Source organism: Candidatus Neomicrothrix sp. (assembly GCF_035329545.1).
Lineage (GTDB): Bacteria > Actinomycetota > Acidimicrobiia > Acidimicrobiales > Microtrichaceae > Microthrix > Microthrix subdominans.
On record NZ_DAOLGP010000012.1, the window covers coordinates 1 to 57,311 of the forward strand.

The 57,311-nt window shown below is 69.6% G+C and carries 49 protein-coding genes and 1 pseudogene (1 of these 50 running past the window's edge); 25 read left to right on the top strand and 25 right to left on the bottom strand.

Annotated features, from left to right (window positions below):
• Together PKD89_RS08700 and PKD89_RS08705 are read left to right on the top strand one after the other, a co-directional pair.
• Positions 1-344: pseudogene (locus PKD89_RS08700) on the top strand (AAA family ATPase); the annotation flags it as partial.
• A gap of 67 nt (positions 345-411) precedes the next feature.
• Positions 412-2,421: a hypothetical protein gene (locus PKD89_RS08705; RefSeq protein WP_324332387.1), complete on the top strand. Its 2,010-nt coding sequence runs from the start codon at positions 412-414 to the stop codon at positions 2,419-2,421.
• Between the two features lie 83 nt (positions 2,422-2,504).
• On the opposite strand, the gene PKD89_RS08710 is transcribed toward PKD89_RS08705, so the two are convergent.
• Positions 2,505-3,434, bottom strand: a complete 930-nt coding sequence (locus PKD89_RS08710) for a type IV toxin-antitoxin system AbiEi family antitoxin domain-containing protein (RefSeq protein ID WP_289012148.1) — start codon at positions 3,432-3,434, stop codon at positions 2,505-2,507.
• 264 nt (positions 3,435-3,698) lie between these two features.
• Here PKD89_RS08710 and PKD89_RS08715 point away from each other — a divergent pair, with 264 nt between their 5' ends.
• Entirely contained in the window at positions 3,699-4,301 is a 603-nt protein-coding gene (locus PKD89_RS08715; protein WP_289012149.1) for a class I SAM-dependent methyltransferase, read from the top strand.
• A 110-nt stretch (positions 4,302-4,411) separates the two neighbouring features.
• On the opposite strand, the gene PKD89_RS08720 is transcribed toward PKD89_RS08715, so the two are convergent.
• Positions 4,412-5,341 (bottom strand): lysylphosphatidylglycerol synthase domain-containing protein, encoded by a 930-nt coding sequence (locus PKD89_RS08720; protein WP_289012150.1) that lies wholly within the window; start codon positions 5,339-5,341, stop codon positions 4,412-4,414.
• Between the two features lie 199 nt (positions 5,342-5,540).
• Here PKD89_RS08720 and PKD89_RS08725 point away from each other — a divergent pair, with 199 nt between their 5' ends.
• A complete protein-coding gene (locus PKD89_RS08725) occupies positions 5,541-6,371 on the top strand; it encodes an EamA family transporter (protein WP_287377517.1) in 831 nt (276 codons plus the stop codon).
• A gap of 30 nt (positions 6,372-6,401) precedes the next feature.
• On the opposite strand, the gene PKD89_RS08730 is transcribed toward PKD89_RS08725, so the two are convergent.
• Positions 6,402-7,538 (bottom strand): isopenicillin N synthase family dioxygenase, encoded by a 1,137-nt coding sequence (locus tag PKD89_RS08730; RefSeq protein WP_289012151.1) that lies wholly within the window; start codon positions 7,536-7,538, stop codon positions 6,402-6,404.
• An 86-nt stretch (positions 7,539-7,624) separates the two neighbouring features.
• Between PKD89_RS08730 and PKD89_RS08735 the strand changes: the two genes are divergently transcribed.
• The 5 genes from PKD89_RS08735 (at position 7,625) to PKD89_RS08755 (ending at position 13,284) form a co-directional block, all read left to right on the top strand.
• Positions 7,625-8,461, top strand: coding sequence for a hypothetical protein (locus tag PKD89_RS08735; protein WP_324332388.1), 837 nt, complete (start codon positions 7,625-7,627; stop codon positions 8,459-8,461).
• A 181-nt stretch (positions 8,462-8,642) separates the two neighbouring features.
• Entirely contained in the window at positions 8,643-10,400 is a 1,758-nt protein-coding gene (locus PKD89_RS08740) for a DNA polymerase Y family protein (RefSeq protein WP_324332390.1), read from the top strand.
• A gap of 45 nt (positions 10,401-10,445) precedes the next feature.
• Positions 10,446-11,168, top strand: coding sequence for a response regulator transcription factor (locus PKD89_RS08745; RefSeq protein ID WP_289010761.1), 723 nt, complete (start codon positions 10,446-10,448; stop codon positions 11,166-11,168).
• A gap of 2 nt (positions 11,169-11,170) precedes the next feature.
• Positions 11,171-12,568: a HAMP domain-containing sensor histidine kinase gene (locus tag PKD89_RS08750; RefSeq protein WP_324332391.1), complete on the top strand. Its 1,398-nt coding sequence runs from the start codon at positions 11,171-11,173 to the stop codon at positions 12,566-12,568.
• A gap of 284 nt (positions 12,569-12,852) precedes the next feature.
• Positions 12,853-13,284, top strand: coding sequence for a M23 family metallopeptidase (locus tag PKD89_RS08755; protein WP_287377535.1), 432 nt, complete (start codon positions 12,853-12,855; stop codon positions 13,282-13,284).
• A gap of 34 nt (positions 13,285-13,318) precedes the next feature.
• Here the strand turns inward: PKD89_RS08755 and PKD89_RS08760 are convergent, their stop codons facing one another.
• Entirely contained in the window at positions 13,319-15,196 is a 1,878-nt protein-coding gene (locus PKD89_RS08760; RefSeq protein ID WP_289010763.1) for a M3 family oligoendopeptidase, read from the bottom strand.
• Positions 15,180-16,250, bottom strand: a complete 1,071-nt coding sequence (gene rarD, locus PKD89_RS08765; RefSeq protein ID WP_289010764.1) for an EamA family transporter RarD — start codon at positions 16,248-16,250, stop codon at positions 15,180-15,182. The genes PKD89_RS08760 and rarD overlap by 17 nt, the downstream gene beginning before the upstream one ends.
• Positions 16,251-16,428: 178 nt before the next feature.
• On the opposite strand from rarD, the gene PKD89_RS08770 reads away from it, so the two are divergent.
• The 4 genes from PKD89_RS08770 to PKD89_RS08785 all read left to right on the top strand — a co-directional run bounded on the left by PKD89_RS08770 (position 16,429) and on the right by PKD89_RS08785 (position 20,429).
• Positions 16,429-17,562: a glutamate--cysteine ligase gene (locus tag PKD89_RS08770; RefSeq protein ID WP_289010765.1), complete on the top strand. Its 1,134-nt coding sequence runs from the start codon at positions 16,429-16,431 to the stop codon at positions 17,560-17,562.
• A gap of 37 nt (positions 17,563-17,599) precedes the next feature.
• The gene (locus PKD89_RS08775) at positions 17,600-18,820 is read left to right on the top strand and encodes an amidohydrolase (RefSeq protein ID WP_289010766.1); all 1,221 of its coding nucleotides are present in this window, start codon (positions 17,600-17,602) and stop codon (positions 18,818-18,820) included.
• A 126-nt stretch (positions 18,821-18,946) separates the two neighbouring features.
• Positions 18,947-19,216, top strand: coding sequence for a helix-turn-helix domain-containing protein (locus tag PKD89_RS08780; RefSeq protein ID WP_289010767.1), 270 nt, complete (start codon positions 18,947-18,949; stop codon positions 19,214-19,216).
• On the top strand, positions 19,209-20,429 hold the full coding sequence (locus PKD89_RS08785; RefSeq protein ID WP_289010768.1) for a HipA domain-containing protein: 1,221 nt from the start codon (positions 19,209-19,211) through the stop codon (positions 20,427-20,429). Before PKD89_RS08780 ends, PKD89_RS08785 begins: the two co-directional genes overlap by 8 nt.
• Positions 20,430-20,478: 49 nt before the next feature.
• Here PKD89_RS08785 and PKD89_RS08790 read toward each other — a convergent pair whose 3' ends face one another.
• The 7 genes from PKD89_RS08790 to PKD89_RS08820 all read right to left on the bottom strand — a co-directional run bounded on the left by PKD89_RS08790 (position 20,479) and on the right by PKD89_RS08820 (position 26,249).
• The gene (locus PKD89_RS08790; RefSeq protein ID WP_289010769.1) at positions 20,479-22,155 is read right to left on the bottom strand and encodes an ABC1 kinase family protein; all 1,677 of its coding nucleotides are present in this window, start codon (positions 22,153-22,155) and stop codon (positions 20,479-20,481) included.
• Positions 22,156-22,230: 75 nt separating this feature from the next.
• Positions 22,231-22,635 (bottom strand): globin, encoded by a 405-nt coding sequence (locus tag PKD89_RS08795; protein WP_289010770.1) that lies wholly within the window; start codon positions 22,633-22,635, stop codon positions 22,231-22,233.
• On the bottom strand, positions 22,632-22,886 hold the full coding sequence (locus tag PKD89_RS08800; protein ID WP_287377553.1) for a GlsB/YeaQ/YmgE family stress response membrane protein: 255 nt from the start codon (positions 22,884-22,886) through the stop codon (positions 22,632-22,634). Before PKD89_RS08800 ends, PKD89_RS08795 begins: the two co-directional genes overlap by 4 nt.
• 52 nt (positions 22,887-22,938) lie before the next feature.
• Positions 22,939-23,373: a VOC family protein gene (locus tag PKD89_RS08805; RefSeq protein WP_289010771.1), complete on the bottom strand. Its 435-nt coding sequence runs from the start codon at positions 23,371-23,373 to the stop codon at positions 22,939-22,941.
• A 12-nt stretch (positions 23,374-23,385) separates the two neighbouring features.
• Positions 23,386-24,120, bottom strand: coding sequence for a PIG-L deacetylase family protein (locus PKD89_RS08810; protein ID WP_289010772.1), 735 nt, complete (start codon positions 24,118-24,120; stop codon positions 23,386-23,388).
• A gap of 55 nt (positions 24,121-24,175) precedes the next feature.
• Positions 24,176-24,901: a potassium channel family protein gene (locus tag PKD89_RS08815; protein WP_289010773.1), complete on the bottom strand. Its 726-nt coding sequence runs from the start codon at positions 24,899-24,901 to the stop codon at positions 24,176-24,178.
• On the bottom strand, positions 24,894-26,249 hold the full coding sequence (locus PKD89_RS08820; protein ID WP_289010774.1) for a TrkH family potassium uptake protein: 1,356 nt from the start codon (positions 26,247-26,249) through the stop codon (positions 24,894-24,896). The genes PKD89_RS08815 and PKD89_RS08820 overlap by 8 nt, the downstream gene beginning before the upstream one ends.
• Positions 26,250-26,419: 170 nt before the next feature.
• On the opposite strand from PKD89_RS08820, the gene PKD89_RS08825 reads away from it, so the two are divergent.
• The 4 genes from PKD89_RS08825 (at position 26,420) to PKD89_RS08840 (ending at position 33,355) form a co-directional block, all read left to right on the top strand.
• Positions 26,420-27,406, top strand: coding sequence for a potassium channel protein (locus PKD89_RS08825; protein ID WP_287377566.1), 987 nt, complete (start codon positions 26,420-26,422; stop codon positions 27,404-27,406).
• A gap of 105 nt (positions 27,407-27,511) precedes the next feature.
• Positions 27,512-31,129, top strand: a complete 3,618-nt coding sequence (locus PKD89_RS08830; protein ID WP_287377569.1) for an error-prone DNA polymerase — start codon at positions 27,512-27,514, stop codon at positions 31,127-31,129.
• Positions 31,130-31,397: 268 nt separating this feature from the next.
• The gene (locus tag PKD89_RS08835; protein WP_291916124.1) at positions 31,398-32,468 is read left to right on the top strand and encodes an acyl-CoA desaturase; all 1,071 of its coding nucleotides are present in this window, start codon (positions 31,398-31,400) and stop codon (positions 32,466-32,468) included.
• A 152-nt stretch (positions 32,469-32,620) separates the two neighbouring features.
• Complete coding sequence (locus PKD89_RS08840) at positions 32,621-33,355, top strand: AIM24 family protein (protein WP_287377574.1); 735 nt, start codon at positions 32,621-32,623, stop codon at positions 33,353-33,355.
• Positions 33,356-33,512: 157 nt separating this feature from the next.
• Here PKD89_RS08840 and PKD89_RS08845 read toward each other — a convergent pair whose 3' ends face one another.
• The 4 genes from PKD89_RS08845 to PKD89_RS08860 all read right to left on the bottom strand — a co-directional run bounded on the left by PKD89_RS08845 (position 33,513) and on the right by PKD89_RS08860 (position 38,194).
• Positions 33,513-34,190, bottom strand: a complete 678-nt coding sequence (locus PKD89_RS08845) for a response regulator transcription factor (protein ID WP_287377575.1) — start codon at positions 34,188-34,190, stop codon at positions 33,513-33,515.
• 11 nt (positions 34,191-34,201) lie between these two features.
• A complete protein-coding gene (locus PKD89_RS08850) occupies positions 34,202-36,322 on the bottom strand; it encodes a sensor histidine kinase (protein ID WP_287377577.1) in 2,121 nt (706 codons plus the stop codon).
• 97 nt (positions 36,323-36,419) lie between these two features.
• Positions 36,420-37,364, bottom strand: a complete 945-nt coding sequence (locus tag PKD89_RS08855) for a hypothetical protein (protein WP_287377581.1) — start codon at positions 37,362-37,364, stop codon at positions 36,420-36,422.
• A gap of 107 nt (positions 37,365-37,471) precedes the next feature.
• On the bottom strand, positions 37,472-38,194 hold the full coding sequence (locus PKD89_RS08860) for a DUF998 domain-containing protein (RefSeq protein ID WP_287377585.1): 723 nt from the start codon (positions 38,192-38,194) through the stop codon (positions 37,472-37,474).
• Between the two features lie 31 nt (positions 38,195-38,225).
• Between PKD89_RS08860 and PKD89_RS08865 the strand changes: the two genes are divergently transcribed.
• On the top strand, positions 38,226-38,615 hold the full coding sequence (locus tag PKD89_RS08865) for an MmcQ/YjbR family DNA-binding protein (RefSeq protein WP_287377588.1): 390 nt from the start codon (positions 38,226-38,228) through the stop codon (positions 38,613-38,615).
• A gap of 77 nt (positions 38,616-38,692) precedes the next feature.
• On the opposite strand, the gene PKD89_RS08870 is transcribed toward PKD89_RS08865, so the two are convergent.
• Together PKD89_RS08870 and PKD89_RS08875 are read right to left on the bottom strand one after the other, a co-directional pair.
• The gene (locus tag PKD89_RS08870) at positions 38,693-41,377 is read right to left on the bottom strand and encodes an efflux RND transporter permease subunit (RefSeq protein ID WP_287377590.1); all 2,685 of its coding nucleotides are present in this window, start codon (positions 41,375-41,377) and stop codon (positions 38,693-38,695) included.
• 93 nt (positions 41,378-41,470) lie between these two features.
• The gene (locus PKD89_RS08875; RefSeq protein ID WP_287377593.1) at positions 41,471-42,796 is read right to left on the bottom strand and encodes a DUF2254 domain-containing protein; all 1,326 of its coding nucleotides are present in this window, start codon (positions 42,794-42,796) and stop codon (positions 41,471-41,473) included.
• Between the two features lie 96 nt (positions 42,797-42,892).
• On the opposite strand from PKD89_RS08875, the gene PKD89_RS08880 reads away from it, so the two are divergent.
• Both PKD89_RS08880 and PKD89_RS08885 read left to right on the top strand, forming a co-directional pair.
• Positions 42,893-43,486, top strand: a complete 594-nt coding sequence (locus PKD89_RS08880; RefSeq protein WP_287377595.1) for a phosphatase PAP2 family protein — start codon at positions 42,893-42,895, stop codon at positions 43,484-43,486.
• 15 nt (positions 43,487-43,501) lie between these two features.
• Positions 43,502-44,776: a potassium channel family protein gene (locus PKD89_RS08885; RefSeq protein WP_287377596.1), complete on the top strand. Its 1,275-nt coding sequence runs from the start codon at positions 43,502-43,504 to the stop codon at positions 44,774-44,776.
• A gap of 26 nt (positions 44,777-44,802) precedes the next feature.
• Here the strand turns inward: PKD89_RS08885 and PKD89_RS08890 are convergent, their stop codons facing one another.
• The 3 genes from PKD89_RS08890 to PKD89_RS08900 all read right to left on the bottom strand — a co-directional run bounded on the left by PKD89_RS08890 (position 44,803) and on the right by PKD89_RS08900 (position 47,770).
• Entirely contained in the window at positions 44,803-45,843 is a 1,041-nt protein-coding gene (locus PKD89_RS08890) for a cytochrome c oxidase assembly protein (RefSeq protein ID WP_287377597.1), read from the bottom strand.
• 52 nt (positions 45,844-45,895) lie between these two features.
• Complete coding sequence (locus PKD89_RS08895) at positions 45,896-47,038, bottom strand: SCO family protein (protein ID WP_287377600.1); 1,143 nt, start codon at positions 47,036-47,038, stop codon at positions 45,896-45,898.
• 108 nt (positions 47,039-47,146) lie between these two features.
• On the bottom strand, positions 47,147-47,770 hold the full coding sequence (locus tag PKD89_RS08900; protein ID WP_287377603.1) for a copper chaperone PCu(A)C: 624 nt from the start codon (positions 47,768-47,770) through the stop codon (positions 47,147-47,149).
• An 86-nt stretch (positions 47,771-47,856) separates the two neighbouring features.
• Between PKD89_RS08900 and PKD89_RS08905 the strand changes: the two genes are divergently transcribed.
• Both PKD89_RS08905 and PKD89_RS08910 read left to right on the top strand, forming a co-directional pair.
• The gene (locus PKD89_RS08905; RefSeq protein ID WP_287377604.1) at positions 47,857-48,837 is read left to right on the top strand and encodes a PIG-L family deacetylase; all 981 of its coding nucleotides are present in this window, start codon (positions 47,857-47,859) and stop codon (positions 48,835-48,837) included.
• 128 nt (positions 48,838-48,965) lie between these two features.
• Complete coding sequence (locus PKD89_RS08910) at positions 48,966-49,814, top strand: ChbG/HpnK family deacetylase (RefSeq protein WP_287377606.1); 849 nt, start codon at positions 48,966-48,968, stop codon at positions 49,812-49,814.
• A 32-nt stretch (positions 49,815-49,846) separates the two neighbouring features.
• Here the strand turns inward: PKD89_RS08910 and PKD89_RS08915 are convergent, their stop codons facing one another.
• From PKD89_RS08915 to PKD89_RS08925, 3 genes are all read right to left on the bottom strand, one after another.
• A complete protein-coding gene (locus tag PKD89_RS08915; protein ID WP_289010775.1) occupies positions 49,847-50,365 on the bottom strand; it encodes a thermonuclease family protein in 519 nt (172 codons plus the stop codon).
• A 17-nt stretch (positions 50,366-50,382) separates the two neighbouring features.
• Positions 50,383-50,829: a hypothetical protein gene (locus PKD89_RS08920; protein ID WP_287392919.1), complete on the bottom strand. Its 447-nt coding sequence runs from the start codon at positions 50,827-50,829 to the stop codon at positions 50,383-50,385.
• A 93-nt stretch (positions 50,830-50,922) separates the two neighbouring features.
• A complete protein-coding gene (locus tag PKD89_RS08925) occupies positions 50,923-52,320 on the bottom strand; it encodes an amidase (RefSeq protein WP_287392918.1) in 1,398 nt (465 codons plus the stop codon).
• Between the two features lie 82 nt (positions 52,321-52,402).
• Here PKD89_RS08925 and PKD89_RS08930 point away from each other — a divergent pair, with 82 nt between their 5' ends.
• Together PKD89_RS08930 and PKD89_RS08935 are read left to right on the top strand one after the other, a co-directional pair.
• Entirely contained in the window at positions 52,403-53,281 is an 879-nt protein-coding gene (locus tag PKD89_RS08930) for an acyl-CoA thioesterase (protein WP_287392917.1), read from the top strand.
• Between the two features lie 60 nt (positions 53,282-53,341).
• On the top strand, positions 53,342-54,328 hold the full coding sequence (locus PKD89_RS08935) for an LLM class F420-dependent oxidoreductase (RefSeq protein ID WP_289010776.1): 987 nt from the start codon (positions 53,342-53,344) through the stop codon (positions 54,326-54,328).
• 18 nt (positions 54,329-54,346) lie between these two features.
• On the opposite strand, the gene PKD89_RS08940 is transcribed toward PKD89_RS08935, so the two are convergent.
• On the bottom strand, positions 54,347-55,837 hold the full coding sequence (locus PKD89_RS08940; RefSeq protein ID WP_324332393.1) for a carotenoid oxygenase family protein: 1,491 nt from the start codon (positions 55,835-55,837) through the stop codon (positions 54,347-54,349).
• A gap of 200 nt (positions 55,838-56,037) precedes the next feature.
• Here PKD89_RS08940 and PKD89_RS08945 point away from each other — a divergent pair, with 200 nt between their 5' ends.
• Positions 56,038-57,311 carry the 5' portion of an SH3 domain-containing protein gene (locus PKD89_RS08945; protein ID WP_287392914.1) on the top strand. Its footprint extends 271 nt past the window's final position, so the window shows 1,274 of its 1,545 coding nt (coding positions 1-1,274); the start codon lies at positions 56,038-56,040; its stop codon lies off the right edge, out of view.

Genomic DNA, 57,311 nt, shown 5'->3' on the forward strand with positions numbered 1-57,311 from the left:
TGAACACCGGCATCGAGCTGAAGGCCCGCCCGTCCGGCAAGAACGTGCGCAAGCTGTCGCTGTTGTCGGGCGGCGAGCGCTCGCTGACCGCGCTGGCCTACCTGTTCGCCGTGTTCCGCAGCCGGCCTTCGCCCTTTTACGTGATGGACGAGGTCGAGGCCGCACTCGACGACGTCAACCTGTTGCGGTTCCTCGACCTGATCGCCGAGTTCCGCGATGCGGCCCAGCTGATCATCGTCAGCCACCAGAAGCGCACGATGGAGGCGGCCGACGTGCTCTATGGCGTCACGATGGAACCGGGTGGATCGTCCAAGGTGCTCTCCGAGAAACGTTCCGCGAGCTAACGCGTTGGAGCGGCGGTCGTTGTCCTACGCCTTCCGACGACGGCGCGTCGCCGAGTCTGCTCCGGCGGTGGTCGACGCCGAGACCGGGGGAGCGGCCGAGCCCGGGAACGTGGCCCCCGCCGACCAGCTCAACCTGCGGGATTCGCTTCCCGTCGTGTACGACAAGATGCGAACGGGAATTGCGCTGGCCCGGGGCACGCTGGCGCTGACCTGCGCTGCTTCGGTGCTGCTCGACCGACGTTACCGACGCCGGCCCCGAGCCCACCTGGCGGTTGGTCTGGTGGTGGTGCAATGGCTGCACGACGATCTGGCACTGCGCTCCGGTCGGGAGGCGGCGCTGTGGCGGGTCCGTCGGCTGTCGCCGGTCCTGACGGCGCTCGCGCAGCTGAGCCTGCCCCACCTCCCTTCCGATCGAGAGGGCAGTGAGATCAACTGGTTCTACGGCGGCGGCGTGTGGGTGGCGCCCGCCGTCGCCCTCGCCGGGGGGCGCCACGCTCCACTCACTGCGTCGGTGTCCCAGTTCCCCTTGGTCTGGCGAGCGGTTCGAGACCCAGCGTTTCGTGCATTCGCGGTGGGCATCCACCTCTCGATCGGGTTCCTGACGGTCACCGCCCGACTGCTCGGCGACTCAGGGGCACACGCCAACGCCATGTTCGATCGGGTCGCCGCCGAACGGCGTGATGCCGCCGGATCCGAGGCTGCCGCCGCCTCGATGCGGGAGGCCCTCGGTCCGGCGATCGACGAACTGGAAGCGCTGGAAGCGGTGCTGTCGACCGAGCCGCGATCGCTGGTGTTGGAACGGTGCCGGCGGCTGGAGGAACGATCCCGGCGCCTGCAATCCGGACAGGAGCTGCGAGCGGTGTCGCCCGTGCCGGCCTGGGACGACGGGGCAGCACGCCGGGAGTTGAGGATCCGCATGCGGCGCGTCGCCGGTGTGGCCTACACCTCCAGCTTTGCGTGGTGCGTCCTGGCCAGCGTGGAGGGCGTTCGTCGAGGGCTCATCTCTCCGGCGCGGGCGGCCGCGTCCACCGGCCTGTTGTTTACTTTGGCCGGTTGGGGGATCCTCGACCGGGGACCGATGCTCACCGGGGTCGGTACAGCGGCGACCCGCGGCCGCACGCTGCTGAGCGGGCTGCTGGGCGGCGTGATCTCCGCCGAGTTGCACCGCGGCGCGACCACGCCCGGGTTCGACACCTCGGTGCGCGATCAGGTGCAGCTGCAATCGTCGGCCTTGGCGGCGTCGTCCAGGGATCTGGCCTGGGGGCAGCTGATCAGCACGACTGTCGGAGGCTGGTACGAGTGGCGCAACCTGGCCCGAACCGAGCGGCCGGCCTACGCCGCCCTCATCCTCGGGTACTCCTGGGGGCTTCCTCAGTCCCTCCACCTGTTTCTCTCCGGCATATGGGAGGCGCAGCGCCAGAACGATCTCGCCCGACGCCATCAGGTCGAGTCGGCTGCCCGACGGGGAAGGGCACGGGGTGCCGAATGGGCGGCGCGCGCCAGCCACGACTACGTGGCCCAGTCGTTGCTGCACCTACAGCAGCATCCCGACCTCGATCATGACGCTGCTTTGGCGGTCCTGGGCGACGCCCGCACGAAGCTGGAGCAGGCCCTCGCCCAAGGGACGGTGGAGTTCGCCAGCGACCTGACCGAGATGCTGGCTGAGTGCGTGCACGGCTACCGGGTGTTCGGGCTGGAGGCCAGGCTGGATGTCCGCTCGGAGGATGACTTGGCTCCGGCGGCGAACACGCTCGGTGAGGCCTCCGGCCAGGCCCTATTGCTGGCGCTCAACCAGGGCCTCGGCAACGTGCTGGCCCACTCCAGCGATCGGCACCCCACCGTCGAGGTCACCGTCAACCGGGGGAGCCCACAGCTGAGGTTGACCAATCGCACCGACACCCTCGCCGAGACAGATCCGGAGCCGGGCCTGGGACGGGGCGGCTACGGGTTGGCGGCGGTCGAGGCCGCCGTCGCCGAGCTGGGCGGACGTTGTGAGCTGGTCGTCGGCCGCGAGATGACCGTGTTTGCCGTCGACCTGCCCGTTGATGCTCCGATGACACCGACCGGCGACGGGTAGTCGAGAGATCGACCCGGATGCTCCGGCAGACGGACGCAATCGCCGACACCGGCTCACCGCCGACGCCGCCCGTTGTAGGAAGCTCATGCGCTCCGCTGCACGATGGCTTGGGCGAGCTTGCGCAGCGTGATGTCAAGCTCGTCGGCCACCATCTCCCAGGTCATCCGAAAAGTAGCGTACCCATGGCTGAGCGCGGCGGCGTCCCGGCGGGCATCGTTCTCCCGGTCACGCTGTCGTTCGTGCCACGAGCGGCTGTCGAGTTCGCCGATCAGCCGCTCCGCCACCCAGAGAAGATCGACCGTGGCACCCCACGGCATCGGCACCTGGCGTTTGGGCAGCACCATCCCGGACGACTTGATGCCCTCCCAGAAGAGCCGTTCCAGTGCGCTCGCAGATCCACCCGGTCGATGCCGGGCGGCCATGATGCGCCCCAATGCTGCCCGGCCAGTGGCGCCCCGGGAGGGCATGCCCGCCAGGAGTTGTTCCAGGGCCTCAAGCGAACTTCCGTTCTGGGCCAGTGTCATGTCGACCACCCGGTCGAGTTGCGCACCGTCGAGCACCGCGGCCAAGTCGACCAGCGTCTGGGTCACCGTGGTCACGCGCATACCGTGCAGGTAGAGCGAGCGCGGCTTGGTTGCTCGGCGGTGAACAACGATTTCGCCCGCCAGGGGTCCGCTGGAACCCCCGGTTGTCGAGATGTCAATCGGCAAGGTGAGAAGCCGCCGATGTTCCGATCTCGCTGACCACATCCCGGGCAGATCGTGAAGGAGCGCTGCCGTCCTATGGCTGAGGGCAGCCTGGGGCACCGCCAGGCTCGCCACCCTCGACCGGCCGACCAGGTCCTGCGGCGGCGGTCCGATCGCGACGACGTTGCGACCCAACGGCGTCCACCGGCCGGTCATGAGCCGGTACCGCAGCATGCCCGGGCTGAAACCCAGGCCACGCAGCTGATCCCGGGTGACCAGCCCATGCTGCTCGCCGGCCAATCTCGTCACCTCGGACTCGTCCGCCATCGTTGGACCATAAGCAGGCGCCGGTCGTGCCGTCTCCGGGGATCCCGACCCGGTTGGTGAGTCATCGGGCCGAACTCTGCCGCTAACGCGTCGTCGAGCGCGCGATAGCGGCAGAGTTCGCCAGATTGCGGGTGCGGGTGCGGGTGCGGGTGCGGGGTGCGGGTGCGGGTGCGGGTGCGGGGTGCGGGGTGCGGGGTGCGAGTGCCGCCGGATTGGCTGAGACCGCTCGGTTAGGGTCGCAGCATCGCACCACGAAGCATCGGCTTGGCGGCCGGAGTGGACCTCGAAGCAGCCGGCCAGGATGAGCAGAAGTACACCACCTCCAACCCGCTCGTTCGGTGGCTGATCGGCTGCCTGTTGGTGCAAGTGGGCCAGGCGATCGGGCCCGACCCGGGCCGGCTGGCCGATATCGGCACCGGCGAAGGCCTGGCCCTGGCCCGGGTGACCCCCGAGGGGGTGACGCCGATCGGAGTCGAGTTTCGTTTCGCCAAACTGGCGCTGGCGGTCGCAGCAGTGCCCGGCCTGGGGGCGACGGTCGGGGACATCGGGCTGTTGCCCTTTCCTGATGCGTCGATCGACACCGTCGTCTGCCAGGAGGTGCTCGAGCACCTGCCGACCGTTCAACCGGCAGTCGAGGAGTTGGCCAGGATCACCAGGGGTCGCTGCATCTTCACTGTGCCCCACGAGCCGTTCTTTCGACTCGGGAACCTGGCGCGGGGCAAAAACGTGACCCGCTGGGGCAACGACGTGGAGCACCTCCAGCAATTCACGCCGCGTCGGCTGCGGTCGGCGCTTGAGCCGCACTTCGGGTCGGTGACCGTTCGGCGGGTGACGCCGTGGCTGATGGCGGTTGCCGAGCCTCGTTGAGGGAGCGCCACAGCGACAGGCCGGCCGGTTGATCCCTGGCTGATGGCGGTTGCCGAACCTTCACGTGACGCGATCGTTGATGGGGTCGCTCTGGCGGGTCCCCGCTGGGACTACTCGCCGGTGGAGGCCCGCAGCCACCGCAGGGCCGGGGCCGAGACGGCGAAGCCGGCCACGTCCACCCCGACGAAGACGACGCGCGCCGCAACTGCGATCGCCGCCGCCTCGGCCCGGGGGAGCCCGCACAACAACACAAACACCGCCTCGCGAACGCCGGCTCCCCCGGGAACCGGGATGGCGAGAAACCCGGCCAGCCATGCGGCGACGGTGGCGCCGACAAGGGCGACCGGCGCGACGTCGAAGCCCAACGCCATCCCGAGTGCCCAACTGACCGTCCCGATCAGGAGCCATGCGGGTACGTAGGCGATCACGGTAACGACCGCTCGGCCCCAGGGCGGCGACGGGATGTCGAGTGGCCGCCCGGAAATGGCCGCCAGACGGGCGAACACCCAGGCACCGATCGTGGGGTGGAGGGCGCCGATGACCGCCACCCCGCCGGCGACGAGGATGAAGCGGCTCCATGGCGGCAGGTTGTCCAGCCACGGGGCCAGGGCCGCCATCGTCAGCACGGCGGCGCCGTACAGGTACAGCAGGGAGATGATCGTCGAGGCATAGGCCGCGCTTGCGGGGGCGCCGGAGCGGCGGGCCAGCTCGCTGCGGCCCAGGACCGGCCAGATCCCACCCGGGATGTACTTGCCCAGCTCGCCGACGAAGTACCAGCGCAGGGCGGTGCTTGGCGGTGTGGGCGCACCCCGTTCGGTCAGCACAACGCCCCACAAGGCGCCGATCGCACTCATCGCTGCGACGGCGATGACCAGCGCAAGCACAGCGGGCACGATCGCCATGTCGGAGAACGCCTCGGAGATCCGGTCCCAGTCTCGACCGAGCGATCGCACGACGAAGGCGATCGCCAGGGCTGCGATCGCAGCGCCGAGGACCGGCATCGACCAGCGGGGCGCACGCCGGAGCTTGGGGGTGGGCACGCCCACCAGCGTGGTACCGCCAGCAGCCGTGCACAACTGGCACCGGGCTGGACACGACTGGCGTCGCGGCTCGCCGGTGTTGCGACCCCGTGCCGAAGAGGGCAAGCCTGTCGACCGTGCCCAGGCGTCAGCGACCGATCAACGCCCTGGTCGGCGGCAACCGCCGCCTGATGTTCGAGCGCCGCACGGGTTGGCGCTCGTGAGCGTCGCCACATTCGTCATGGTGCTGGTTGCCGCCATGTTGCACGCCGCCTGGAACCTTGCGATGAAGGACAGCGATGACCGGTTGCTGGCCGCCTGGGCCATCATGGGAGTCGGCGGCCTGGTCAGCCTGCCCGTGTTGGTCGTGCTGGGTCCGCCGCCGGCCGAGGCGCTCGGGTGGCTGGCGCTGTCGGTGGGCATCCACGTCGGCTACGTCCTGGCGCTGTCGCGGGCCTACGAGCTCACCGACCTGGCGGTCGCCTACCCGGTGGCCCGGGGCACCGCCCCGCTGCTGGTCACCATCGGCGGGGTGACCCTGCTGGGTGACGCCATCTCGCCGCTGGGCATCGTCGGCGTGGCGCTCGTGTCCGGGGGGCTGATGTCGATGATGCGGCGGGGCAGCCTGGCCGGGTATCGCTGGGCCGTGTTCACCGGCCTGTTCATCGCCGCCTACACACTGAGCGACGGTGCCGGGGTTCGTGCCGGCGACGATGCGCTGCGCTACATCGCCGCACTGTTCGTGCTGCAGACGGCGCTGTTGAGCGTGGTGGTGCTGCGGGTGAGGGGTCGCCGGTCGATGGTCGACACCATGCGGGCCCAGCCGTGGCGCCTGGGCATGGCCGGCTGCGCGGGGGTCACGGCGTATCTGCTGGTGCTGATCGCGTCCCGCACCAGCCCGCTCGGCCTGGTGTCTGGGCTGCGCGAGACGTCGACGGCCTTCGGCGTCCTCGGTGGTTCGGTGTTTCTCGGTGAGTCGGTGACGCCCAAGCATGCCGCCGCCGTCGCAGCCGCCATCGTCGGTGCACTCTTGATCCTCGCCGGGTCCTGAGCGGTCCGACGCGGGTCTCGCCCGCTCCGCTCAACCCTCGAGCGACGCGAACAGTTCGGGAAACACCCGGGACACCTTGGCGGTGAGGTACTCGCCGTAGGTGCCGGTCCAGGCCGCGGGGTCGGTCCGGTCCCACCGCTGCTGCATCGAGGGGGTTGAGTCCGAGTCGGAACGGACTGTCGGCCGGGGTGGGTCGCTGGGGTCTGACCGTGCCGTCAAGCTGTCGAGGGGCAGTGGCCGCACCCGGGCGTCCCATCCGGGGTCGAAGAACAGTGGGAACGACAGCCGCCCTGCGCCGCTGGTGTTGCGCACCCGATGGGGAGTGGAGCGATACCGCCCGGCGGTGAGCGCCTCGAGCATGTCGCCCAGGTTGCACACCAGGACGTCGGGTTCGGCGGGAACCGGCAGCCAGCGGCCGTCCACCCGAACCTCCAGGCCGCCTCGATCGTCCTGGGCGAGCAGGGTGAGCAGGCCGTAATCGGTATGTTCGGCCACGCCCCAGGTGGGCGCACGCGAGGTGGTGTGGTGTGGGGCGTCCTCGGGTGCCTCCACCTCGGGTGGGTAGTGAAAGATCCGAAACAGCACGGTGGGGTCGGCGGTCAAATCATCGGCGAACCAGCCGCGCGGCAACCCCAAGGCGATGGCCAGGCCGGACATGATGGCGTGGCCCACCCGGGTGGCGGCGTCGAGGTAAGCCAATACGGCGGTGCCCAGCCCGGCCGGCTCGTCGGGGAACAGGTTGGGGCCATGCAGCGGGGTGCCCGCCCGCACCCGGGGATCGTCGTTGGGTAGTTCGGTGCCGAAGTAGATCCCCTCCTTATGGTCGGGCCGTCCCGAGGTCAGCTCGGCACCGACGGGAAACCAGCCCCTCCAAGCGGGCCCTGCCATGGCCATGGCGATCTCGGCCTTGGTTTGGTCGCTCTGGGCGAAGAACCGGCGGGCCAGTCGGTCCAGATCGGCGAACAGGGCCGGGTCGATGCCGTGACCGGTGACACGAAAGAACCCCTGGGTGCGACAGGCCACGTCCAGCGCCTCGGCGACCCGGAGCTGGGAGGTGGTCGGGGCGCCTTGCCGGACGGGCGAGCGGTGTCCGGCTGTCCGGTCGTCGATTGGGAGCGCCTGGTCGTCGAGCAGCGGCGAGAGGTCGATCAGCGGGGGTTTGTCCACAGCGGCAGTCTGGTGCAGCGTCGCTCGGCGTGGTGCGGGTTGGCTGCGGCATTGACAGCATCGAACGAGTGTTCGATGCTGGGGTGATGTCCGCAGCCGTATCACCTCACAACCTGTCGCTCCCGGCGTTGGCAACCCGGATCGACGATCCGACCGAGCGGCGCGCCTGGGTGCGTCAGCTGTCGGCCAGTTTGGCTCCGGTCAGCTTGGCGTCCCAACAGAAGCTGCCGGTGGTGGCCGCCCTGGCCGAACTGCTGCCCGGCGGCGGGGTGGCGCGCGGGTCGACCGTTTCGGTCGGCGGGCCCTGCGGTGCCGTGTCGCTGGCCGCCCTGTTGGCGGTCGAGGCCAGCAAGGCGGGGTCGTGGGTGGTGGCGGTGGGTATGGACGAGTTCAACTGGGAGATGGCCTTGGCGCTGGGGGTGGTCGCCGAGCGGTCGGTCGTGGTGCGGGTGGGTGACCGATCGCCTGCCACCGGGGTGATGGTCACCGAGGTGATGGCGGCCGTGGTCGACGCCGCCGATGTGGTGCTCGTCGGCCCCGAGGTGGGGTTGTCGCCCACGGCCGTCCGGCGGTTGCGGGCCAGGGCCCGGGAACGGGGCAGCGTCCTGGTCCGGGTACAGCCCGGCTTCGCACGCCCGGGCGCCGGCCGAGCGCGGCGACCCAACGCCTCGCTGGACGACCGATGGGCAGACGCCGAGCTGTCATTGCAGGCACGGGCGCTTCGCTGGGGCGGGCTGGGCCAGGGATGGGGCCACCTCGACGGACGGCTGATCGAGGTGGCCGTCGGCGGGCGTCGGCGGGCGTCGGCGGGTGGAGATGTCGAGCAGGTGCGCGGCGTCGAGGCGGGCGAGTTCGATGCCGATCGACCGGGCCGATCTGCCGAGGTGGTGCCGTTGCGTCCCACCGGTACGGGTGGCATGTGACGTGGCCGATGGGGTGCGACCCCGGGCGGCGTGTGCCGTATCGGACGAACGCAGGCGCGTGGGCGCTTGGTGGGTCTGCGCGGGGCGCGTGGTGGGTCTGCGTGGGTGTGTGCGGGGTGCGTGGCGGTCCGGCGTGGGCGCATGGTGGCATGAACCGAGACCGCCGGCCGATGGGTGACCGGTGAGGACCGGGCCGGAGCGGGTGCTCGCCCTGTGGTGCCCCGACTGGCCGGTGGTGGCCTGGGGCGTGCCGCACGACCAGCCGGCGGTGGTGCTGTCGGGCAACCGGGTGGTGGCGGCCAACCGGGCGGCGCGTCGCGACGGAGTGGCGGTCGGGCTCCGTCGGCGAGAAGCTCAGACCCGGTGCCCCGAGGTGCGATTGCTGGACCGCGATCCGGCCCGCGAGGCCAGGGCCTTCGAGCCGGTGGTTCGGGCGCTTGATGCGGTGACCCCCCGGGTGGAGCTGCACCGCCCGGGCCGGGCGTCGTTTCCCGCCGGTCCGCCGGCGCGGCACCTCGGCGGCGACGAGGCGCTGGTCGCCCGGGTGCTCGACCTCGCCCTGACGGCGACCGTGGGGGAGCCTGCCGATTCTGAGGGAAGCGCAGCGGCTGCGGCTGGGAACGGCGCGTTCGATGACGGCCCGGAGATCAGGGTGGGTGTGGCCGAGGGGGCGTTCGCCGCCCGTACGGCGGCCCGTCGTGCCGTCGATGGTCCGCTGATCGTCCGTGCCGGCGCCACCCCGGCGTTTCTGGCCGATCTGCCGGTTGCTCAGTTGCGGGCGGATGACGCTCGCCGGGAGGAGTTGGTCGACCTGCTCGAGCGCCTGGGCCTGCGAACCCTGGGGGCCTTCGCCGCCCTCGACCCGGCCGACGTGGCGGGGCGCTTCGGGGCCGCCGGCCTCGATGCCGGGCGGCGGGCCGGGGGTGACGACGATGTGCCGACCGAAGCGGTGGCCCCGCCGGCGGATCTCCGTGCGATCCGCGAGCTCGATCCGCCCGCCGACCGGGTGGACGCGGCGGCGTTCGTCGTGCGGGGTCTGGCCGAGGAGTTCCACAGTGCGCTCACCCGACGGGGTCTGGCCTGTGAGTCGGTGGTGGTGATCGCCGAGACCGAGCATGGCGAACGCATCGAGCGCTGCTGGCGCCACGAAGGAGTGCTCAGCGCCACCGGGGTGGCCCAACGGTTGCGCTGGCAGCTTGAGGGGTGGCTGTCGGGGCGCGGCGCCGGCGGGAGCCCGGCCCATCGGGTGCCGCTGGCCGAACGCCTCCAAGGCGGCGTGGTGCGCCTCGAGCTGGTGCCCGACCGCGTGGTGGCGGCCACGGGCCGGCAGCTGGGGTTTTGGGGTGGGCGCGACTCCGCCGCCGAACGGGCGCGGCGTGCACTCGCCCGGGTCGAGGGGTTGCTCGGCGCCGACGCCGTGCTCGTGTTGGAGGCGGCGGGGGGCCGGGCGCCAGGGGAGGGCGTGGTGCTCGTTCCCTACGACACCCGCCTCGACGGTGGGAACGCACCCGCCGGTGGCGGAGTCCGCTCCGGCGGAGGCGGAGGCGGTGGCGGAGCGCGCTCACCCGTCGGTGGCGGTGCGACGGGTCCCTCGGCGGCTACCGCCGGGCGGGCTCATCCATGGCCGGGCCGGCTGCCGGCGCCCGCGCCGGCGGTGATCCACGATCCGCCGCTGCCGACCCAGCTGATCGACGCCGAGGGTCGGCTGGTCGGGGTGAGCGGCCGGGGTGGGCTGAGCGCGCCGCCCCAGGCGGTCGATGTGGGTGGGGTGCGGGTGGCGATCACGGCCTGGGCGGGGCCATGGCCGGTCGACGAGCGGTGGTGGGATGCCACCGAGGGCCGTCGTCGGGCGCGCATCCAGGCGGTGACCGCCGACGGCGTGGCCCGCCTCTACGCCCTCGAAGCCAGGGGCTGGGGCATCGAGGCAACCTACGACTGAGATCCAACTAGCAACTTCGAGGCCCCCGCACGTCACAATGGTGTGGTGCGAATACTGGTGGTCGAGGACGAAGTCGAGCTGGCGGCAGCGGTTGCCCGGGGATTGAGGGAGGAGGGCTTCGACGTCGACGTCACCCACGACGGCAAGGACGGCTACGAGCGGGCCCGCTCGGCGACCTATGACGCCATCGTGTTGGACATTCTTCTCCCGGGTATGAACGGCTTCCAGGTGTGCCGGTCGCTTCGGGAGGCGGGCGTGTGGACGCCGATCCTCATGCTGACGGCCAAGGAGGGGGAGTACGACGAGGCGGAGGCACTCGATACCGGGGCGGACGACTTCCTTCGCAAGCCGTTCAGCTACGTCGTGCTGATCGCTCGCCTGCGGGCCCTGACCCGCCGGGTCTCCGAGGGTGCCTTGGCCCCGGTGATGGTCGGTGGGCTTGAGCTGGACCCGGTCGGCCGCAAGGTGCGGCGCGACGGGACCGATATCGCGCTCTCGCCCCGCGAGTACGGGTTGTTGGAGGTGCTGATGCGTCGTGCCGGCGAAACGGTCTCCAAGCGGGAACTACTCGAGCAGGTGTGGGGCCAGGATTTCGCCGGCGACCCCAACGTGGTCGAGGTGTACGTCGGGTACCTCCGACGCAAGATCGACCGCCCCTTCGGCCGGGAAGACCTGCGCACGGTCCGGGGCTCGGGCTATGTGCTCGGCGAGGCTCCGGCCGATCGGAACACCAAGCCCGACGCCGACAGCGATACCGCCGGGGCCTAGCGGTGGCCTGGTGGTCGCGGCTGTCGGTGCGGGGACGGCTGACCTTTGCGGTCACCGTCGCCTCGGCGGTGGCGCTGCTGACGCTGTCGTGGCTGACGATGGCCTGGCTGCGGCAGGCGTTGGTCAACCAGGTCGAGGTGCGAAACAGCGCCGCGCTCGAGGCGACCTATACCCCGATCAAGAAGAACCCGAACGCCATGATCGACAAGATCGAGCAGGCCAACGACTTCGGTCCACTTCCGACGGTGACCCGTCTCGAGCTGGGCGCCGTTCCCAGCGACACCCTGGCGGCGGTCGCCTACGAGCCCGCGACCCCGGCAGGGCTGGTGGCGACCGACGGCGACGAGCCACCGGTGGACTACCCCATCCTGGGCAGGCTGCTTCCCGGTGATGTCGACTCGGACGAGTACCTCGTGTCGTCCGACAAGGTGATCGTCGAGCGGGGCAAGCTCACCGTTCAGGTGGCGACCAGCCTGAGCGACGTCAACCGAAGCGTGGCGGTGGTGCGCACGGCGCTGTGGGTTGTCGTGCCGACGTTTGTCCTCGCTGTGGGGATGGGGTCGTGGGTGATGACCGGCCGCAGCCTGGAACCGGTGGCGGCGCTGCGTCGGCGGGTGGCGGAGATCACGTCGCGCACCCTCGACGAGCGGGTACCCGTGCCGCCCACCGACGACGAGGTGGCGCACCTGGCTCGGACGATGAATGCGATGCTGGATCGGTTGGAGGCCAGCTCGCGGCGCGAGCGACAGTTCGTGTCCGACGCCGGCCACGAACTGCGCAGCCCGGTGGCGGCCATCCGGGCCCAGGTCGAAACTGCGCTGGCCTACCCCGCCACCGCCGACTGGAACTCGGTCGGTGCCACCGTCCTGGCCCAGGGTGAGCGGCTCGATCGGCTGGTGAGCGACCTGTTTACCCTCGCCCGCCTGGAGGAGGGGGCCTTCGGGCCGGTGCCGGACACCGAGGTCGATCTCGACGAGCTCGTGCTCGAGCAGCTCGACCATCTGAAGGGCCGCCGCCTGGACCTGTCCGGGCTGAGCGCCGCACGGGTGCATGGCGACGCCGGCCAGCTGGCCAGCGTGGTGCGCAACCTGGTGGAGAACGCCGGCCGCCATGCATCGGAGGTGGTTCGGGTGTCGGTGTCGAGCGACGGCGAACGGGCCCGCATGGTCGTCGAGGACGACGGACCCGGCGTTCCCCCGGACCAACGCGACCTCGTCTTCGAGCGGTTCGGCCGCATGGAGGAGGCCCGCAGCCGCGACCATGGTGGGGCGGGGTTGGGCCTGCCGCTGGCGAGCCGGATCGTTGCCCGCCATGGCGGCACGCTGGAGCTGGACGACAGCGAGCTCGGTGGGGCCCGCTTTGTGGTCACCCTGCCGGTCGTCGCCACCGACGATCACTGAGGCTGAGGCACCTGTTCCGGGGAGCTGTGACGCTTCAGCAGTTGTGTTGCGGTCGAGTGTCTTTATAATGAAGATTATGACGATGAGGTAACGATCGGTTCCGTGTGTGGACGGGTGTCCACAGCCGTCGTTCGTCGACCCCCATGAAGTTCTCCCCCCGACTGCGGTCGATCGCCGCTGGATTCGTCGCGATGGCGGCACTTGGCGCAACGGGTTGCGTGGTCGCCCCAAGCTCTCCGGGCGGGAGCAGCGTCGGTGCCGGTCAGCTCGATCGCTTTCCGGTGGTGGGACCGGTTCAATACGGGAACGACTTCGGCGCTTCGCGAGGCGGCGGCACGCGGCGTCACCAGGGCATCGACGTCATGGCCAAGCGGGGTCAGCGGGTGGTCGCCGTCGAGTCGGGCCGGATCACCAGCGTTAAGTCCTCCGCCAGCTGCGGCTATTCATTGGGGCTCGCCGGCGACGACGGCAACTACTACCTGTATTGCCACCTGAACGCCTATGCGTCCGGCATCAAGGCGGGCACGCGGGTCTGGGCGGGCAAGCAGGTGGGCACGGTGGGCAGCACCGGCAACGCCCACGAGGCGTATCCCCACCTGCACTTCGAGCTGCATCCCAACGGACCCGCAGCTGCGGCAACCAACCCGTACGCCCGACTCCGCAACGCCGAGGGCCGAACCGGGGTGGTGGCCAGCCCGCCCAAGGGCTGGCGCTAGCCCTCGGGCGACCCGGTCGCAATCGGGTGTCCGGCTAGGTCAGGCGGCCCGCCGCCCGCGCTGCGGCCTCGGCGGCATCGAGCTGACCGGCGACGATGTCGAGGCCGGCATCCCAGAACCCTGGGTCGGTCAGGTCGCAGTCGACCATCGCCGCCAACGCCTCAGGGCTGGTCGACCCGCCGGCGGCCAACATGTTGAGGTAGCTGGGCACGAAGCCCTCACCCTCGCTCTGGTATCGGGCATACACCGAGAGCGCCAGCAGCTGACCGAACGCGTAGGCGTAGACGTAGCCCGGGGTGGCGATGAAGTGGGGCACGTAGCTCCACCAGTCGCGATAGCCGTCGGTGAGCTCGATCGAGTCGCCGAGCATCTCGGTTTGGGAGGCCGCCCAGTGGTCGCCGAAATCCTTGACGGACAGCTCGCCGACGTCACGACGATGGGCGTGGCAGGCCGACTCGAAGCGGCTCATCGCCACCTGGCGAAACACGGTGGCGATCGAGTCCTCCAGCGTGGAGGCGAGCAGGGCGAAGCGTTCGCCGGGGTCGTCCAGCTGGGCGAGCAGGGCCTGGTTGGTGACCGCTTCGCCGAACACCGAGGCGGTTTCGGCCATCGTCAGCGGCGTGTCCTGGCCGAAGATGCCCTGCGGGCGGGCCAGATAGGCATGGATTCCATGTCCGAGTTCGTGGGCAAGCGTCAGCACGTCGCGGTCCGAGCCGGTCCAGTTCAGCAGCAGGTAGGGATGATGGCCCGGCACCGTGTAGGCGCAAAAGGCGCCCGGGCGTTTGCCGGGGCGTACCGGGGCGTCGATCCAGTTGCCGTCGATGAACTCGCGCACGATGTCGGCCAGCTCGGGCGAGAAGCTGTCGTACGCGTCGACGACCAGCGACGAGGCCTCCGCCCAGCCCACCTGTCGGTCGGCGTCGGCCACGCTGGCCGAACGGTCGTAGTCGGCCAGCCGCTCGACGCCGAGCACCTGCGCCTTCAACCGGTACCAGCGCTGGGGCAGGTCGTAGCGGGCGACGACCGCATCGATCAACGCGTGCACCGACTCGTCGGAGGCCTCGTTGGCCAGGTTGCGGCTCGATAACCAGCTCGGGTACGAGCGAAGGCGGTCCTGCACCGACTTGTCGAGCAGCAGGGTGTTGTAGATGTAGGCCCGGGTGCGAAGGCCGGGTTGGAGCGACGCGGACACCGCACCGGCGGCGTCCGCGCGCACCCGGCGATCGGGGTGCTGCAGCAGCGACAGGCCCTCCTCGAGCGACGCCGTGCGCTCCCCACCCGGGGCCGACTCGGGCATGGCCACCTCGATCGCCGAGGTCTGTTCGTCGAAGAGCCGCACCCAGGCGGGAGCGCCGGACACCGACGTCTCGGTCAGCACCTGCTCCTCGGATTCGCTCAGCAGGTGGTTGCGGTAGCGGCGCAAGGTGCGCAGGTGGTGGGCGCAGAAGTCGAGGGCCGGGTCGGCGAGCAGCGCCTCGGCGCGCTCGTCGGGGATCGCCGCCCACTCCAGGTCGAAGAACACCAGCTTGGTCGACAGTTCGGTGGCGGCCTCGGACAGCTTGGCCATCGCTGCGCCGCGCTCGGGGTCGAGGGAGTTCTCGGCCAGGCGCAGGCCGACGTAGGAGCCGGCCCGGCCCAGCAGGTCGTGCAGCTCGCCGATCGTGCCCATGAGCGCCGCCATCCCTGCGGCATCCAGCGTATCGATCGTGCCGCGGGCCTCGGCGATCTCGTCGGCCAGGGTCGCTGCCCGATCCATCAGCTCATCGGTCGACGACCCGTGGAGCAGGCCATCGAGCTGCCAGGCAACGTTCGCTGCGGTGAGGTCGGCGGCCTTGGGATCGGCGGCGGCCGGATCGCCGGTGGTAGCAGCGTCGGTGGTGTCGGTCGCAGTGCTCTCAGGTGGTGGTGTCATCCCCGCCCACGCTACCGGCGTCGGCGACCAGCGGGAGGGCCGCGACGGCGCCGCTTGCGTCGGCACGGGCAACGGCCTGGCGGGCGGCCTTGCGGACGCCCGCCTGACGGCGCCCCTGGCGGAGCCCGTCGGCGCTGAGCAGCGCGAGCGCCACCCAGACGCAGACGAAGCCCACCAGCCGCGCCGGGGGCACATCCTCGTGAAACACGAACACGCCGAGGATGAACTGGATCACCGGGGTGAGGTACTGCAACAGCCCGATGACCGACAGCGGGATCCGCATCGTCGCCACGCCGAAGGCCAGCAGCGGGGCGGCGGTCACCGCACCGGCGGCGAGCAGCAACAGCTTCATCGACACCGGGGCGCCGGGGAAGTCCAGCTCGCCGGCCAGCAGTGCCCAGCCCATGCCGACCAACGCCACGGGGGCCACGGCAAACGTCTCGGCGGTCAGCGCCTCGACCGGTCCGAGGCCCACCTGCTTCTTGAGCAGTCCGTAGGTGCCGAAGCTGGCGGCCAGCCCCAGGCTGACCCACGGCACCGCCCCGTACCCCAGCACGAGCACGAGCACCGAGACCGCGCCGGCCGCCACCGCGGCCCACTGAAGGCGGCGCAGGTGTTCGCCCAGGATCACCACCCCCAGCAACACGGTGACCAGCGGGTTGATGAAGTAGCCCAGCGAGGCGTCGATCACCCGGTCGTTGGTCACCGCCCACACGTAGATCAGCCAGTTGGCCGACAGCAGAAACCCGGCTGCGACCACCGACCACGTCCGGCGGCGATCGGCCAGCAGCGGGCGAACCCACGTCCAGCCGGCGCCGAGCGACAGCACGCCGACCATCAACACCGCCGTCCAGATGACGCGGTGACCGATGATCTCCAGCGGGGAGGTGGGCTCCAGCAGATGGAAGAAGAGCGGGAACAGCCCCCACATCGTGTAGGCGCCGACGCCGCCGATCACCCCGATGCGGTATTGGGCGGCTTCGTGGTCAGCGATGGCGGGGCCCGATTGCGGATCGGTCCCCTCACCCGGTTGCACGGCCTCCCGATCGCTCACCACGCGCGTACGCTACCCGTCGCTTCGAACGGCATCGACTGCGGGGGGCCACCGGGCGCAGCGAGCGACGGCTGTGCGCAGCCGGTCGGAACGACGATGAGCCGCCCTTCACCTCGACCGGTGGTCGGTGCCCCTACGATGGGTCGATGAACACCGCGCGCGCAGCTCGGATCATCCGATGACGATCGAGTTCCGATCGTCGCCAACCGCCTCGCTCGGGGTGGAGGTGGAGCTGAGCCTGGTCGATCGGGAGACCCGCGCCCTGACGTCGGCGGCCACCGACACGCTGGCCGACATCAGCGCTGACGGCGCCGAGCATCCGGCGCTGAAGCACGAGCTGTTCGAGTCGACCGTCGAGGTGATCACCGGCGTGTGCGACACGGTTGCCGGGGCCCGCAGCGATCTCGAGGCCGGCATCGACGAGCTGCGCGGCGCGGCCTTTCAGCGTGGGGTGGGGCTGTTGTGCTCGGGCACCCATCCGTTCAGCTCGTACCGCGAGCTGCAGATCAGCCCGTCGGAGCGCTACCACCAGCTGGTTGACGACATGCAGTGGCCGGTGAGGCGCCTGGCGATCAACGGCATCCACTTCCACGTCGGGGTCCGCTCGGGGGAGAAGTGCATCGCCACGGTCAACTCGCTGACCACGTTTTTGCCGCTGTTTCTTGCGCTGTCGGCGTCCTCGCCCTACTGGGACGGTCAGGACACCGGCCTGGCGTCGGCCCGAACCAAAATCTTTGAGGGGTTGCCCACCGCCGGGCTGCCGCCGCAGCTGCACTCGTGGAGCGAATTCGAGGAGTTTCTCGATGCGCTGATCCGGGCCGAGGCGATCGAGTCGGTGCGCGAGGTGTGGTGGGACATCCGCCCCCACCCCGATTTCGGCACGGTGGAGCTGCGCATGTGCGACGGCATGCCGACGATGACCGAGATCACCGGCGTGGCCGCCCTTGCCCAGTGCCTGGTGGCGTGGATGGACGACCAGATCGATCGTGGCGAGCCGCTGCCGGGCGTGCGCGAGTGGGTCGTGCGCCAGAACAAATGGCTGGCCGCCCGCTACGGCCTCGATACCGAGCTGATCGTTGACGACCGCGGCAACCGCCGACCCGCCCGGGACCTGGTCGACGAGCTGGTCGACCTGCTCGGCGACACGGCGGCCCGGCTGGGATGCGCCGATGAGCTGTTGACGCTGCGCGACCTGGTGCGCACCGGCAACTCGGCCGAACGACAGCGACGGATCGTCGCCGCAGGGGGCAGCCTGGTCGATGTGACCACCGCCCTCCAGAAGGAACTGTCGACCGATGCCCCACTCGTCTGAGGTCGGTGTGGCACCAGCTTTGCCGGGCGAGCCCCTGATGGGACCGGTGTATCCCTGGCTCGAGCAGTTTCTCGATGCCCATCGCGACGAGCTGATCGCCTTCCGGCGCCGGCTGCACGCCCATCCGGAGGTGTCGTGGGCCGAGCTGGAGACCACCGCAGCGGTGATCGATCGCCTGGCGGTGGCCGGGTTGAGGCCCGCCCCGTTGCCCGACAGCACCGGCCTGGCCTGCGACCTGGGCACCGGAGCGTCATCGCCCTTCGTCGCCGGCGAGGGCGACCAGCCGATCGTCGCCCTGCGTGCCGACCTCGACGCGCTGGCGATGGAGGACGACAAGGATGTGGCCTACCGCTCGACCCGGCCGGGCATCGCCCATGCCTGCGGTCACGATGTCCACACCACCGTTGTGCTCGGGGCGGCGCTGGCGCTGGCCCAAGCGGTAGACCAGGGCGAGCCCGGTCGCTTCCGGTTCGTCTTCGAACCGGCCGAGGAGGCCTTGCCCGGCGGGGCGCTGGAGGTGATCGACTCCGGAGCGCTGCGAGGTGTGGGCTCGATGCTCGGCGTTCACTGCGACCCGAAGATCGACATCGGCCAGGTGGCCCTGCGAGCCGGCGCCATCACCTCGGCGGCCGACATGGCCCGCATCACCATCTCGGGGCCAGGCGGTCACACCGCCAGGCCCGAGTTGACCGTCAACCTGCTCGCCGTGCTCGGCCGGGTGCTCACCGAGGTGCCCGAGCGGGTGGCCAAGCTGGCGGCACCCGCCGAGCTGTCGGTCGTGTTCGGGTCGACCCATGGTGGCGATGCGCCGAACGTCATCCCGACTCAGGCGACCGCGACGGCAACCGTGCGTACCCCCGACGTCGATTGCTGGGAGAAGGCGGCCGGGTTGGTCGAACAGGCGATACGCGACGTGGTCGAGCCCACCGGGGCAACCTTCGAGGTCGCCTACCGCACCGGCGTTCCGCCGTCGATCAACGCGCTCGGGCCGACCGACTCGCTCGAGCTTGCCGCCCATGCGGTTGTTGGAGAGGCGTGCACCGTCCGGGCCGAGCACAGCAGGGGCGGCGACTCGTTCGCCTGGTATGCCCGGCAGGTGCCGGCGTCCTATGCCCGTTTGGGCACGTTCGATCCGGCCAGCGGGGTGCCCCGCCCCGACATCCACTCGAGCGGCTTCGACGTCGACGAGCGCTCGATCGAGATCGGGGTAAGGCTGCTCGTGACCGCCGCGCTGGCCGAGCGCGACCGTCTCGCCTGAGGAGATTGACGGCAGGCCGGTTCGGGCCGAAATGGGCCTTCGCTGTATCAAAAAACACACATAATCGCAGGTGAGGTAAATGTGTGGTTATCTGCACTTTCGTTCTCACGGTGTTAGTGTGTGGATATGAACACACGGCGGTTTGTGATTCGCTCGCCCGAGGATCTGGGCCGAACCATCGGCGAGGCCCGCCGGGAGCGCCACCTCACCCAGGAGGATCTGGCACGCGCCGTCAACATGGATCGGACCTACCTTGCTCGGATCGAGGCCGGGCAATCGACGATCCTCATCGAGCGAACCCTGCGGTTGCTCCAGGAGCTGGGGGTGCGGATCGAGGCGGAAATGTTGACCGATGAAGAAGGGTCGGCCGCGACGGAACTGGCAACCGATGGCTAGGAAGCAGCCCCTTCGGTGTTGGTGGAACGACACCCACGTGGCCGATTTCACCGCCAAGCGGGGTTGGGATCTGCGCTGTCGCTACACGGCCGCGTCGCTCGGCAGGTGGCCCGGCAACCTGCCGGTGCTGTCGTGTTCGCTGCCACTCCAGGCCCGCCCGCAGGACGCCTCGGCGTTTTTGCGTGGGTTGCTCCCGGAGGGTGCCCACCTTCAATCGATGGCGTCGCTCGCCGGCGTGGCCACCAACGACACCCATGGGCTGCTGGCCCGCTTTGGACGCGAAACTGCCGGGGCGCTGGTGATTCTCGCCGGTGATGAGCCACCGGATCGCAGCTCGTGGGCGGTGGAGCAGTACGGCGTCAACGAGTTCGACGCCGAGATCGTCGGTCTCGGACCTGGCCTGGGGGTGCGAGATGACACCGAACTGTCGCTCGCCGGGCTTCAGAACAAGCTGCTGTTGGTCGCCACCGAGCGCGGCTGGGGTCGGCCGGTCGGCGGGCAGCCCTCGACCCACATCCTCAAGATCGATGATCAGCGGTTTCCCGGGCTGGTGAGCGCCGAGGCGGCCGCCTTGCGCTTGGCGCGAGGGCTTGGCTTGGGGGATCTCGACCCTCAGCTGCACCAGATCGAAGGGGTCGATTGCCTGATCGTGGCCCGTTACGACCGCTTGAGAGCCGCCGATGGCACGATCGGCCGGGTTCATCAGGAGGATTCCTGTCAGGCGCTCGGGGTGATGCCCGACGCCCATCGCGGGCGCGGCAAGTACGAGTCGAGCGGTGGCCCCACATTCGCCCAGATTGCGTCGCTGCTCAGGCGGTATTCGGCCGATCCTGGTGACGAGCTCGATCGGTTGGTGCGGATGATCGCGTTCACCATGATCATCGGCAACGCCGATGGCCACGGCAAGAATCTGTCGCTGCTGTACCCCGCACCCGGCATGCCTACCCTTGCGCCGCTCTACGACACGGTGCCGACCGTGTTGTGGCCGCGATTGCGAACCACCGCGGCCATGTCGGTCGCCGGCGAGACCGAGTTCATCCGGATCGGGCTCGACGCGATCACCCGGGAGGCTGAGGGCTGGGGGATGCCCGGTGAGCGGGCCAGGTCGCTCGCAGTCGACGTTGTCGAGCGGGCGCTGCGGGCGGCGAGCGGCCTGGGTCACGATCAGGTCGGCGAGTTGGTAACCGGTCGCGCCACGCAGATGCTCGGGTGATGTCATCGCTGACGTCGCGCGTCGCCGACGGTCGTGGGAGCGCCCTCGCCTACTCGACCGGTTGGCCGTGGCCACGGACGGCGGGGTCGGCGGCGAGGGCAGCGGTAAAGAACTCACGGTCCTCAAACAGTGACACGTCGCTCATGTACATCTTGCCGTAGCGCTCGAAATACATCAGCTGCTTGGACAACAGGAAGGTCGCCCGGTCGAAGTCGGTCGCCACCGCACCCTGGGTGACGACCAGCTTGCGAGCCTTGCGCTGTTCGTTGAGGCGTCGAAGCCTGGTCAATGGCGACGTGTCGTCGGCATCGATCCCCGATGCGGCCGCAACCGCCCGCTGGGGCGCCAGCATCATGTCGGCCAGGCTGACCTGACCGAACGGGGCGGTCAGCACCGGCTGGATCATCATCTTGATGAACGCGATCAGCCCGTCGTCGTCCAGGTTGAGGGCGGCCTCGATCGCTTCGCCGTAGTGGCGCATGAAGATCGCCGCGATGTCGGCCCAGGCGGTGTCGTCGCCCAGCGCAGCCTCGATCATCCTCCTGAACAACAGGTGGGTGTCGGCGTCCAGCCGGCCGACGATGCCCCAGTCGATCACCCCGATGCGGCCGTCGGGGCGGAACAACAGGTTGCCGGCGTGCACATCGCCGTGAAAGGTGCCCCAGCGAAGGGCGGTCAAAAGGAAGGCCTGCACCACCTGCTGGACGACGATCGGCGCGTCGGCGCCGTAGCCGTCGATCGTCGCCAGGTCGTCCACCGGCACGCCCTCGATGAACTCCATCGTGAGCACGCCCCGGTTGGACAGCTCCGGGTACACCTCGGGCACGGTCACCTTGGGCAGGTCGACCAGGCCGAGCAGGCGGTTGAAGTGGACCATGGCCCGGGCCTCGTTGCGCAGGTCGAGCTCCTCGCCCAGCTGCTGACGGAACCCGTCGAACTGCTGGAGCATCGACACGGCGGCCTGTTCGCCGGTGGCCTCGACCACCTTGGCGAGCAGCGGCTGCAACAGGTCGAGGTCGACGGCGACCCGCCGCTCGACGTCGGGTCGCAGCACCTTGACCGCCACCTCGGCCCCGTCGTGAGTGGTTGCCCGGTGAACGACGGCGATCGAGGCCCGGCCGATCGGGTTGGGGTCGAAGTGGGCGTAGGCGTCCTCCAAGGAGCGACCCAGTTCGTCCTCGATGAGGCGCTTCACCTCGTCGAAGGGCACCGGCGGTCCGGTGTCGAGGCAGCTGCGGAACTCGTCGGCCACATCGTCGCCGAAAATGCCGGGCGCCGAGCCGACCAGCTGGCCGAACTTGAGGAACGTTGTGCCCAGATCCTCGAACGTCCTGCGGAGCGCCGGCACCCAGTCGTCGGTGCTGAGACGCCGGTGGCGCATGCTGTGGGTCATGACCGGCCCGAAGCGGTGGGCGACCACCGCGCTCATCGTCACCGCGCGGCGGCCCCGCTCGGCCCGGGTGGTGTCCGGCAGCCGTCGGCCGAACAGGTAGGGCGTCTCAAGGGCCACCGCATCGGCGGCCGCCAACTCGTCGGCGGTGACGGCGCGTGCGGCCGACCTGGGCGTCGACGGGATGATCGTGTCGATCATCGCAGCATCGGTGTCGCTTGGGCCTGCGTCATCGTGCGACGTGGAGGCATCGCTGAGGGCTGATGCATCGCGCAGGGTCGGGGCGACGGGCGAGCTGGACCGGCCGGCGGCGTGCTCGGGGGCTGGGTGGGGCATGTCGAGATCGTACCGACGGAGATCGTGGCTCAAACCATCGTTCGCAGTGGCGCCCGGGTGCCCTCCAGCAACGGCTTAGCGGGCGTTGACCAGGTGGTCGGCGGCCGACGCGAAGTAGGCGATCAGCTCGCCGCGCTCGGGCTCGGCCACCTCGAGCACGTCGATGGCGCCGGCCATTGCGGCCAGCCACTGGTTGCGGGCCGTGACGTCGATCCGGTACGGCGCATGGCGCATGCGCAGGCGGGGGTGGCCGCGCTGCTCGGCGTAGGTGGTGGGCCCGCCCCAGAACTGCTCGAGAAACATGCGCAGCCGGTCGCGGGCGCCCTGAAGGTCGTCGACGTCGGGGTAGTGCGACAGCAGCTCTGCGTCCGCCTCGACCCGGTCGTAAAACTCGTCGACCAGCCGCTCGAAGAAGTCGTGACCTCCGACCCGCTCGTAGAGCGGTGCGGGAGGGGCGCCCGACCCGATGTCGAGGCTCATCGGCTGAGCACCCGGACGAGGACGAGCAGTCCGCACGCACCCAGCACCGAGCCGATCAGCCCGCTGGCGGCAAAGTCGATGCCTTCGCCGTCGATGAGGCTGGCCACCGTTCCGCCGATCAGCGAGCCGATCACGCCCAGCAACACCGTGCCGATGCAACCCAGGTCGCGTCCGCCCCTCCCCGAGGGCACGAGCAGCCTGGCGATGGCACCGGCGATCAGGCCGAAGATGATCCAACTGAGAAGTCCCATGGCCCCCAATGTGCCACGCGGGCGTCGGCCGCGGCATCACCGCAGGCGACCCTCAGAGCTCTGGGACGTATTTCCGGTCGGCCTCGATGGGCGACTTGATGCCCACCTGGTTGCCGTCCGGGTCGAAGACGATGGCGTAGCGGGACCCGAAGAACGCGTCGTAGGGCGCCACCCCAACCTCGTACCCGGCGGCCCGGGCCTGGTCGTACAGGCGGTCGACGTCGGCCCGCCCGGCGACCATGAGGCCGATGACGGCGTTGCCGCCGCCGCGGTCCGGGTCGAACTGCGGGTTCCAGATCCGGGCCATCGCGTGGTTGTCGAAGGCGATGTAGAAGTCGCCCCCGAAGTGCACGTCGACGTGTTGCGCGCCGGAGCCCTCCGGCCAGTCGTACGGGTCGGCCACATCGAGCTCGAGAAGTCGGTAGAACGCCACCGTGGCGGTCATGTCGGCGACGAACAGGTTGATCTGGCCCAAGGTGGTGGTCATCGTCGGCCCAGGCTAGAGGGGCACCAATTCGAACACGGTGGCGTAGTCGACGCCGAAGCGGGCGCCCTGGTCGGCGGCCATCCCGGTCAGCCAGGCCTCGGTGGCGCCGGGGGTGGCGTCGACGTGGTCGAGGTAGGCCCGGTGCTCGGCCAGCGAGGCCATGCCCGCGGCGTGGCTGGCGGTGGTGTCAACCCAATGGGTGGCCTGGGGGGAGCCGCCGAAGGCCACGAATCGCGCGCCCTCCCAGGGTTGGCCACGGTCGGTGAACACCCACGGGTTGGCGGCGTCGCGGACCGCATCCAACAGCGCCACGCCGACGTGGCGGTGATCGGCGTGGTTCCAGCCGGGCATACCCCAGGTGTCGCGGTAGTTGATCGACACGATCACCTCGGGCCGATGGGCCCGGATCGCTCCGGCCAGGTCGGCGCGCAGCTCGAGGCCGGCCTCGACCAGGCCATCGGGGTGGTCGAGAAACGACAGCTCGGTGACGCCGACCGCAGCGCAGCTGCGGCGCTGCTCCTCGGCCCGCAGCGGCGCACACTGCTCGGGAGCCAGCGTCGAGATGCCGGCCTCGCCGCGGGTGACCAGCACGTAGGCCACCGACTTTTCGGCAGCGGTCCAGCGGGCGACGGCCGCGGCGGCGCCGTACTCCATGTCGTCGGGGTGGGCCACGATCGCCAAGGCCCGGTCCCAGTCCTCGGGTAGCGGGTCCAGCTGCGGTTGGCCTTCTGAATCGTCGGTAGCCAAGGGTGCCTCCTTACGCAGGGCGGATCGCCCCGGCGTCGAGCATGTCAGACGTTGGTCACCGTTGCTTGGTGAACTCCTCGGCCGCCTTGGTGTCGGCAGCGACCAGCAGCACGTCACCCTGGCCGATCACCGTGTCGGCGGTGGCGTAGGTGAACGCCGAGCCGACCGGCTTGATGCTGACGACGGTGACGCCGAAACGTCGCCGCGCCTGGCTCTCCTGAAGGGTCTGGCCGATCATCGACGTCGGGGCCCGCGTCTCGACCAGGGCAAAGCCGTCGTCGAGCTGGAACCAGTCGATCATGCGGCCGGTGACCTGGTGGGCCACCCGCACGCCCATGTCCCGCTCGGGGAAAACCACCTCGCTGGCGCCGATGCGCTCGAGGATGCGGGCATGGGGTTCGGTGAGCGCCTTGGCCCAGATCGGGGTCACGCCCAGGTCGACGAGGGCGGCGGTGGTGAGGATCGATGCCTCGATGTCGGTGCCGATCGCCACCACCGCCGCCCCGACGTCTTCGGCGCCGATCTGGCGCAGCGTGTCCAGCCGGGTGGTGTCCGCCTCCATCACCTGGCTGAGCGCGTTGGCGTGGTCGGCGACCAGGCCTGGGTCGAGGTCCACGCCGAGCACATCGTGGCCCATGTCCTCGAGCGAGGTGGCGAGTGCCGATCCAAATCGGCCCAGGCCGATGACCAGCACCGTGTCGCTGCGGCGCAGGCGCTCGGCGCTTCGGGGCGGCCCGGCGAAGGCGGGAGACGTGGGATGGGACGGGACGGTCTCAGCCAATGAGGGGTCGCTCCTCGGGATAGCGGTAGCGCCGGGTGTTTTCCCGCAACACGAGGGCGGCGCCCAGGGTGGCGGGCCCGACGCGCCCGATGAACATCATGACGATCAGCACCACGCGGGAGGCAGCGCTCAGCGTCGGGGTGATCCCGGTGGTCAACCCGACCGTGCCGAACGCGCTGGTGGCCTCGAACAGGCCGTCGCCCAGGGGGATGCGGTCGAAGGTCACGAGCGCCATCGTAGAGACCGTGACCAGGGCCACCCCGCTGAGCGCCACGGTGAGGGCCTGACGCTGGGCGACCGCCGGGATGCGGCGCCGAAACGAGTCCACCTCACGGTCACCGCGCAGCTCGGCCCAGATCACCCACGCCAGGACGGCGAAGGTGGTCACCTTGATGCCGCTTGCGGTGGAGGCACTGCCCCCGCCGATGAACATCAACACGATGGTGACCACGATCGACGACTCGCGCATGGCGCCGTAGTCGATCGTGTTGAATCCGGCGGTGCGGGGGGTAATGCCCTGGAAGAGACCGGCGATCGCCTTGTCGGCGATGCCCATCGGCCCGAGGGTGTTCGGGTTGGACCACTCGATGACGAGCACGGCCAGCGCTCCGCCGGCGATGAGCAGCGCTGTGGCGACGAGGGTGATCTTGGTGTGCAGCGACCAGCGTCGGGGGCGGCGGTAGAGGCGACGCAGCTCCATCAACACCGGGAAGCCGATGCCGCCGAGCACGATCGACGTGGCGATCACCCCGGAGGTCCACGGATCGTCGACGAAGCCGGCCAGGTTGTCACTGAACAGGGCGAACCCGGCGTTGTTGAACGAGGTGACCGCATGGAACAGCCCCAGCCATGCCGCCCGTCCCAGCGGCTCGCCGTGGATGATGACGAAGCCGCCGAACAGCGCCACCGCCACCGTCGCCTCGATGCCCATCGACCAGCGGAACACCCCGAGGATCACCGCCTTGAAGTCGGCTCCGCCGGCGAGGTTCACCTCGGCCTGGGTGGCCAGGCGGTGGCGCAGTTCCAGCTTGCCGGCCAGTGCGACGGCGACCACCGACGAGAACGCCATCAGCCCGAACCCGCCGATCTGGGCGAGCACCATGATCACGGCCTGCCCGAAATGGGTCCAGCCGGTGGCGGTGTCGACCACCTGAAGGCCGGTAACGGTGCCCGCCGAGGTTGCGGTAAAGAGCCGATCGAGGAAGCTGTGTTCGACCCCGTCTGTGGCTATCGGCAGGTGCAACAAGGCTGCGCCGGTGAGGATGACGGCGATGAACCCGACGACGACCACCTGTGTGGGGTGCCAACGCCTCAGCGGGCCGTCCCAGAGCAACGATCGGTCGGCCACCCCAACAGCGTAGAGGCTGTCGGCCCGGCCGAGAGGTGCCGGGTGCGAACGGCGCAAACGCATGCTGACCAAGTGGGAGCACCGCGAAGTGTGCCGCTCTCGCGCTCCTCACGACGCGAGAGCGGCACACTTCGCGTACCGGAGCGGATCCGCCCGTAGTGTGTCGGGCGATGGGGCAAGGGCGGCGTCTGGCGGGAGCGATGATCGCCCTGTTCGGCGTGTTGGCGTTCGGCATCGTCGGCTACCTGTTCCTGGGCTTCAGCCCGCTCGACGCGGTGTATATGACGGTCATGACGGTGTCGACGGTGGGCTTCGGCGAGGTGGAGCCGCTGTCGCGGCTGGGTGTCGCCTTTACCGTCGTGCTGATCCTGGTGGGGGTCTCCTCAGCGCTGTACGCCTTCAGCGTGATCGTCGAGGGTGTCATCGAAGGCCGAGTCAACGAGTTGCTAGGGAGACGACGTATGAACCAGTCGATCGCTTCGGTGAGCGGCCACGTGATCGTGTGCGGTTGGGGCCTTGTCGGCCATGCCATCGCCGAGGAGATCGCCGAGACCAAACAGGAACTGGTGATCGTCGAGATCGAACCCGACAAGGTGAACGGTGTCGAGCATCGCGTGGTGATCGGCGACGCCACGACCGACGAGGTGCTGCGCCAGGCCGGCATCGACCGCGCTGCGGCGTTGGTGGCGGCGGTCGATGGCGACGCCGAAAATTCCTTCATCACCCTCAGCGCCCGGTCGCTCAACCCCGACCTGTTCATCGTGAGCCGCGCCCGCAGCCGGGACAGCGGCGAGAAGCTGATGCGGGCCGGCGCTGATCGGGTGGTCAACCCGCAGAGCATCGGCGGCGTGCGCATGGCGGCCTTCGTGCTACACCCCCACGTGGCCGAGTTCGTCGACGTCGTCATGCACGAAAAGTCGCTCGAATTTCGCTTGGAGGAGGTGGCGGTGGTTGAGGGGTCGCCGCTCGTCGGCAAGACGCTGCGCGACACCCACCTGCGCGACGAAACCGGCGCGTTGGTGCTGGCGTTGCGTCGCCGCGACGGCAGCTTCGAGACCAACCCCTCGCCCGACGAGGTGATCTCCAAGGGCGAGGTGATCATCGCCATCGGCACCCAGGAGGAGCTGCAGTCCCTCATCGTCTTCGTAGCGCCCTGATCGGCGGCGGCCCGCGGGCGCAGCGGTCTGATGCAGCTTGGGGCGTGACGGCCGGTGGCGACCTTCGCCGCTTGAAAACGAACAGGCGTTCGATAAGGTGGCTCCGTGGGATGGAGAAACCCGGCGAAGTCGTGGTCGGAGCTGGAAGCCCAGCTTTCGGCGGTCTCTGGATCGCCCGGCCGCGCCACGCAACGGGGTCCCTCCCCACCCGGTGTCGACCCGGACAAACCAGCGACGCGAGGCGACGATCACGAGCCTCGTCAACGTGGGGGAGTCCGGGGTCGCCCGCGTCCGGGGGGCGCTGGCAGGCGCCGCCCCGGTACCGCATATGCCGAGCTGCACGCCCACTCGCACTTCAGCTTTCTCGACGGGGCATCCTCGCCGGAGGAGCTGGTCGACGAGGCGGTGGCGCTCGAGTTGGACGCGCTGGCGCTGACCGACCACAACGGCTTCTACGGCGTGGTGCGCTTCGCCGAGGCGGCCCGGGAGGCCGGGCTGCCCACCGTGTTCGGCGCCGAGGTGTCGATCGGGGCGGCCGAACCGCGCGCCGGTGAGGGCACCAGCCACGACCCGGCGGCCCGCCACCTGGTGATCCTGGCACGCGACCCCGAGGGATACGCCCGGCTGGGCACGCTGCTGTCGACCGCCCAGATGGCGGGGGAGAAGGGCCGGCCACGGCTGAGCTTTGCCGAGTTGGCCGAGGCGGCCGGACGGGCCCGCGGGCACTGGGCCGCCCTCACCGGGTGCCGTAAGGGCACCGTGCCGGCGGCGCTGGTCGCCGACGGGCCGCGGGCGGCCGCCCGGGAGCTGCGGGCGCTCACAGCGGCGTTCGGGTCCGACTCGGTGTTCGCCGAGCTGTGGGATCACGGCGACCCGCTTGACTCGGCCCGCAACGATGCCCTGGTGCGCCTGGCCGCCTCGGCGGGGGTGCGGCCGTTGGCGACCAACAACGTCCACTACGCCACCCCGGCCGCCCGCCGCCTGGCCGGGGCGATGGCGGCGATCCGCGCCCGCTCCAGCCTGGATCACAGCGACGGCTTTCTGCCCGCCAACGGTGGCGCCCACCTGCGCTCGGGGGCCGAGCAGCTCGCCCGCTTCGCCCGCTATCCCGGGGTGGTGCAGGCCGCGTCGGCGCTGGGCCGGGAGTGCGCGTTCGACTTGTCGTTGGTCGCACCGTCGCTGCCGCCGTACCCGTGCCCGCCCGGCCCCGACGGCACCCCGGTCAGCGAGATGGCCTACCTGCGAAGCCTGGTCGAGGACGGTGCCGTCGTGCGCTACGGCACACGCCGGGCCGAGACCGCGCCGGGGGCCTGGGCCCAGATCGACCACGAGCTGGGGGTGATCGAGCAGCTGGGGTTTCCCGGCTACTTCCTCGTCGTGTGGGACATCGTCGCGTTCTGTCGCCGCAACGACATCTACTGCCAGGGCCGGGGCTCGGCGGCCAACTCGGCGGCCTGCTTCGCCCTCGGGGTCACCAAGGCCGACGCCGTGCGCCTGGGGCTGCTGTTCGAGCGCTTCCTGTCGCCCGAGCGCGACGGGCCGCCCGACATCGACCTCGACATCGAGTCGGGTCGCCGGGAGGAGGTGATCCAGTACGTCTACGAGCGCCACGGCCGCAGCCACGCCGCCCAGGTGGCCAACGTGATCACCTACCGTGGCCGCTCGGCGCTGCGCGACGCGGCCAAGGCGCTGGGCTACTCGGTGGGCCAACAGGACGCCTGGGCCAAGGAGCTGGGCCGGTGGGGGCCGTTGCCCAAGCCGGGGGAGGGTCGTCCCGAGGGCATCAGCGCCCCGGACGCGGTCATCGACCTGGCCGGGCAGCTGCAGGGCGCGCCCCGGCACCTGGGCATCCACTCGGGCGGCATGGTGATGTGCGACCGGCCGGTGGTCGAGGTGTGCCCCACCGAGTGGGGCCGCATGGAGAACCGCTCGGTGCTGCAGTGGGACAAGGACGACTGCGCGGCGGCCGGGCTGGTGAAGTTCGACCTTCTGGGGCTGGGCATGCTGACCGCCCTGCACGCCACGGTCGACCACATCACGGCCACCCGGGGCGAGACGATCGACCTGGCGGCCCTGCCCCAGGACGACGACGTCTATGACATGTTGTGCCAGGGCGACTCGGTCGGGGTGTTCCAGGTGGAGTCCCGGGCCCAGATGGCCACCCTGCCCCGGCTGCAGCCCCGCTGCTTCTTCGACCTGGTCGTCGAGGTGGCGCTGATCCGGCCCGGCCCGATCCAGGGCGGCTCGGTGCACCCCTACCTGCGACGCCGCCGGGGGGAGGAGCCGGTGACCTACCTGCACCCGCTGTGCGAGCCGGCACTGAAGAAGACCCTGGGCGTGCCGCTGTTTCAGGAGCAGCTGATGCAGCTGGCGATCGACGTGGCCGGCTTCACCCCGACCGAGGCCGACCAGTTGCGCCAGGCGATGGCGTCCAAGCGGTCGGCCAAGGCCATGGCCGTCCTGGCCCGCCGCTTCGATGAGGGCACCGCCGCCAACGGGCTGGACGAAGCCACCCGTGAGGAGCTGTGGTCGAAGCTGGCCGCCTTCTCCAACTACGGCTTCCCCGAGAGCCACTCGGTGAGCTTTGCCTACCTGGTGTACGCCTCCGCCTGGTTGAAGTACCACGAACCGGCGGCGTTTCTGGCCGGGCTGCTCGATGCCCAGCCGATGGGCTTCTGGTCGCCCCACTCGCTGGTGCAGGACGCCCGGCGCCACCGGGTGGAGGTCGATGCCCCCGACGTGGCCACCTCGGGGGTCATGAGCACGCTGTGGTGGCCAGGGGGCACCTCCGGCAGCCGGTTGATCCCCCATGTCCCTGACATCGACATTGACATCGACATCGGTCCCGACATCGGTCCCGACATCGACGGCGCCGCCGGGACCGGTTTGGTCGACGGGGGTGGGGCGCCGCCGCCCGATCGTCGCTACCGCTGGAACCGCGATCGGCCCCAGCCCCGGGTGCGGTTGGGGCTGGCCAGCGTGCGCCACCTGGGTGAGGATGCCGCCGCTCAAGTGGTCGCCGAACGGCCCTACGCCTCGGTGGAGGACCTGGCCCGCCGGGCGGGGCTGAGCCGCCAACAGCTCGAAGCGCTGGCCACCGCGGGAGCGCTCGGGGGCTTCGCCGATCCCCATCGCAGCGGACAACCGTTGGGGCGGCGGGCGGCGCTGTGGTCGGTGGGGGCGGCCGCCCAGGGCTCGCCCGACCGGTTGGAGGGCATCGTCACCGGCGCCGAGGCGCCTCGGTTGCCGGGCATGGCCGAGTGGGAGGAGGCACAGGCCGACCTGTGGGCCACCGGCGTGTCGGCCGATGGGCACCCCACCCGGTTTGTCCGCCACCGCCTCGACGCTCTCGGCATCTCGACCGCTCAGGCGCTGTTGTCGTCGCCGGACGGCACCAAGGTGTCGGTCGGTGGCATCGTCACCCATCGCCAGCGGCCCCAGACCGCCGGCGGGACGATCTTTTTGAACCTGGAGGACGAAACCGGGCTGGTCAACGTCGTGTGCTCGCCGGGCTGCTGGGTGCGGTACCGGCGCCTGGCCCGCGACGCACCTGCCCTGGTGGTGACCGGCCGTCTGGAGCGCACGGTTGACGACGTGGTGGCGGTGGCCGCCGAACGCTTCGACCCCCTGCCGGTGCCCGTCGGAGCGGACGCAGGCCGAGGGCCTCAGCGGCGCGGCGGCAGCGGCAGCCGCGGCGGGCTGAGGTCTCGTGACTTTCGATGAACGGCGCAAGCTTCGGACGGCCCGGGTTTCGGCGAACGATCGTGCACCCAAACGGCACCACCATCCATGAAGTGGTGACGGCGCTGATCGAAGACGGCATGGGAACATTGGTGTTCCGCCGTTATGTGACGGCTGTCCAACGCAAATCGCCTGATGCTGGTGGTATCCTCACCTGTTCAGCAACCACCGCTCTGTTCAGCAATCCCCCGCTCCTGCGCTGTCCCGCCGTAGTGCTCCGGCGAACCCGCCCCAACCTGCCGAGGCCCCCGTGACCATCGCCACCCATGGCCGACTTCCTGACGAGCGCGTCCAGGTGAGATCGTCCATCCCGTTCTTTCTCGTCCACCTGACGCCGCTGGCCCTGATCTTCACTGGCATCAGCACCACCGCCGTCGTCCTGGCGATCGGCACCTACACGGTGCGCATGTTCTTCATCACCGCCGGCTACCACCGCTATTTCGCCCACCGCAGTTACAAAACCGGGAGGGTGTTTCAGTTCATCTTGGCCTTCGGTGGCTCGATGGCGATGCAGAAGGGCCCGCTGTGGTGGGCGGGCAACCATCGGCTGCACCACCGCTTCTCCGACACCGACCGTGACCTGCACTCGCCGATCAAGGGCTTCTGGTGGAGCCACATGGGCTGGATTCTCTCGGAGAAGTCCTCGCCGACGCCGACCGAGGTGATCTCCGACTTTGCCAAATACCCGGAGATCCGCTTCATCAACGAGAAGGACTGGATCGGTCCGCTCACCCTGGCCGTGTTCTGCGTCCTCGTCGGCGGCTGGTCGGGCCTGGTGCTCGGCTTCTTCGTCTCGACCGTCCTGTTGTGGCACGCCACGTTTCTGGTCAACTCGCTGGCCCACGTCATGGGGCGTCGTCGCTTCGTCACCAACGACACCAGCCGCAACTCGGCGATCATCGCCGCCCTGACGATGGGCGAGGGCTGGCACAACAACCACCATCACTACCCGGCCTCGGCCCGGCAGGGCTTCTACTGGTGGGAGTACGACGTCAGCTACTACGTGCTGCGGGCGCTGAGCCTGGTGGGGGTGGTGCACTCGGTGAAGGTTCCCAACGCCAAGGCGATGGAGAACGCCCGGGTGCGCGACGGTGCCTTCGACGTCGGCATGTTCCGTCACCATCTGGTCAAGGCTGCCGGGGTCGTCGCCGCATCGCAGGAGAACGCCACCCACCTGTTAACCGACGGCCGAGAGGTGATCGTCGATCGTGACAGCGCCGCTCGCGAGGGGTTGGAGTCGATGGTCGACACCACGATGGCCCGGGCCGACGAGGTGGCGAAGCTGACCCGCCGGCCCGAATCTCTCGTCGCGTCGGAGTAGCGCTCGACGGTCGGACGTATGCCGTCTTACGTGTGCCGACGGCGCCGGGGCCCCCGGCGGCAACGGGAATCGAAGGAAGCGGCGCAGAAACGCGTGGACATGGGCGGTGCGTTCGGTACGGTCTAGAGGCACCGCGACGAGGGGGAACACCTATGCCTATCCACTGCAACGAACTGACCACATTCTCCGAGGCGGAGGCGACCGACCAGTTCGTCCACCAGAACAAGAAGCTGCTCAAGATCAACCTGGCCTACGGCCCGGTCAACGCCCGCATGGGCTCGATGGTCGCCTACCAGGGCGACGCCCGCTTCGAGAACACCGGCTCCGGCGGCATGACGAAGATGCTCAAGAAGGCGGTCACCGGCGAGGGCGTCAACGTGATGAAGGTCACGGGCTCGGGTGAGGTGTTCATCGCCGACCAGGCCACCGACATCATCATCATGTACCTCGAGAACGACATGGTGTCGGTCAACGGACGCAACGTGTTGGCCTTCTCGGACTCGATCGAGTGGGACATCCAGCGGGTCGGCAGCGGCATGGCAGGCATGCAGGCCGGTGGGCTCTACAACGTGGTGCTGCGGGGCACCGGATACGTCGCGGTCACCACCGACGGCCCGCCGGTGATGCTCGACGTCACCCAGCAGGCCACCTTCGGTGATGCTCAGGCGGTCGTGCTGTGGAGTGCCGGGGTGCAGATGAACATCAAGACCGACACCGGCGGCATGAAATCGATGCTGCGGGGCGGCACCGGGGAGACGTTCCAGATGGCCTTCGCCGGCCAAGGGTTCGTGCTCGTCCAGCCGTCCGAGGGTGCACTCGGTGGTCCGGCGGCGGCCGGAGGCAGCGGCGGCGGCGGCGGAGGCTTCCTCGGGGGTCTGGGCGGCTAGCGGTACCCAGCCTACGACCAGCCCGGGGCAACCAGCCCGGAGCAACGCGGACGAAAACGTCCGAAGTGGGGAGTGCAAACGACCGCCAGGCGGTCGTTTGCACTCCCCACTTCGAGTTTTCGGGCCGGTTCGAGGGCTTCGGTACCGGCTCGAGAGTTCAGGCCCCGCCGAGCCCTGCCGACCGGGCGCGCACGATCGCGTGGGCCCGATCGGCCACCTGAAGCTTGGTGAACAGGTTCGACACGTGGTTGCGGACCGTCTTCTCGGAGATGTAGAGGGTCTGGGCGATGTCCGGGTTGCTTTGGCCCCGGGCGACGAGTTCCAGCACCTCACGCTCGCGGTCGGTCAGCTGTGGAAACGGAGCGACCCGTTGGGGGACGGTGAAATAGCGCTGAATCCTGCGCGCGATCGCTGGACCGAAGATGGCTGCGCCGGCGACGACCGCCCGGATGGCTGCCACGACGTCCTCGTGGCCGGCGCCCTTGAGGAGGTAGCCCCGCGCTCCGGCGCGCAGGGCGGAGAAGACGCTGTCGTCGTCATCGAACATGGTGAGCACCAGCACGGCGATGTGCGGGTTGGCTGCGACCACCTGACGGGTGGCCTCGATACCGTTCAGCGACGGAAGGTTGAGGTCCATCACGATGACATCGGGCTGAAGCTTCTCGGCGAGCTCAACCACCTCTGGTCCATCTGCGGCCTCGCCCACCACCTCCAGGGTGGGCTCGGTGGACAACACCACGCGGAGGCCATCTCGGAACATCGGGTGATCATCGGCGATCAGCACCCGAATCACATCTCGGTCCAGCGGTTCAGCGGTCACAGGTTCGGGGCTCATCGGTTGTTCGCTCATCGGTTCGTGGCTTCGTCGAGTCGAGGCTGGGGAGCGCTCGAGGGAGTTGATGTTGTCGCCTGAGGTGGCGGTGTCGGGTTGGACCCATGCGCTGGGACGGGGCGGCTCGGAATGCTCACCGCCACCTGAGTTCCTCCCAGCGGCGAGGCGCCGATGCGACAGGTGCCTCCCAGCTCGGCCGCCCGCTCCTCCATCGAAATCGTGCCCAGCCCGACGCGAGCATCGGAGCCGATGCCGACCCCGTTGTCGTCCACCCGCAACCGCAGGTCATCGCCGCCGCCCAGCGTGACCCGACAGCGGCTGGCATGGGCGTGACGGGCCACGTTTGCCAAGGCCTCGCACGCGATTCGGTAGGCGGCGAGCTCGACACCGGGGGCGAGTCCGTGGAGGTGGGCGGGAGCCTGCACCTCGACTGTGAGCGCACCGCCCGACTCCACCGGGCCGGTGAAAGCGCGTGCCTGTTCGGTCACTGCGGCCACCAGCCCGATCTCAGCCAGCACGGACGGCTGAAGATCGTCGACCAGACGCCTGACGTCGTCGACGGTGCCGGCCACCTCGTCAGCCAGCTTGGTCAGTATCGCCTTGGCCCGCTCCGGATTCCGGTCGATCAGCAACAGCGCACCGTCGAGCTTCATGCGTGTTGCTGCCAGCGCCGGACCCAACCCATCGTGGAGATCCCGACGAACGCGCCGACGCTCCGCCTCGCGCGCCGTCATCAAGTCCAGGCGCGACGATTCGAGCGCCCGTCCGGCCGCCACCGCCTGAAGCACGGCGGCCACCGGACGGGCCAGGTCGGCCAGCACCCCCCGTTGCGATGCGCTGAGGCGAGAACCGGCTCGCGGACTGACGGCCAGCTGACCCACCTCGTGGGTTCGAAACACCAGCGGGATCCGGTAAACGTGGGCACCGGGGGTGCCGATGTCGGCGACCAACCCCTCGATCGGCACGATCACGGCGACGTAGCTCAGGCGCAACGACTGGGCGATCGCGTCGACCACTTCGGTGAGCACATCATCGCTGGAGCCGGGTGCGTCCAGCCGCTCACCCAGGGTGGTCAGCGCTCGGTACGGGTCCTGACGGTCGCCGTACAGGGCCCGCTCCACCCAATGATGGACTCGATCTCGAAGCAACGCCACGACCGCCACGGCGAGCGATGCGGCCAGCAACGATGGGCCCAAGGACACCTGGCGGTTGGTTATGGCCCCGGTGGCGACGACCACAGCCAGGTAGGCGAGCGCCACGACGAGGGTCAGCGTGCCGTAGACCACCGACCACCTGATCAGCAGGTCCAGGTCCCACAGCCGGTAGCGGAGGACGGCGATCACGATCGACCCGAGGAACAGCACCACGGTCAGCGGCCCGGTCCAGGTGGTGAAGCCGAGCGGGCCGTGCCCGGGGATGACCTCGAGGAGCAACTCGACGGCGAGCAGAACCCCCGCTGCTGAGACCCACTTGAGTTGCTGCCTCGTCACGGGATCGGCGCCTCGTCGGCGAGCGGCCAGCGACGCGATGGCCAGCAGGACGGCGGCTGCGTAGCCGGCCTGGGAAGCCCTTCCCAGCACGTCCAGACCGGCCCAGTGGATGCCGATCGGGTTGGTGAGCCCGGGCATGTCGGTGGTGTAGGGCCCGTAGCTGGTCGCCGCCTGGATGATCCCGCCGCCAGCGCTTATGAGCGTCAACCACAGTACCGGCCGCCACCTCGGGCTGGGCAGGGCGCCGTCAGGGAAGAACAACAGGATCAGCGGGAACGTCACCATCGCCGGAACCAACGGCCAGGTACCCAGCCACCCGGCCAACGATGCGCCGGGCAGGTGATGTCCGCCGAGTTCGACGTAGACCGCCCATTCCCGTCCGAGGCCCATTACCGCCTCGCTCAGTCCACCGGCCAGGAACAGCCACCCGATGATGTTGGATGGCACCTTGGCGGTGAGGATCAGCCCGACGGCGCCAAGCCCGACGGCGATGATCGCGCTTCCTAACCACCAGGTGTCCACCGGCCGACCCTGGTTGGCGATGCGCAGGAGCACCAGTGCGCTGACGGCCAAGGCAATCGTGACCACCGCGCCGGCACCAAGCCACTCACGATGCAACGCCAGGTGCCGGCTGTCGGGACCCACGACTTCAGCATGACGCATCGCGCCGAGTTTCGCTCGACGCGGACGGCTCAGGCCGATCTCCTGGATCGGCCCGGCCGTCGTTCCGGGGCAGCCCGGATCAGCCGACGTCGAACTCACCGTGCTGCGGGGGCAGTTCGGGACTGTTCATGTCCTCGGGTGAGATGTAGCCGTAATGCCCAGGCTCGAGATCGAGCGTGAGGTAGGCGGACTGCCCGGGGAGGAGTGCGTCGACCCCGCCGGCCAACACGCCACCATCGACGTCGATCGACTTGCCCGCCTGCTCCGTCTGGCCGACGGCGCCGGCGAAGGTGGCGAGGCTGGTGCCCGCGTCCAGCTTGGCCACGGAGAATGCGTGGGGATTCTTGCCGGTGTTGGTCACCAGGAAGGTGCCGCTGCCGTTGAAGTCGTCCGGCATGGTGATGGCGTCGTCGTTCAGGGTGATCGTCCCATCGCTCTCAGGCTTCTCGGTCGCCGTGTCGCCGCTGATCTCGACCTCCTTGACCATGCCCATCTTCCAGTGCGGCTCCCCTTGGTCGTCGGTGAGGAAACAAATCATGGCGTAGGTGCCGGGCTTGAGGTCGAGTGCAGTGACGGTCGAGCGTTGTCCGGGGCCGACGAGCGCCGGGGTGCCGAGCGGGGCCGGACCTTCGGGGCCGGAGTCGACGAACAGCTTGCCGGCCTCCTCTTCACTCTTGTCGAGCGCCGCCGTGACCTGGTCGGTGGTGACGCCGTCTTTCACCTGCGCAAAAGCCAACATGTGAGTGACGTCGTCGGTGTTGTCCATGGTGATTGCCCCGACGCCGGGGCGCAGCGACCCGGACACGTCATATTCCATGTCGGGCGTCGTAATCGTCAGTGCGTTGTCGATCGGGGCGCCCCCAGAGTCAGCGCTGGCCGCCGTTGTGGCGGTCGTGTCCTTGGACTCGTCGGACTTTGAGCTGGAGGAACACCCGGCCAATGCGAGGACCGTTGCGAAGCTGGCCGCGATCGCCGAACCTCGCCGGAGACGCCGTCGGGGCGTGGTGGAAGTGGGCTGGTTCATCGAAGCCTCCTTTTAATGATGTCAGGAGCATCGTGACCGGCGAGCTGTCCCGGGGACATCGGCCCGCTGTCCCGAACGGTCGGGACGTTTGTCCCGGGACTTCCCGATCAACCGATGGGATCGATGGCCAGCCGCCCGCTCAGCACCAGCGCCGATATGGTCGCCAGCCACACATCGAGGCTGGTGAGGCCGATGCGCTGCAGGAGGCCGCTGGCCTCGACGAACGGCGTTGCCACCAAGGCGGCCGAGGCGAGCACGGCCACGCACATCGAGATGGTGGCCAGCGAACGTCGACCCGCTTCCCACAGGGGCTTGGCCGCTGCGGCGGCGGCATAGACGAACAGGGCGTAGCCGGCGCCGGCGGCCAGCGCGTGGGCGGCGTCGATCACCGGGTTGCGGTCGAGCGGGAGGGCGGCGACGGCGGCGGTGGCCAGGCCGGTGCCCACCACACCGACCCAGGCGCTGCCGGGGATCGCCCGTCGCACGGCGCCGGCGGCGGGGATCGACGCGGTCGAAAACCCGAGAAACCCGGCGCTCATCAGCACACGGGTGTCGGCGCCGACGGCGGCCAGGCGGCTGATGGCGTCGGTGATCGGCGAGTAGTCGACCGCCACGGCGCTGCCGACGACCCAGGCTCCGATGAACGCTGCGGGGCCAAGGATCCCGCCAAGGGCGAGCCGTCGCCACCGCCCGTCGTCGGGAGCGGCAAGGCGGTCGGACCGAAAGCCCGCAACCGGGGAGTGGGGACAACCGTGTGATAGTCGTTTCGGCTCCCCGGTTCGAGGGTTTTCGCCGGGTGGAGGGGCACTGGGGGGTGGCGGCTTCTTCACGGCGCCAGTTGATCACGCGACACTGATCCTTATGAGCGACGACGGATTCAACGAGCAGCAGGTGGAACGGGCGCTGGCGGGGGTGCGGAACATCTGCCTCGGTCTCCCGGAGGTGAGCGAGCGTCTCAGCCACAGTGCACCGTCGTTCTTCATCCGCCAGAAGAAGACGCTGGCGATGTTTCATGACGACCATCACGGCGACGGCGAACTGGGCATCTGGTGCCCGGCACCCCGGGGTGTCCAGGCCGAACTGGTGGAGACCCAGCCCGACCGGTTCTACGTTCCCGCCTATGTGGGGCACCGCGGCTGGCTGGGCATGCGCCTCGACCGCGACCCCGATTGGGACGAGGTGGCCGGGGTGCTCGTCGAGGCCTACCGAACCGTGGCGCCCAAGAAGCTGGTGGCCGAACTCGACGCCTAAAAGCGAGAACGTCACCTCGGACGACGCCGGGGTGACGCTCTCAAGCTCCATGGGGGACCGGATGGCGCCTGTCGGGCCTACGTTCGGGCGGGAGCGTCGGTGGCGCCGTCGCCCGCCTTGGGACCATCGACCGAGCCGGTGTCCTTGACGCGATGCCGGCCACCGCCGCCTCGGCTGACCGCCAGGTCCTCCTCGCTGACCAGATGGCGGCTGACCCACTCGCGGCCCTCCTGGTCGGCCCAGACCAGCATGGGTGGCAGGATGACGAGTGCCGCGGCCAATGCGATGACGACGTTGAGTGCGACGATGGCACCGAAGTCACGCAGCAGTGGCAACGGCGACGTGGCGATCACCGCCACGCCCGCCACCCCGGTGAGCCCGGAGACGATGAAGGCGCGCCCGGTGCGAGCTGCGGCGGTGTCGGCCGCCTCCTGTGGCGCCATGTGCCGCTTTCGTTCCTCGACGAAGCGCAACAGCATCAGCGATGTGAACTCGGTACAGATCGCCACGATCAGCGGGCCGCCGACGGCGGTCATCGGCGACAGCTCCAGCCCGAGGGCGAAGGCGACCAGCGAGGCCATGCCGGTGGCGATCATCACCGGCACCAGCGACAGAACCGACCGCACGACGCTTCGCAGACGCACGGCGAGGAAGATGCCGACGAAGGCGATGGACATGTAGGTCAACAGGATCCGGTTGGACTGGATGTTCTCCAGCAGGCCGACGCCGACAACGGCCAGCCCGGAGGGGACCGCCTTGATGCCCTCGGGTGAGTCGCTCCGGACGTCGGCCCGCACGTCTTTGACCACGGCCTCGCCGTCGTTGAGCGACGAGTACCCCACCCGAAAGATCAGGTTCATGTTCTTGGAGGTGCCGTCCGATGCTTCGGGCGGTGTGGCGGTGAACTTCTGCAGGCTTGGCGGGGCCACCTGCCAAGCGGCCTGAACCGCTTCGGCTGTGGGACCCCGTGGGATGTCACCCTTGGGGGTGGCCCCGGGCACGTTGATGATGCCGCTCATCGTGGTGACGATGCTCGAGGCGGTCAGCAGCGCCGGCTTCTCCTTGCCATCGACGTCGAAGGTGCGCTCACGCCGTTGCTGGTAGGCGAAGTTGTGCACGAAATCGACCGTCTCCTGATCGAACACGTTGTCGGAGGCGACGTAGATGCCCAGCTCGGTGGAACTCTTGGTCTGCTCTTTGATCGTGTCGATCTTCTTGATCGTCGGCGAACTCTGGTTGACCCAGTCGATCGGGTCGCCCTGGATCTGCAGGCTCGACTCCACCAAGAGCCCACCGACGAAGATCAGCAAGGCGCCGATCGCAAACGGGACGGCCAGCTTGGAGGGCAGGCTGCCGATCTTGACGACGAAACGTCCCAGCCATCCCTCGGAGTAGTCCTTGTCCGAGCTGGTGGGCGACTTGTACTCGCGGATGCCGAGGGCAGCCAACGGGGCGATGATCGACACCACGCAGATCACGGCGATGCCGATGGCGAGCAACAGGCCGAAGTCGCGGATCATCGGCACCTTGGCAAAGCGCAGGGCCAGGAAGGCGAAGATGGCGTCGAAGGTGACGACCAACAGGGCCGGGCCCAGGTTGACCGCCGCCTCCTGAATCGGATGGTCCTCCCGGTCGAGGAGCACCTCCTCCTCGATGCGGCTGTGCATCTGGATGGCGTAGTCGATGCCGATGCCCAACATGACCGGGAGGCCCGAGATGGTCACCAGCGACAGCGGGATGCCCAGGTAACCGGCCAGGCCGAAGGCCCAGGTGACGCCGATGAGGATCACCCCTAGCGGCAACAGGCGCCAGCGGACGTCGAAGAGGAGCAGCAGGATGAGGATCATCGCCACGACGGCGATGGCGCCCAGCTTGAGGATGCCGCCGCGGAGGTAGTCGTTGATGTCCTTCAGCAGGATCGGCGCGCCGATGACGGTGACCTCGGCGGCGGGGTCGAGGTTCTCGGCCGCCTTGTCGATCGTGTTGGTGGTGAAGACGGCTGCGTCGCCCTCGAGCTCGATCGACATGTTGCCCTTGAGACGGGTGACGATCTGGGTGGTCTGGGGGTTGGGGAAGAAGGGCAGCAGCGACTCGCGGACCGCGCCGGTGTTGTCGTAGAGCAGGAACTTTCGCCACTCGATGTTGTCGAGGGTGCGGTCGGCCTCGGGGATGGCGAGCAATCGGGTAGCAGTTTCCCCGAAGTCCTTGTCGCGCGCTTCAGCCTCGTCCGTGTCGCCGTCGGCCTTCGCTGCCGCAGTCGCCGTGTCGAGCGATACACCTGCGATCGACGTAGTAGGGAGTGCCTGGGTGGGAAGGTTGGCCGCCGTGATCTCGCCGTCGGCCAGCTGCTTCACCTGTGCCTCGGTTGGCGCTGCCTTCTGGATCAGCGTGTCCGACAACACCATCGTGTTGTACGGCGTGGCGACGGCTTCGATGCTGTCGTTGGCGACGAGCGTCTTCTCGATCTCCTGGAAGATCTTGAGGTTCTTGGGGGAGAGGAACTCCTCCAGCGTGGTGCCCTCCTCGATGCGGATCGCGCCCAGCATCGCCTGGCCCCCGAAGAGGTCCTGGTACTCGACGTTGTCCTTGTAGACCTGCTCGTTCTTGTTCAGGTAGGCGTCCTGATCGGTGGCGAAGTCCAGGTTGGTCAACCCGAAGCCCATGATGATCGTGATCACCAGCCCGACGATCGACACGTAGCGGGCGTGCTTGCCCATGTTGACGGCCAGCCAGCGCCATGCCCTGTCCATGCGTTTTTTCATGTGCTGCGGTCCCTCCGTGCGTGTCAGCAGCGAACGCTAGCAGTGTGACCCGGGACACGACGAGTTGCGTCGCGAAGACGTGCCGAGCGGCGCTCAGTGTGGTCCTCCGCCCAGGCCCTGCTCGTCGGGGATGAGCGCAAGCGCCCGGTCGTGGGGATCGGCGAGACCGGCGATGATCGAACGGTCGAGCAGCTTGCGGTGCTCGTCGACAGGCACCGCCCGGAGCGGTGCATCGGCGGTGGCGAGCGAGAGATCGGCCAGCACGGCGCTGAGGCGGCGCTGGACCTGGACCGATCCGGCGCCGTACTGGCGGATCTCGGTGAGGCCCAGGTCGAGGTAGTCCTCCCAGCGATGCGTCGGCCGCATGGCGCGCAGCGCCCCCGGCTCGTCGACGTAATACCCGGTCGGGTACTCGGCCACCGCCAAGCGCCGCAGCAGGTCGTGAATCTGGTCGAGCGCCTGCACCGCCGTGGTCGGATCGTTGATGCCGGGCGACAGCGCCTTCTCGGCGATGTCGACCAGCTGACGAAACCCGAAGGCGACGTCCTGGCCCATCGTGCGCTCGCGGCTGAGGGCGATGTGGTCCCGGACCTGCTCGGCACTCGGGGCGTCCTCATGGCCGGGATCGAACCAAACCCGGGCCAACGGGGCACCAAAGGGCACGAAATCGCCGACGTAGGGAACGACGCCGATGCAGCAGCGGTGCTGGCGGGCCAACGCCACCAGCCCGGCGTTGTCGATGCCGGTGACCATGCCAGGGCGCTGCGGGTTGCCGAGAACGACGTCGGGTGGACCGCCCGGCAGGGTGGCCGGGTCGGGCACGGTGCCGGCACCGATCAGGTGACCGATGGTCGCCCGGGTCTCGATCGCCACCGACTCGATGATGTGAACCACGCGGATGGCATGAGCGACGTGGTTGACGTAGAAGATGAACACGCCGAGCGACACCAGGGTGAGTGCAAAGCCCACAGAGATGGCCACGCTGGGCACAAACTGGTCGAGCGAGTCGGAGCGGGGAACGACCGCTCGAAGCACCAGGATGCTGTAGACGAAGGTCCCCAACAGCATGCCGATCGCCACCTTGGTGCCCCGATCGCGGAAGAACGTGCGCATCACCCGGGGCGAGAACTGCTGGGACGCCAGCTGCAAGGCAACGATGGTGACCGACAGCACCAGCGTGCTCATCGACAGGATCGCCGCAGCGATCGTCGACAGCAGGTCCTGTGCGCTCGTCGCCCCGCCGGTGAACGAATAGGGCACCCAGTTCTCAAGGGCCCCGTCGAACGCGACGATCGCTTGAGCGAGAATGCCGTAGCCGACGATGAGCAACAACGGCACGAACCACAGGCTGTTGCTCAGCACCTCGCGGACCGATCCGATCCACAGGTAGCGCTTCGTGTTCCTGGTCGACACCGCCATCGGCCCAGTCTGTCAGCGGTCCCTAGCGCGCCCGCAGCTCAGCTGGCATTGGCCGATGGTTGCCGGCAACGGCGGTGCAGCGGTCAAGCTGGGTGGATGAGGGTCGTGACGAACATGCTCGATTCGGTGGACCGCTTCGGTGAGCGCACGGTGGCGCCATGGCGGTTGCGGCCGGCGGTCGATCTCGCCGCCACGTACGCATCGTGGGCCGGCGAGGGGGCCGCGATCTGGTTTGGCTGGGGAGCGTTGCGGCTGGCGATCGACCAGCGCATCGAGCCCGGCAGCGCGTGGGTGACGGCAGGCGGCCTGGCCGCCACCCTCGGACTGGAGTCTGCGGCGGTCAACGTCGGGCTCAAGGGTCTGGTGCGTCGGCCACGCCCGGTGGCACAGGCGCGCTCGGGTCGGGACTTCCGCACCACCAGCTTCCCGTCCGGTCACGCGGCGTCGTCGTTTGCCGCCGCCACCTTCCTCGGCCGAGGTGGCGAGTGGGCCCCGCTGTTGGGTGTGGCGGTCACCGTCACCACCAGTCGGGTGATCCTCGGCGTCCATCACCTGTCCGATGTCGTCGCCGGTGCTGCGGTGGGGGTGGCGTTCGGTCTGGTCGGCCGGTCGGCGACCAGGCGTGTCGACGAGTACCTCGTCGCCAAGGAACTGGGTCGGGCCCAACCGGCACCGGCCGCTCAGCACTAGTCTGACACGACGCCTATGGACGATCGCCCGCGAAGCCTCCGCGCCATGCTGGCCGAGGCCAAGGACAACTCCGAGCTGATGATCGACCTCGCCTACGCCGCGGTGTTTTTCAACGATCCCGGCATGGCCGACGAGGTGGCCCACCTCGAGCAGCACATGAACGAGCTCGTGCAGTCGATGCGTGAGGTGTGCATCCTCGCCTGTCGTCGCCCGACCGAGGCCGAATCGATGGCCTCGGTGCTCCAGGTGATCTCGGCGATCGAGGGCATCGCCAACGCTGCGATCGACATCACCCGCATCGTCACCCACCGGCTGGGTATCCCCCCCGAGCTGATCGCCGACCTGTCCAACGCCGAGGAGGTGTCGCACCGCGTGTGGGTGCGCGACAACTCCCACATGGCCCGGCGCCCGCTGGCGGCGCTCGAGTTGCCGGTGGCCACCGGCATGCGGGTGATGGCGATCCGCCGGGACCGATCCTGGATCACCGACATCGGCGGCGACCAGATCCTGTTGCCCGGCGACGTGCTGTTTCTGCGCGGCTCGCCCGCCGGCCTGGTGCGGTTGCATGAGCTGGCGTCGGCGCCGACCTGGGACCCACCTGAGCCGGCTGCGTCCGGAGCGCTGAGCGAGCTCGACCGGGCGGTCGACGTACTGGTCGAGATGAAGAACATCTCGGAAGCCGCGGTCGGCCTGGCGTACTCGGCGTTGGCGCTACGCGACGCCGGGTTGGCGTTCGAGGTGTTGCACCTGTCCGAGCGCCTGGAGGAGATGAAGGATCACCTGCAGCTGTGGGTGTTGCGCGCCGGGGCCAACCGTGTCGACCCCTCGCTGCTGCGGGGGCTGCTGGCGTTGTCCCAGGCGTCCGACGACCTGGGTCAGCAGGCCAACCAGATGACCTGGCTCGTCCGCGAGGAGATCGACTTTCATCCGGTGGTGGCCATCGCGCTCGGCGACGCCGACGAGGTGGTCGTGCGCATGCCGATCGCCGTCGGCTCGGCCACCGACGGGGCCACGCTGCTCGAGTTGCAGTTGGACATCGAACCGGGGTTCTCCGTGCTCGCCATCCGGCGGGGCGGCCGTTATTTGTACCGTCCCCGCGGCTTCGTCCGCCTGTTTGCCGGCGACGAGCTGATCGCCACCGGACCCGACGAGGGGCGTGGCCGCCTGGCCGAGCTGGCCGGTTGGCGTATGCGTCACGATGAGGACGCCGACGTGGGCTACCGGCTCGTGCCGCTGGGTGCGACGCCGGCCGGGCAGGGCTCAGCGTCGCAGCGGTGGCCACCCAGTTGAGGCGGCCGCTCAGTTGAAGTGACTGCTCAGTTGAGCCGCTCGGGCGGCAACGGTTCGGAGCTCGGCTCGGACTGCTGTTGCCCGGCCGGGGCCGGGTTGAGGGGGGAACGGTCCGGTCGGGCGTCTCCGGGGCGGGCGCCGCTCAGTGCCGGCTCCCCGAGCGGTGCACCGGCGCTGGTGTACGAAGGCCCGTCGACCCATTCCGGCTCGACGCTGCCGTCGTCGTGCACCAGGCGACCCCGGTACTTGGGGCCGAACTTGTTCGACAGCCCGGACTCGTTGGTCCAGCGGATGAACAGGGCCAGGATGGTGGCCCACACGATCGGGGTGGCGCCCAGCTTCATGATGACGCCGGCAAACTGCTGGTCCTCGACCGCCGACCACTTGGTGATTACCCGCGGTGCCAGCTCGTAGGTGCGGTAGATCGGTTCGGCCGAGATGAGCAGCGCCGCCGACGGCACGATCACCACGATGCCGACAGCGAGGAACAGGTACCCCATCATCCCGGGGTAGGAGCGCATGCGCAGCGACCTCACCGGGCTGATCACGGGCAGCCACAGCACGACGGCGGCGACGATCCAGAGGATGTCCATGACGAACGATCCGATCTGGCTGGATCGCAACAGGTCGGTGGTGGGCGGGGCGTGGGTGGCCACCATCGTGATGTTGAAGACCAGGGCGGCGACGAGCGGTAAGGCGAGAATCCGGAAGACCGAGGTGAGCCGGAGCTTGGCGAGCATCGCAGCAAACATCGGCTCGGGGAGGCCCAGCATGATCAGCGGTGTGGCGACCACGCTGTAGAGGACGAACTGGGTCATGTGCGCCGAGGCCAGGTAGCCGGCGCCCAGAGCGCCCAGCGGCCAGTCGCTCGCCGCCCACAGCACGAGCACGCCGGCGACGAAGAGCACCTTCTGGCGGCGGGCGGTCGTGTAGCGGCCGGCGGCAGCGGCCCGGTGGGCAACCACGAAGTACCAGGCGAGAATCGCCACCATCGTCAGCCAGACACCGATGTAGATGGTGGGCGCCCACGTCCATGGCTTGGTGCTCGCCGCACACCACCAACTCATCGCGCGCCACCAATCGGCCTGCGCCTCGGCGACCGCCAGGTCGGCTGAGCGATCATCGCGTCGCCTCGGTCACCGGGACCACCGGCACCAGCACGTTGAGCTCGCCGGCCTTCTCGAAGGTGAGGGTGACCGGCATCATGCTGCCGCTCTCCACCCTCTTGACGTCCATCAACATCGCATGGGTGCCGCCCGGCTCGAGGCGGACCGTGCCCTCGGCGGGCACCTCCACGCCGTCGGGGAGCTCCTTCATCGAGGTGGCGCCGCCATCCTCAACCGTTTCGTGAAGCTGCACGTCCGGCGACGATTGGGTCGTCGCCCCGAGCAGCCGGTCGGCTGCGCCCTCGTTGGTGACCGTGAAGTACAGCGCGCCGTTGGGGCCGGTTGGCTCCGGGGCCCGGGCGTCGCTGATCGTCAGGTCGCCCAAGGTGGCGCCGCCCCACTGCGTCGTCGGCTCGGTGGTCGAGGTGGCACCGGCCTCGCCGGTTGAGGCCGAGCCGCCATCGGGGTTCGACCCGGTGACGGGTTTGATCGCCGCCAGAAGGGGGATGTCGTCGGAGTACTGGCTGGTGCGGGTGCCGAACGGGTACACGGTGTAGCCCCGGTTGTCCGGGGCGAAGGCCAACACCTGGCCGGCGTGAGACACGGTGTAGTCACCGTCGGGGTCGGGTTTGCCGTCCTCGGTGTCGAACTGGGCTGGGGGAATCCCGGCGGCCTTCTCGGCCGCTCGAATCTCTTCCTCGGTGCCGGTCAGCCCGATGAACTCGGGGTCGAAGTTGCCGAGGAACTTCTCCATCACCTTCGGGGTGTCGCGGGTGGGGTCGGCGGTGACGAAGACCACTTTGGCGCTGGGCATGCCGGGCCGGGCGAGGATTTCCGACAGCTGGGCCATGTGGACCGGGCACACATCCGGGCAGTTGGTGTAGCCGAAGAACAGGAAGGTCAGCTTGCCGTCGGTCTGCTCGTAGAAGTCGAACGGGTTGCCGTCGAGGTCGGTCAGGGTGAACTGCGGACGGTTGGTCGGCTCGCCGAGCACGACCCCGGAGTACTTGCTGTCGGGTTCGTTCCCGGCGGCCACCTCGTCGCCGGAGCCGCAGCCGGCCGCCAGAAGCAGCCCGGCGATCGCCAGGATCACGACGACCCGTTGCCGCCCGGCGGATGCGTGGGACGCAAGCGGGTGCGATCTCGGGCGGTTCATGGCGCCACGCTAGGCGGGCAGAGGAGGCCGTCCCAGTCACCTGGACAGGGAAAGGCGTCACACGTCCAAGTGTGCCGGACGGCGCTTGGTGGCTCGGGGAGGGCCGACTCAGCCGTGGTCCATGCCGCCGTGGTCGGCGCCGTCGGAGTCCATGTCGCTGTGGCCCATGGAGCCGCCCAGCTCGGTGAGGGGGATGACGGGCACCTCGACCTCGACGTCGCCGGCCTTGTCGAAGCTCAGCGTCACCGGAACCTGCTCGTCGGCCGTCAACGGCTCGACCTTCATGAACATGGCGTGCAGCCCGCCCGGCTCGAGGACGGTCGTCGTGCCGGCGGGCACGTCGATCCCTGAGGGGAGTTCCTGCATCGAGGTTCGGTCACCATCGGTGACCGTCTCGTGCAGCTGCACCTCGGGAGAGATCCCGGTGGTAACCGCCACCAGCCGGTCGGCGGTGTCGCCGTCGTTGGTGATCGAAAGAAACATCCCGGTGTTCGGTCCGGCGGGTTCGCCGATGCGGGCATTGGAGATCTTGAGGTCGCCGACGCTCGCCTCGGTCCCGCCGGACTCGGCGGTGACCTCGGTGCTCGACGCCTTGGCCTCGGGGGTCGTGTCGTCCGAGGAGCAACCGACCGCCAGCGACGCGCCGGCGATCACCAGCGCCGCCAGGGGGAACAAACGGCGAGTGCCGGAGCTGACGCGGGGGGAGGAGGGGGCCGGGGAGGGGTTGGACATGGGCCATGGTTTAGATCGCCGGTCCGGGCGGTACCAACCCGCCCCCCTGGTGTTCTGGGCGAGAGACGGTCGGTAGCCTCCCGACGGTGAGCAGCGATCCGACCAGTTCAACCTCCGTTCCCGGCGAGGCCGATTCCAAGCGATCGTCCGCCGGGCGTAGCGATGCCCCGGTCGACCGGCGGGGGCAGCCGCTTCGTCTGCTGAGCATTCATGCCCACCCCGACGACGAGGCGTCGAAGGGGGCGGGGGCGGTGCGCAAGTACGTCGACGACGGCATCGCCGCCACCCTGGTGTGCTGCACCGGCGGCGAGGCCGGCGACATCTTGAACCCGGCGATGGACCGGCCGGGGATCGCCGAGAACCTGCCGGCGATTCGCATGGTCGAGCTGGGCCGATCGGCCCAGATCATCGGGTTCGACCGGGTGGAGTTGCTCGGCTACAGCGATTCGGGCATGGAAGGAACGGAGGCCAACGCACACCCCGGCAACTTCGCCAACGCCCCCTTTGACGAGGCGGTCGGGCGGCTGGTGGCCATCCTGCGACGCGAACGGCCCCAGGTGGTGATCACCTACGGCGACGACCAGCGCTCATACGCCCATCCCGACCACCTCCGGGTGTATGACATCTCCCTGCCCGCCATCGAGGCCGCCGCCGACGCCGGCTATCGCCCCGAGCTGGGCGGCCCACACGAGGTCGACAAGGTGTATTCCTCGGTGTGGTACCGCAAGCGCATGGAGGCGCTGCACCTGGCGATGGGGGAGGCCGGCCTGGAGTCACCCTTCGACGAGGGCTGGCGCAAGCGCTGGTCGGACTTCGACCAGGACCATCGGGTGACCACGCTGATCGACGTGTCGGGCTACTACTGGGTGCGCGAGGGCGCACTGTTGGCCCACGCCACCCAGATCGACCCCAATGTGGGGTTCTGGTTCGGGGTTCCCGATGAGATCTCCGACCGGGTCGAGCCCTACGACACGTTCGTGCTCGAACGATCCACCGTTGGATCTGCGAACGGTCAGGACGGGCCGAACGGATTTGAGGGCGACCTGTTCGCCGGATTGCGGGGTTGACCGGCGGCGACGAGCAATCCACCGCCGGCACCGCTCCGGCCACCGGGCCGCTGCGGATGAGCCTGTCGAGATGAACGCAGGATCGCCGTGGGGAACACCCAGGGGTCTGGCCGGTACGCTGCCGGGTGGTGAGCGAACTCTGTGAGGCGATGGGACGGTCGGCCGACGACCGGTTGGTGATCTTCACCGTCGATGGGCTGGGCCGTAGCCATGCCGCCAACGCCGGGGTGTACTCGGCGCTGCGCCGAGGGTTGGCGACGTCGGCGGGCCTGATGGTGCCCGCCCCGTGGGCCCGGCACGCTGCGGCGCGCTACCGGGGCGAGCAGGTTGGCCTGCTGCTCACGTTGATCGCCGAGTCCGACCTGTACCGCTGGGGCCCGTTGACCAGCGCCCCGTCGCTGCTCGACGGCGACGGCGGGTTTCCCCGGACCCTCGAGGACCTGTGGGACCACGCCGACCTCGACGAGGTGTACCGGGAGGCCCACGCCCAGATCGAACGGGCCATCCTGTGGGGCTTCGACATCTCGTATCTGTCGTCGCACCTCGGGGCGATGGAGCGACGCAGCGAGTTCTTTGGCGTGTACCTGGAACTGGCCGAGGAGTACCGCCTGCCCGTGCGCCTGCCGTCGGCGAAGGACCAGCGCAACCTGGGGGTGCCCCTCAGTAGCCTGGCCGCCCAGGCGGGTGTGCTCACCCCCGATCACGTGGTGGCGGTGCGCGGCGGGTCGGCCCGGCGCACGATCGAGGGAGCCCTGGCGGCCCTGGAACCCGGGGTGACCGAGCTGCGGCTTCGACCGGCGCTGGACACGCCCGAGCTGCGGGCCCTCGGCGACGACTGGGCCGACCGGGTGGGCGACCTGGACGTGGTGATGGACGCCGACATCTCGGTGCTCATGCAGCGGGCCGGCGCCAAACCGATCGGCTGGGCCGACCTGCGCCGGGCGATGGGCCGTCGCAACGGCGTCCACCGGGGCTGACCCGGCGCCTCGGGGCCGCTGCGGGCACGCGGTCACGCAAATGGATGGGGACAGGCACCCCATGCACCGATGCGTTCGGCCCGCGCCCGGTTGCGGGCGGCGGCGTAGTCGCCCACGTAGGCCTTGTTGGGACCGATCCGTAACGTGTCGGCAAACCCGTTGGCCAACAGGTGCTCGTTGACCGACACCTCGTCGGGCAGCCGGGTGACGTACGCGAGGAGCCGTCCATAGCGGTCGCGCAGCTCAGCATCGCGTTCCAGCCGAACCCAGGTGCCGCTCGGCAGCATCGTCTTGGTTTCGTGGCTGGCCTCCGGGCCGAAACAGCCGACCGGGCGGCGCGGGTCGACCGTCTCTGGGGTGTCGATGCCGAGCAGGCGTACCCGTTCGGTGTGTCCGTTGAGGCTGACGTCGATCGTGTCGCCGTCGGCCACGGTGCGCACCTGGGCGACGCCGGGGCCGGAGAAGCGGGGCTGGGAGCCCCCGCCGGCGCGGACGGTGGCAACGGTGGTGATGGTCGCAACGAGAGCGAGGACCAGGGCGAGCCGCTTCACCGTCGGGCCGGACGTTGCTAGGCGGCCGAGCGGGACCGGCGGATGCGCCGTGCCGGGAGCGAGAGCGCCTCGTCGAGCCCGGTGGGGCGCCCGGCGCTGATCGCCCCGGCCAGTGCGGCCCGCTGTCGAGCGGCGGCCTCGGCCTGCGCCTCGGCCTCGGCGCGTTGGCGGGCCGCAGCGATGACCTCGCGAGCCCGGGCCACCCGACGGCGGCCCAGCTCGCAGGTGTCGGCGTCGAGGCGCACGGCGCTCCAGGCGGTGCCGGCCTCGGGCCTGCGTCGGCGCTCAACCGCTTGGCCCAACGAGGCGCGAGCGGCGGCCACCCGTGGGTCGCCGCCGGTGGCCGGCGGTGCGGTCACCGGCGATGCGGTCACCGGCGATGCGCCGGCCTGGGGCGCGTCGACCTGCGGCGCGAGCTCGGAGCCGTCGGCGATCAGATCGAGGAGCGAAAGCTGTGTACCCATGTCGCCATCTTGACGACGGCCTGTGACAACCAGGCATGGGGACCGCTCCCCGGGGCCCAGGTTTGCCCGCCCCGCTGGTTCACCCGGTTGGCCCTATACGGGGGCGCCGGGCGCCACCAGCGGCCATGGGCACTGGGACTCGGCGGTGGCGGCCAGGTCCAACAACAGCTCCTCGGCGTGGTGTCGGGTGGCCACCTGCATGCCGACCGGCAGGCCGTCGAGCTGTTCGATCGGGATCGTCACCGCCGGGTTGCCCACGATGTTGTACGGGATGGTGAGGGCGCCGTTGTTGCCCAGGTCGACCTTCTCGCCCGCCACCCGGGTGTTCACCTCGAGGCGGGCAGGGAAGGCGGTATCGGGGTTGGTGGCCGAGATGATGAAGTCCACCTGGTCGAAGAGTGCTGCCAGCGTGGCGTTGGCCCGGGTGCGGGCTGCCTCGGCTGCACCCATCGTGTCCAGGTCCATCGCCGAGTCGGCCATCTCCAGGCCAAACGCGGTGGCGGCGGTCAGCTCAGCGAGCTTGTCCCGCCAGTCGTCGCCCAGCTCGTGGCGCAGGTGGCACAGGTTGCCCATCGCCCATTCCAGGCCCAGGCCGGGCAGCTCCACCGGAACGTCGACGAGCTCCAGGCCGGCGTCGGCGGCCAACGCCTCGCCGGCCTCGCGCACCCGGCGGGCCACCTCGGGGTTGACCGTCGCCACGCCCAGGTCGGGCGCGATCACGGCCCTGCGGCCCCGCATCGCCTCTCCATAGCTGCCCAGGTTGGCTTCCCAGCCATCGCGGCGGGGCAGCGAGTAGGGGTCGGCGGGGTCGTAGCCGGAGGCGACGTCCAGGTGGCGGGCCAGATCGCGCACCGAGCGGGCCAGCACGCCGTTGACGACGGTCATCGGGTGCACCGAGGCGTTGGGTCCCCTCGGGATGCGACCGGCGGTCGTCTTCAGGCCGGGCAGGCCGCAGAAGGCGGCGGGGATGCGGATCGAACCGCCGCCGTCGCCACCGGTCGCCAGCGCACAGATGCCCGCCGCCACAGCCGTTGCCGATCCGCCAGAGCTGCCCCCTGGCGTGGCGTCGGCGTTCCAAGCGTTGCCGGTGATGCCGTTCAGCCGGGTGTTGGATACGTTGAGGCCGCCAAACTCGCTGGCGGTGGTCAGCCCGAAGGGCACCGCCCCGCCGCGCTCCTCGGTGCGGGCCACGTTGATCGACGTGTCGGTGGCCATCTCGTCGGCGTACAACAGGCTGGCCTGGGTAGCGGGCCAGCCGGCGTAATGATCGAGCTCCTTGACCCCCAGCGGCACCCCACCGAAAGGCTTGGACACATCGGCCAGCGACGCCTTGGCGAGCGCCTGTTCGGCGTCGAGGTGGCTGAAGCAGTTGAGTGCCGTGCCCTCCGCCGCTTCGATCGTCGCCTCCATCTCCTCGGCGGGGGAACGCTCCCCCGATCGGAAGGCTTCGACGAGCGAGCTGGCATCCCCGGTCCACGGTGCGTCGGTCATGGCGCAAACGTAGAACACCTCGGCCGACGGCGAGGTCCGTTTGCGCCCGACCGCACCGGCGGGCCCGGTACGATCCCGTCCCGTGGACGTCGGAGAGTTTCTGGGCCTCGAGGCCACGCACAACCCCCATCGCTGGTACCTGCCGGTGGCGCCCGGCCTGGCCACCCTGGGCAAGTTTCTCTTTGGTGGGGCCGGCCTGGGGGCATCGATTCTGGCGCTCGAACGGACGACCGAGCGGCCGGTGGTCTGGGCGACCGCCCAGTACCTCAGCTACGCGATGATCGGCGAGATCGTCGACCTCGACGTCACGATCCCCGCCGCCGGTCGAAATACCGCCCAGGCCCGCGTTGTCGGGCGGGTAGGTGATCGGGAGATCCTCACCGTCAACGCCGCTTTGGGTGAGCGGGAGCTCGACCGGACGGGCCAGTGGACCGAGATGCCCGACGTCCCCGCCCCCGACGACTGTGAGATCCGGGAGTCCACCGGCGGCGGTGGATCGTCGATCATGTCGCGCATCGAGAGCCGCCTGGCGGTCGGCCAACAGTGGGACCAGCTCAACGGCGAGCCCGCCGAGGACGGCCGGGCCGCCATGTGGGTGCGCCTGCGCGACGTCGATCCGTCGGCGGCCAGCCTGGCGGTGCTCGGCGACTACGTGCCGTGGGGGATCAGCCAGGCGTTCGGGTCGTGGACGCGCTCGAACAGCCTCGACAACACCCTGCGGGTGATCCAGGTGGTCCCGACCGACTGGGTGTTGTTGGACGTGCGCATCCAGGCCGTGCATCACGGTTTCGGTCACGGCGACGTCTACCAGTGGTCGAGCGACGGCACGCTGATGGGCATCGCCAGCCAGTCAGCCATCGTGCGGGAGGTGTCCGAGCCCACCCCGGGCAGGCTGCCGCCCTGGATGACGCGTGAGATCGAGGCTGCGTCGGATCGTGCCCCGACCGGGACGTCCGAGTAGCCCGGCAGTTCCAGGGTCGTAGCGGAGAAAACGGCCGTTCCCGGGTCCTATGGTGAGCACATGACTCGCCTGGGGATGACCGTTCCGTTCGACAACGTACCGCTGGGGGAACAGCGGGACCGGTTCGTCGAGCTGGAGGATGCCGGATACACCGACCTGTGGTCGGCCGAAGCGATGGGCGCAGACGCCTTCACGCCGCTGGCACTCGCCTCGGTGTGGACGCCGTCGATGCGCCTCGGCACCGCCATCGTCCCCGCCTTCACCCGGGGCCCGGCGCTGCTGGCCCAGTCGGTTGGCGCCCTCGCTCAGGCGGCACCCGGCCGCTTCACCCTCGGCCTGGGCACGTCGTCGGACGTCATCGTCGAGCGCTGGAACGGCATCGACTTCGATCGGCCGTACTACCAGGTGCGCGACATGGTGCGCTTCCTGCGGGCGTCGCTGACCGGCGACAAGGTGAGCGCCGAGGTTAACGGCACCAGCATCAAGGGGTTCCGCCTGGGCGTGGTGCCCAGCGAGCCGGTGCCGATCCACATCGCCGCGCTGCGGGAGGGCATGTTGGCTTTGGCCGGGCGCGAGGCCGACGGCGTGATCCTCAACTGGCTGGCCGCGAGCGATGTGCCGACGGTGACCAAGATCGTCCACGATGCCGCCGAGGGTGCCGGGCGGCCGGACCCCCAAAATGTGGAGGTGGTCGCCCGCCTGTTCGTGGCGGTCACCGAGGACCGGGACACGGTGATGGCGCTCGGGCGTCATGCGATCGCCGCCTACCTCAACGTGCCGGTGTATCGGGCATTTCACGAGTGGCTGGGTCGTGGCGAGCAGCTCGGTGAGATGTGGCGGCTGTGGGGCGAGGGCGATCGCAAGGCCGCCCTGGAGGCCATCCTCGATTCGGTGGTCGACGAGCTGATCATCTGGGGCTCGGCGGGCACGTGCCGGGAGCATCTCGACGCCTACGTCGATGCCGGCGTGACCACTCCGGTGGTGGCGCTGTTGCCCTTCGGCTATGACGAGCGGGCTGCAGCCCGGGCGTTGGCCGCCGCCGGCTGATCGCCGCAACCAGCGTGATCAGCCCTCGGCGAACCAGTTGCCGTGGAACCCGAAGGGCACCCGGCGGGGCAGCTTCACCCGGGCGACCGGTCCGGCGGCGACGTCGCGTGCGTCGACGATGTCCAGGTAGCTGAGGTCGCGGGCCAGGTCGGTGGTGAAGGTGGTCAGCCAGCCGTCGTTCTCGGACGTCCCGGCGGGGTCGGGGGCAAACGCCGCCTCGCCGCACGCCTCATAGGGGCCGCACCACCAGGCGGTCGACTCAGAGCGCTCGAGGTCCCAGGCGGCGACGCCGGCGAACGTGGCGTCGCCCCCGACCACGTCGCGCACCAGGCCCACGTAGCCGTAGCGGTTGGCCCGCCCGGTCAGCGCGTCGTTGATGCGGGGGAAGTCGCCGGGGCGGTCGTCGAGTTGTTCGTCGCTCACCCGACCGGCGGCCGGATCGATCCTCCAGCGATGCAGCGTTGGGGACACGTCGGCCGGGGCCTGATCTCCGAAGCTCACCGGCAGCGCCGAGGACCGACAGCCGACCACGTCGATCACGCCGTCGGCCCCCTCGGAGGCGTTGAGGAAGTGGAAGACGTAGCAGGGGTCGATCTCCATCCAGGCGACGTCGCCGGTGCCGTCGAGGTTCATCACCCCGACGCGGGCGCCGAGCTCCGGTTCCCAGCGGGTGAAGGGTCGGCCCTCCATCAGGGCGGTCAGGTCGAACACCGCCGGAAGGTCGAAGAACACGGCGTGACGTTCGGTGATGACGAAGTCGTGCATCATCACCGGTCGGGGCAGCTCGATCTCGGTGGTGCTCAGCAGCGTGCCGTCGGGTGAGGCGACGTGGTAGCGCAGGTAGGGCGGCACGGGGGAGTAGCCGAAGAAGCAGAGGTTGCCGGTCGCCGGGTCCACCTTGGGATGGGCGGTCATCGGGCCGCTGAGCGCTCCGCCGAAGCTGAACTCGCCGAGCGTGGCGAACGAGTCGGGGTCGATCTCGGTGGGCGGCGAGGCCTCCATCAGGGCCAGCATCCGCCCGGCGTGGCTGATCACGTGGGTGTTGGCGGTGTTCTTCATCATGCCCACGTTGGCGACCACGTCGGCCGGTGGCAGCTCGAAGCCCGCCAGCCCGCTGAACAGCGGCCGGCCGGCCTCCGCTTCGGCGAGCATGCCCTTGGAGCGCACCCAACGGTTGCGGTAAGCGGCGCCGGAGCCGTCGAGGCGAACGCCGTGCAGCATCGCGTCGCCATCGAAGAGGTGGTAGGCACCACTGGGAGCGAGCAGGGGGTTGGGTCCGTTGCGCACGTAGGTGCCCACCAGGGCGGGCGGCAACTCGCCGATCACCTCGAGGCGGTCGGCGTCGATCTCATCATGGACCGGTCGGTACTGGCCGAGCAGGTGGGGCACCTCGCACCGGCTCCAGTCCGCCAGCGCCCCATCGCTCATCGATAGCTCGTCGTTGCCCTGGTCCGCCTCCCCGTGGGGTGGGTCGGGCTCGGTGGTCTGGGGTTGCGCCGTCTGGGTCATGTCGAGTGTCTCCGTCCTGGTTCGCTCACGCTATGGCAGCTTCGATCGCTCGCGTCGGGAGTCACGCCGAGCGGTGCGCCGTGTACCAACAGCGGCTGATCGCCGGTTGCGTGGGCCCGCCGCCCGACCGTCCACCGGATTGACCGCGGCGCGCGGCACACTGGAGGGCAGCGGGCGGTTGACCGGGAGGTCTTCTCAGCATGCGCGCTCCAACTCCCGCCGCCGGGATCGAAGTGTTCGGCCGTCGGGCGACGGTCGCGGCCGTCGGGCTGATCGTCGTGCTGGCCGGGTGCAGCGGCGCTCCCGAATCCTCCGCGAGCCCCAAGCCGTCCATGCGCGAGGTGTCGCCGACCACCACGGTGCCGTCGAGGGGCTCGCCATCCTCGTCATCCTCGTCAACGACCGCCCCGCAGCCGGTGACCGGCGTGTCCACCGACGGCCTGAGGGCCCCCGCTGCCACCTTGCCGCAGATGAGCGGCGACTCGGCGGTTCCCTTCGATACCGATCGGATGGTCTCGATCACCGAACCGGCCGTGGCCACCGTCGTCGCCCGCCGCTGTGACGGCGGTATCGAAGCGTCGACAGCGTTCGCCGTCGACGAGCATCATCTCGTCACCGTGGCCTCTGCGGTGGCCGAGGACGGTAGTGACCCGGCCAGCGGGGTCGACCCCGCGCCGTGGCTGCACCTGGGAAGTGGCGATTGGGTGCGGGGCAAGGTGGTCGGCACCTCAACGTCGCCCGGCGTGGCCGTCATCGAGGTCGACGCAGCGCTCGACCGGTCGCTGAGTTGGGACGAGGCGCGCCCGACCGCCGATGCCTGGGGTGCCGTCGTCGGCTCTCCGGCTACCTCCGACGGTGGATCCGACCTGTTGGCCGCGCAGGTCATCGGGCCGGTCGATGCAGGCTGGGTGCCGATGTCGAAGGTGAAGGCGGCGGCGGCGGGCCGGTCGGGACCCGGTCACATGGGTGCGCCCTTCGTTGACGGCCGGGGCCGGGTGGCGGGCATGGTGATCCTCACCGACGGTCAGGGCGACACGATGGCCATCCAGGAGGCGGCGCTGGTGCGCGACCTCGCCGCAAAGATGATCGATCGGCCAGAGCGGCCCACGACGACCTGCGACGCCAACGCCGGCAGCCGCATGAAGCTGGCTTGGGCGTTGCTGCTCGAGCGCAACGGCAGCGACACCGACGCCACCCAGTTGGGGGGTCGAGCGGGGTTGACCAAGTTTGGGCGGGTGGGCGTCGTCGACCCGTCCCATCCGTCCTTCGTCGCCGACCGGGCTTCGGGTGCGGTGGTGCTCGGTCCCTTCGCCAGCCGTAAGAAGGCCAAGGCCGCCCGCAAGCCGGTCGGCGCGATCCTCTCCAAGTTGGATCTCGTCGCCGATGCCGAGGTGATGCTGGTCCCCAGGGACACCTTCCCCGCCGAGGCACCGACGGCGCCGACCACCATTCCGATTGCCCCGCCGTCCACGCG

Excerpts from the sequence above, each read along its gene's own strand:
- PKD89_RS08710 (WP_289012148.1), bottom strand. The coding sequence starts at position 3,434 with ATGGCGGACGAGTCCGAGGTGACGAGATTGGCCGGCGAGCAGCATGGG.
- PKD89_RS08735 (WP_324332388.1), top strand. The coding sequence starts at position 7,625 with ATGTCCGCAGCCGTATCACCTCACAACCTGTCGCTCCCGGCGTTGGCA.
- PKD89_RS08760 (WP_289010763.1), bottom strand. The coding sequence starts at position 15,196 with ATGACACCACCACCTGAGAGCACTGCGACCGACACCACCGACGCTGCT.
- PKD89_RS08770 (WP_289010765.1), top strand. The coding sequence starts at position 16,429 with ATGACGATCGAGTTCCGATCGTCGCCAACCGCCTCGCTCGGGGTGGAG.
- PKD89_RS08775 (WP_289010766.1), top strand. The coding sequence starts at position 17,600 with ATGGGACCGGTGTATCCCTGGCTCGAGCAGTTTCTCGATGCCCATCGC.
- PKD89_RS08780 (WP_289010767.1), top strand. The coding sequence starts at position 18,947 with ATGAACACACGGCGGTTTGTGATTCGCTCGCCCGAGGATCTGGGCCGA.
- PKD89_RS08785 (WP_289010768.1), top strand. The coding sequence starts at position 19,209 with ATGGCTAGGAAGCAGCCCCTTCGGTGTTGGTGGAACGACACCCACGTG.
- PKD89_RS08790 (WP_289010769.1), bottom strand. The coding sequence starts at position 22,155 with ATGCCCCACCCAGCCCCCGAGCACGCCGCCGGCCGGTCCAGCTCGCCC.
- PKD89_RS08795 (WP_289010770.1), bottom strand. The coding sequence starts at position 22,635 with ATGAGCCTCGACATCGGGTCGGGCGCCCCTCCCGCACCGCTCTACGAG.
- PKD89_RS08800 (WP_287377553.1), bottom strand. The coding sequence starts at position 22,886 with ATGGGACTTCTCAGTTGGATCATCTTCGGCCTGATCGCCGGTGCCATC.
- PKD89_RS08805 (WP_289010771.1), bottom strand. The coding sequence starts at position 23,373 with ATGACCACCACCTTGGGCCAGATCAACCTGTTCGTCGCCGACATGACC.
- PKD89_RS08825 (WP_287377566.1), top strand. The coding sequence starts at position 26,420 with ATGGGGCAAGGGCGGCGTCTGGCGGGAGCGATGATCGCCCTGTTCGGC.
- PKD89_RS08840 (WP_287377574.1), top strand. The coding sequence starts at position 32,621 with ATGCCTATCCACTGCAACGAACTGACCACATTCTCCGAGGCGGAGGCG.
- PKD89_RS08845 (WP_287377575.1), bottom strand. The coding sequence starts at position 34,190 with ATGAGCCCCGAACCTGTGACCGCTGAACCGCTGGACCGAGATGTGATT.
- PKD89_RS08855 (WP_287377581.1), bottom strand. The coding sequence starts at position 37,364 with ATGAACCAGCCCACTTCCACCACGCCCCGACGGCGTCTCCGGCGAGGT.
- PKD89_RS08865 (WP_287377588.1), top strand. The coding sequence starts at position 38,226 with ATGAGCGACGACGGATTCAACGAGCAGCAGGTGGAACGGGCGCTGGCG.
- PKD89_RS08870 (WP_287377590.1), bottom strand. The coding sequence starts at position 41,377 with ATGAAAAAACGCATGGACAGGGCATGGCGCTGGCTGGCCGTCAACATG.
- PKD89_RS08875 (WP_287377593.1), bottom strand. The coding sequence starts at position 42,796 with ATGGCGGTGTCGACCAGGAACACGAAGCGCTACCTGTGGATCGGATCG.
- PKD89_RS08880 (WP_287377595.1), top strand. The coding sequence starts at position 42,893 with ATGAGGGTCGTGACGAACATGCTCGATTCGGTGGACCGCTTCGGTGAG.
- PKD89_RS08885 (WP_287377596.1), top strand. The coding sequence starts at position 43,502 with ATGGACGATCGCCCGCGAAGCCTCCGCGCCATGCTGGCCGAGGCCAAG.
- PKD89_RS08890 (WP_287377597.1), bottom strand. The coding sequence starts at position 45,843 with ATGAGTTGGTGGTGTGCGGCGAGCACCAAGCCATGGACGTGGGCGCCC.
- PKD89_RS08895 (WP_287377600.1), bottom strand. The coding sequence starts at position 47,038 with ATGAACCGCCCGAGATCGCACCCGCTTGCGTCCCACGCATCCGCCGGG.
- PKD89_RS08900 (WP_287377603.1), bottom strand. The coding sequence starts at position 47,770 with ATGTCCAACCCCTCCCCGGCCCCCTCCTCCCCCCGCGTCAGCTCCGGC.
- PKD89_RS08920 (WP_287392919.1), bottom strand. The coding sequence starts at position 50,829 with ATGGGTACACAGCTTTCGCTCCTCGATCTGATCGCCGACGGCTCCGAG.
- PKD89_RS08925 (WP_287392918.1), bottom strand. The coding sequence starts at position 52,320 with ATGACCGACGCACCGTGGACCGGGGATGCCAGCTCGCTCGTCGAAGCC.
- PKD89_RS08935 (WP_289010776.1), top strand. The coding sequence starts at position 53,342 with ATGACTCGCCTGGGGATGACCGTTCCGTTCGACAACGTACCGCTGGGG.
- PKD89_RS08940 (WP_324332393.1), bottom strand. The coding sequence starts at position 55,837 with ATGACCCAGACGGCGCAACCCCAGACCACCGAGCCCGACCCACCCCAC.